Below are 56,228 nucleotides of genomic sequence, written 5' to 3' on the forward strand. Positions count from 1 at the left end.
AACTTCGCCCGAGCACGGTTCACTTCATGTGCGTCCACGCCTCCAGCATGCCCCCGAACAGTGCCGCGAGACAGACCTAACGGAGTCCTACTAGACGGAGCCTTCGTAGTCGCCTTCGAGTATGGCGGACATCCGGGGCCGTACCGTGTCGACGACGGGAGTGGCGAGGCCGATCTCCCGCCCCAGCTCCTGGGCCGCGGCCAGATCCTTCTGTGCGAGGGCGTCGATGTAGGCGGCCTGACGGCGGATGACGCCCTCCGCGTCGAGATGGTCCCGGAGGAGGAACAGCGGGGAGGTGCCGCCCGTGACGGCCTTGTCCAGCACCTCGATCAGCCGCTCGGGATCGACGCCGGCCCGGACGGCCATGCTCGTCGCCTCGCGTACGACCGCCCAGCTCGCGTACGTCACGACATTGCGGGCGATCTTGGTCACCATCCCGGAGCCGACCGGACCGCAGTGCACGACGGCCTTGGAGAAGGCGTCCAGTACGGGCCGCACCCGGTCGACGACCTCGGCGGGACCGCCGATCATCGAGACGAGCTTGCCGTCACCCGCCTGTGTCACACCGGCGTCCAGCAGCGTCGCCCCGTGCTCGGCGCACAGCGCGGCGAACTCCCGCACGGCCGAGAGCGCCACCGTGGACAACAACAGGACGACGAGTCCCCGCCGGCCGGCGCCGAGCAGTCCGTGCTCGCCCGCGAGGACCTCCCGGACCTGCTTCGCGTCGACCACCGAGATCAGTACGACGTCACTGGCACGCGCCACGTCCGCAGGGGACCCAAGGGGCGCGGCCACGCCGGTCAGTCCGTCCGCGGCGTCGTGCCGGATGTCGTAGACCGTCAACGGCAGGCCCGCGGCGGCGATGTTCCGAGCCACACCACCGCCGATCATGCCCAGGCCGATCACACCCGCGGTGACGGTGTCCCCTTGTGCCGCATCCGATGGGGCCCTCAACTTCGCCCTCCTTCGCCTGTGGTGGAGGGCACGGTAGCCAGATCGGGCCGGTGGCAGGATCGGCTGTCCCTGTCAGCGAGACACCTACTGGGGCGCGGCCGCGACCCTCGGCTAGCTTCCGGTGCGTCGGCCCCTGTGGAGCAGACCGGGGCCCGGGAACCGGAGGTGAGGGTCGGATGGCGAGGGACAAGGACGACCGCTGGAACCGTGGCAGGGAAGTCATGGACGACGTGTACGGGGAGGGTTTCTCCGCCACGTACTACCCGGTCGAGCGCCCGCAGCCCTACCACAGGGAGACGGTGGAGCACCTCTTCGGCGATGTCTGGTCGCGCCCCGGACTCCCGGTCCGGGACCGGAGGCTGCTGGTGATCGGCGCGACCGCCGCGCTGGGGCGGGCCGACCTCGTCCGCATCCAGGCCCTCGGCGCACTGCGCAACGGCGAACTGACCCCCGGCGAACTGCGCGAGGGTGTCCTGCAACTCGCGTATTACACGGGCTGGGGCAACGCGACCGCCGTCGACCGGGGCATCGAGGACGCCATCGCCGATCACGAGAAGCAAGAAGCCGAGTAGACGGACACCAACCCCGGAACCGCCCACCCGGGCCACGCCCTTGCTGATTCTCACCGGTGCGGGCCCCGTTCCAGCAGCTCTGTACTGCAGGGGCACCGCCATGGCATGCCCACCTCTTGGGGCAAGCCGTCGACGAACTCTCCGGTGGAGACAGCTACACCAAGGACCTGGGAGCCCGCTCTCTCGTGGCGACGGCCCGGTGACGCGATCGTAGTCGGCAGAGACACCGACTCATCCCGCGCCGTACGAGCCCGAGAGGACGCCCTCATGGCCGCGACCACCCGACCTGGACGCCGTATCGCCCTCTTCGCCACCAAGGACGTGTCCCACTCACCGGGGACGCGGGCCGAGAAGCTGAAAGACGTCTGCACCTCCTGACGCCCACGTCCCAGCTCTGGTGGAACCCGCCACATCACCTCCGCGCGGCGGAGGCCTGTCGCCGCGAAGAAGAGGTACGCGAGCCCGTGAACGAGAACAGGCGTTCAGGGACGTCCCACACCGAGAGGGACACCTGCGCCGAAGTCATTCCGCTCTACGAACGGCTACCCGAGAAGCGATCTTCGGGTAGGCGAGTCACCCCAGCCCCCGGTCGAGCAGGGAGCCGACGGATCGGCCGGATCGACGTGATCGGCCGGATCGGCTGGCTCCTGATCGCGTTCGGCGTCTGTCTGGTGCCCTGGTTGATCCTCATCGCCATCGAGCTGCCGGCCGGCTCGGCCGCAGCGCACTGGCGGGTGACCTGGGCCGGCATCGACGCCCTGGAGGCAGGCGGCCTGATCACCCTGGGCACGCTTCTGGTCCGCGGCCACAGGCCACACGCCGTGCTGGCCTCTGCCACCGCCACACTGCTCATGATGGACGCCTGGCTGGACATCACCACGGCCTCCGGCGGAGGTGAGCTCTCGGCCGCCCTTGTGCTGGCGCTCTGCGCGGAGTTGCCGGTAGCGGCACTCTGCGCCCGGCTGGCGATCCAGGAACAACGACGCTGGTCGTAGGACCCGCCCGGACGCACCCGCCGGCTCAAGCGATCGGACAACTCGACTCGTCGATGCCAAGACGAGCGCCCCCTCCTCGGCCTTGCGTGAGGCCAGGTCCACCGTGCATCTGCCGCGCCATCAGCGCGAGGAGGCGGCTGCCGAGGGGAACAGCACATCGCCGCCGAAGGCGAGCCCGGACCGCTCGGCTCGGGCGTGGACCCCCACGGCGTACCGCATCGTGCAGGAGGCGCCCACCAGGGGACGGCCTCATGGGGATGCGCGAGCAGCCGGCACGTACGACACCACGTCGTCCCATGGTGTAGCTGGCTACACCTCGCTTTCGGGAGTGCGGTCCCTCGTGACGACGTGCGGATCACGGAATCGTTGATGGCAGAGCGAAAGGGGCTCCCTTCGCCACCCATCTGATCCTCACCCTCACCCTCACTCGAAGGAAACCCGCGTGAACTCGGTCCTCGCCAAGGTGAAGTCGTTCTTCGTCAACCTGTTCCTCTGGTCGTTCTTCGTCGTGGGCCTCGGCCTGAGCGGCGCGGCCAAGCAGGTCTTCGACGACACCGCACAGCAGAACCTCGCCACGTACGGCGGTGGAATCGTTGCTCTCATCGCGGGCTCGCAGATCGCGAAGAAGCCGAGGATAAAGGCCTTCCTGGGGCGTCCGGGCACGCTGTGGTTCCTGTTCCTGTTCAACGGCGCCACGGCCGCTGTCATGTACTTCGCCATGAGCGGCGTGGACCGCTACATCGGCTCCGGCATGATGGGGCTGGTCTCCCTGGGCGCGCTCGGCGGCCTCGTCTCCGGCAAGCTGAACAAGAACAAGGCGCCGCATGTGGCCACTCACCGCGCGGACCCCGACGGCCCCTGGACCTGAAGGCCTCAGGCAACCGCGCAGGGTGTGCTGCCGGACCACACCGTCGTGGTGTAGCCGGCTACACCACGACGGTGTGGTCTGCTCCCTCGGACGTCGATGTCCGATCGCTTAGCGTGGCGATATGGGTAAGTCTCTGCGGCAGGCCGTGCGCGCCACGGTCCATCTGTTTCTGGCCGCTGTCATGACCTTCGGCCTGTACATCTTCATCACCGTGCTGATCATCACGGCCGTCGGGACGATCATGGTGGCCGGGGCCTGGCTCCTGCCCGAGACCGTGTTGGTGATCCGTCGGATCGCCGGAGCGAAGCGGCAGATGACGGCCAGGTGGACAGGCCGGGAGATCCCCGAGGCGTACCAGGCCATCGAGGGGCCGTTGCGGGAGCGCCTGCGCATCGCGGTCCGCGACCCCGGCACCCTCCTCGACCTGCGCTGGATGTTCGCCTCGTACGTGTACGGCGCCCTGGTGATCCCGGCGCTGCCCCTGTGGCCCGTGGCTCTGGTCGTGGACGGCGTGTGGAGCGGTCTGCTGCGCCGGTCGCCGGCCGTCCTGCCGTTGATCACGAAGATCGCCGATCTGGAAGCCCGTTGGTCGACCGCTCTGCTCAGGCCGTCTCCCAAGGCGTTGCTGGCCGCCCGGGTCCAAGCCCTGGCGGCCACGCGCGCGGACGCCATCGCCGCGCACGAGGCCGAGCTGCGACGTATCGAGCGTGATCTCCACGACGGCGCCCAGGCCCGGCTCGTGGCACTGTCCATGAGGATCGGGCTGGCGCAGCGTGCGTACGACCGGGATCCGGAAGGTGCCCGCACCTTGATGGCCGAGGCACAGAACCAGGTTCAGGAGGCCCTCACCGAGCTGCGGCAAGTGGTGCGGGGCATCCATCCCCCGATCCTCACGGACCGCGGCCTCGTGGGCGCCGTCAGGGCGTTGGCGGCGAGCAGCGGCCTGGACGTGTCCGTGGAGGTGAAGGGCGGCCTGGAGGAGGGACCTCGGCCGCCGGCCGCCGTCGAGGCCGCCGCGTACTTCGCCGTCGCCGAGGCGCTCACCAACGCCGCCAAGTACGGCGGCGGCCGTCGGGCCGACGTGCGGCTGGAGCGGCTCCGCACCGGCCTGCGTGCCGTCGTCCGGGATGACGGTGACGGCGGTGCCGACGAGAATGAGGGCACGGGCCTGCTGGGCATCCGCCGCAGGGTAGCCGCGCTCGACGGTGACGTGCAGATGTCCAGCCCCGCAGGGGGACCGACCGTGATCGAGGTGCAGCTGCCGTGCGTGTGGTGATCGCCGAGGACAACGCCCTGCTCAGGGAGGGGCTGGTCCTGCTGTTGAGGTCGGCCGGACATGAGGTGGTGGCCGTGGTCGGGAGCGGCCCGGAGGTCCTGCCCGCGCTGCTGCGGCACCGTCCGGACGTGGCGGTGCTGGACGTGCGGATGCCCCCCGGCTTCCGGGACGAGGGACTGCGTGCGGCCCTGGAGGCCCGGCAGAACATCCCCGGCCTGCCGGTGCTCGTGCTCTCGCAGTACGTCGAGGAGTCGTACGCCTCTGAGCTCCTCGGGGGCGGTGTGAGCGGCGTCGGTTACCTGCTCAAGGATCGGGTGGGCCGGGTGGACGAGTTCCTGGAGGCACTGGAACGCGTGGCCCGGGGCGGCACCGCCCTCGACCCGGAGGTGGTCTCCGAACTCCTCACCCGCCGCCGAGACACACCGATCGACACGCTGACGGCGCGCGAGCGCGAAGTGCTGCAGCTCATGGCCGAAGGCCACGACAACGCCACCATCGCCAAGAGCCTCGTCATCACGGAACGCTCGGTCAGCAAGCACATCGGCAACGTGTTCCTCAAGCTGCACCTGCCGCCCAGCGACAGCGGGCACCGCAGGGTGCTCGCCGTGCTGGCCTACCTCAACAGCCCTTGTCGGAAGTCTTCCTGACGGGTCATCGGAGCGTTCGCAGAACGGCGTCGGCCATGCCCCGCTCGCCACGCGCGTTGGGATGGACGGCCGCCGCCGCGCTGCTGGGCAGGAGCGGTTCGATCCACCGGGTGTCCTCACCCGAACAGGCGTCGTGCCCCTTCGAGGGCCCGTATGTGTCCACGTACACCGCTCCCGCTTCTTCGGCTCGCTCGCGCAGTTCGGTGTTGAGCCGCTGCTCCTTCTCGCGCAGATACGCCGTGTCCCCCGGAGCGAGGGACATGTCCCGTCGGCAGGCGGAGCTGTCGGCGGACAGGATGTCCGGGTAGCCGACGACGTAGACACTGGCCTTGGGAGCACGGTGCTCGATCTCACCCAGTGCGTCGGCCAGCCGGGTGCCCGCGGCATCGATCTTCCGCTCGACCTGGTCTTCGCCGCCGTCGCCGGTGCCGGTGTAGAGGCGCTCGCAGGGCGAGTCGTCGGAGATGTACTTGCCGCTGCCGAGGGCGTGGTATATCGCCCCCATGGCGACGCAGCGTTCGATGATCGCCCCGAAGCCGATGTCGTTGCCGCCGATGCCGAGGCTGACCAGGCGGGTCTTCGCCGACAGAGCCGTGAGCTGGGCGGGGTTCGTGCCGTCGTCGGTGTGCTGAGGTGCGGTGAGGTCGGCGACGGTCGCCCCGGTGCAGCTCATGTCACTGAAGTCCCCTGCCTTGATGCCGAGTCGGCCGGCGACCAAGGACGGGTAGTTGTGGTCGGAGCGGGCGCATCCCGCCGGAGTGCCGTGCCGGCCCGGAATGTTCGGGCCGGCGGTGTACGAGTCGCCCAGCGCCACGTACGGGCCCTTCGTCCAGGTCACCGAGGCGGCGGGCCTGTCGTCGTGGCCGACGTCGTGCGTGACGCCGACGGCGGCGGCCAGGGCGCCGACGGCGACAAGGACTCCGGCGGCGACGATACGCAGGTCGGGTGTTGTCACAGTGTGCTGCCTTCCGGTTCGGGCATGACCGCGAGGTGCGGATACGGGGGGCGGCCGACTGCCGGGGGCCGCGGTGCCGGAGCGGTGTGCACCGGACGCCGCTCCGCCGGACGGCGGTCGGCACTGTCCTGATACGGGGAAGCGTTTCCGTCCTGTGCGGCGGTCGTGGGGCACGGATCGGGCAACGGAGCGGGCGGGTTCCGGAGGGTGCTGTGCGCGCAAGGCCCGCGGGCCCGGCGGCGAGCCGGGGGAAGGCTCAGGCCGCCGGGCCCGGGTCCGCGCCGTACCACCGTCCCCACGGGTTCGGCGCGGCGGGGCCGCCACCGCTCAGGGCGGCCCCGGTCAGCGGGCGGACGGATCGGGAGAACGTCCGCCGTAGCAGGTGAGCTGATGCTCAGCCGAGGAGAACCGGCTCGCTGACGGGCGGCTCCTCCCGACTCACCTGCGCGGGGGCCGGCACCTTGGTGCTGAGCTTCTCGCCCTCGACGTCGATGTCCGGCAGGAGCCGGTCGAGCCGGCGCGGCAGGTACCAGGCCTTGTCGCCGAGCAGGGACAGCACGGCCGGCACGATCAGCATCCGGACGACGAAGGCGTCGAAGAGGACGGCGATCGCCAGTCCGAAGCCGATCATCTTGATCATCGACTCGTCGGCTCCGATGAATCCGGAGAACACCGCGATCATGATGAGCGCGGCGGCCACCACCACGCGTGCGCTGTAGCGGAACCCGGAGACCACCGCCGACTTGGCCGTGTCGCCGTGGACGTAGGACTCACGCACCCGCGAGACGAGGAACACCTCGTAGTCCATGGCCAGTCCGAAGACTATGCCGACCAGGAAGATCGGCATCATGCTCATGATCGGGCCGGTGGACTCCACCCCCAGCAGGTCGGCGCCATGCCCCTCCTGGAAGACCAGGACGACCGCGCCCAGGGCCGCCAGCACGGAGAGCAGGAAGCCGAGGGCGGCCTTGAGCGGCACGAGCAGAGAGCGGAAGACCAGGAGCAGCAGGACGATCGCCAGGCCGACCACCACCGCGAGATAGGGGATCAGAGAACTCTGGACCTTCTCGGCGACGTCGATGTTGAGCGCCGTCGTTCCGGTGACCTCGAAGGTCGCGCCGTCGGTCCTGGCCTCGATACCGGTGCGTCCGTCCCGGATGGTGGTGACGAGGTCCTGGGTCTTCTTGTCGGTGGGGCTGGTGGCGGGCGTGGCGGAGAAGACCGCCGTGTCACCGGCCTGGTTGAAGCGGGCGGGCGACACGGAGACGACACCGTCGGTGGCGGCGATGTCCTTCTCGATCGTCCGTACGGCGGCCTTCGCCTCCTTGGCGCCTCCGGTGCCCTTGGCGTCCACGACGATGGTCAGCGGACCGTTGAAGCCGGGGCCGAAGCCGTTGGCGAGGTCGTCGTAGGCGCGCCGCTCGGTGGTGGACGTCGGCTTCGACTCGTCGCCGGGCATGCCCAGTTGGAGGTTCATGGCCGGGACGGCGACCGCGCCGAGGCCCACGACGCCCAGCAGCAGTACGGGGAGCGGGTGCCGCACGACGGTCCGCGCCCAGCGCGAGCCGCCGTTGTCGCTCTTGCGCTGCTTGCGCCGGTAGCGCTTGGAGTTCCTGCGCGCCCCGCGCTCCAGCACGGCGTCGGGCCAGAACCCGAGCAGGGCGGGAACGAGGGTGAGGCAGACGAGGACGGCCAGGAGCACCCCACCCGCGGCGGCCAGTCCCATCTTGGTGAGCATCGGGATGCCGACCACGGAGAGCCCGGCGAGGGCGATGACGACGGTCAGGCCGGCGAAGACGACCGCGGAGCCCGCCGTACCGGCGGCGAGACCGGCCGCCGTCCTCGGGTCGTGTCCCTTGGCCCGCTCCTCGCGGTACCGCGAGACGACGAACAGGGCGTAGTCGATGCCGCAGGCCAGGCCCAGCATGGTCGCCAGCGTGCCGGTGCTTTCCGACAGACCGAAGGTGCTGCTCAGCGCGGTGATCCCGGTCATGCTGATCCCGACACCGAGGATCGCGGTCAGCAACGGCAGCCCGGCCGCTGCCAGCGATCCGAAGGTGATCAGCAGGACGACCGCGGCGACGGCGATACCGACGGCCTCGGATGCGCCGCCGGCCGCGGGCTGCACGGCGAGCGCGTCCCCGCCGGCCTCCACGGTCAGACCCGCGTGCCGGGCCTGGCCGATGGCCTTCTGCAGGTGCGCCTTGCTCGCGTCGGTGAGGTCACTGGCCTTGGCCTTGAAGGAGACGGTCGCGTACGCCGTGGTCGCGTCCTTGCTGACGGCCTTGGCCTGGAAGGGATCGACGGCGGCGGCAACCTGTGACCCGTCGGCGGCCTCGTGGACCAGTCGCTCGACCGCCTTCTTGTTCTGGGTCGCGGTGATCTTCTCACCGCTGGGTGCCACGAACACGATCCGCGCGTTCGCCCCGTCCGCGGCCGTGCCCGGGAAACGGTGCTCAAGCAGATCGAACGCCTTCTGCGACTCGATGCCGGGCATCGTGAAACCCTCGTCGGCAGCCGCGGGCGCCTTGGCCGCGGCGAAACCGACGACGCCGAGGACCGCCACCCAGAACAGGGCGACGAACCAACGCCACCGGAAGGCCACACGGCCCAGGTGATAAAGGACAGTTGCCATGGCGAGGAGAGCCTCCACATCAGCGGTACGGGATCGTCGAGAAATCGTCGAGAAGAGGGACGAGCCGCCTCTGCCGCGTGATGTCGGCACCGGTCAGGGACCGTGGGAGGCGCGTTTCCCTGATCTCCACCATCCCGTGGGCCGGCCTGGTGGCACGATGGACCACACTCCCCAGTCGTGGTGTAGCGGGCTACACCATCGCTGCGCGAACCACTGTCACAGCCTTGCGAGGACCCGAGGACCCGAAGCGCCGGTCGGACGGGCCGGCCCGCTCTGGTAGGCGATGACGACGAGCTGAGTGCGGTCGCGGGCGTTGAGTTTGGTCATGGCGCGGTGGATATGGGTGCGGACGGTCAGGGGGCCGAGGAAGAGTTCGCCGGCGATCTCGGCATTGGACTTGCCCTGTGCCGAGCAGCACCACCCGGAGCAGGGCGACGTACCAGCGTCGTCGACAGGCCGTACGGCCTACGCGGTAGAGGAAAACGGTCACGGAGCAGATCTCCACATCCGGATCGGGAACTCGTCCATGCTCCGAAGCGGAGGCCCTCAGGCGTCGTCGTGCGACTGCCGACAGCCCCTGCTGAGATCGCCGAACGCGCCTACTGCATCCGCAGTGCTGCGGAGCCGTGGTCGTCGTGGGTGGTGTAGCGGGCTACACCTCGCTTCGGGGAGTGAGGTCTGTGGTTGCGGGGGCCGCCGGGCCGGATCGTGGAGTGCAGGGCAGGAAAGCCCGGCACGCAACGATCCGCCCGGAAGGAATCCGCCATGGCCGCCTCGACCACCATCGCCACCACTACTGCCACCGTCACCACTACTGCCACCGTCACCGCCAGGAGGTTCGCCCTGGACGTGATGCTGTGGACGTCGTTCGTGTGCGGTCTGGGCGCGAGCCTGGGGGCCGGAGCCTTTCTCGACGGGACGGGCAAGAACATCGTCACCTACGGCGGTTCCGCCCTCGCTCTGCTGGCCGGCTCGCGGATCTCCCGCAAGCCCCGCATCAAGGCGTTCCTGTCGACCGCCCCCGTGCTGTGGTTCCTGTTCCTGTTCAACGGCGGCGTCGCCGCCTACTGCGCCCTCGCCCTCGACGGCATCGACGGGACCGTCGCGGCCACGGCCATGGGCCTGGTCTCACTCGGCGCCGCCGGCGGCCTGGTCAACCGCCGCCGCCTCGCCCAGCACTGACCCACCCCACCACACCCACCAGGGAGTTTTGTTCCGTGCCCCGCACCATGAAGTCCGTCGAGACCGGTTCCGTCGGGACGATCAAGGCCGTGGACATCGATCGTCCCGTCCCCGGCCCGAAGGACGCGCTGGTCCGTAACCCGTCCCGGCGAAGGCTGCCGGAGCGTCGGCGAGCAGGACGAAAGCGGACAACGCGGCTGCGGCTCTCACTCGGGGTAAACCTGGTGGACGAGAGTGGCAGTCACGCCGGACGCGCTGCGTCGTACAGGCGCAGGCGCAGAACTACGACGTTCGTGGCATGGACACTGCGGCAGACGCAGACTGCACGGACAACATCTGCACGATGCGCTCACCCCCGGTCTGTGGTGCAGCAACGGCCGGTTGACCGAGACGTCGGGAACGCCCGCAGGGCGAAGGACATCGTCGGCGAGGGGACCGCCTCCGCAGGCCCGGCAAGCTGCACGGGGACAAGGGATACGACTACCGGCACCTGCGACGCCGCCCGTCCACCCGCGGCATCCGGCACCGCCTCGCCCGCAAGGGCATCGGGTCATCCGGACGCCCGGGCCGGCCGCCGCTGGGTCGTGGAACGGCCCAACGTCGTGGCTGTCCGGCTGCCGACGCCTCCACCGCCGGCTCACCGACTGAAATGACGTCCAAGTGCCAACCAAAAACCCTGGCCACAAGCGCACGGCCCCGGACCTACAGCCCCACGATCTTGTTCCAGCGCTTCGCGAAGTCCACGCGTTCGTTCGACGTGATGTCCCGGGCGACGGCGAGGCGCCTGCGCATCTCGGTGTTCGGGAAGATCAGCGGGTTGTCGGCGAGGGCCGCGGTGTCCTTGTCCTTGGAGGCGGCGAGGACCTGCTGGGCCGCCGGGACGGGGCAGACGTAGTTGACCCAGGCGGCCAGTTCGGCGGCGACCTCCGGCTCGTAGTAGTAGTCGATGAGCCGTTCCGCGTTGGCCTTGTGGGCGGCGCGGTCCGGGATCATCAGCGAGTCGGACCACAGCTCCGCGCCCTCCTCTGGGACGACGAAGCGGATGTCGGGGTTGTCGGCCTGCAGCTGGATGACGTCGCCTGAGTAGGCCTGGCAGGCCAGGACATCGCCGCTGACCAGGTCCTTCGTGTAGTCGTTGCCGGTGAAGCGGCGGATCTGGCCCCGGTCGACCTGCTGCTGCACCTCGTCGCAGACGGCGTAGAAGTCGTCGGCCGTCCACTTGGTGATGTCCACGCCGTTGCCCTGCATCAGCAGCGCGAACGCCTCGTCGAGGCCGGAGAGCAGGGTCACCCGGCCCTTGAGGTCGCTCGCCCACAGGTCCTTGACGTGCCGGATCTCGCGGCCCAGCTTCCTGCGGTTGTACGCGATGCCGGTGATGCCCGACTGCCACGGCACCGTGTACAGGCGGCCCGGGTCGAAGGCGGGCGAGCGGAGCAGCGGGTCCAGGTACTTCGCGACGTTCGGCTGATGGGCCCGGTCCATCTTCTGGACCCAGCCCAGGCGCACGAACCGGGCGCACATCCAGTCGCTTATGACGATGATGTCCCGGCCGGTGGACTGGTGGTTCATCAGCGCGGGGCTGATCTTGCCGAAGAACTCGTCGTTGTCGTTGATCTCCTCGATGTAGTCGACGGAGATCCCGGTGCGCTTCTCGAAGGCGTCGAGGGTGGGCCGCTTGTTCGGGTTGTTGTCGTCCACGTCGATGTACAGCGGCCAGTTCGCGAAGACCAGCCTGTGGTCCTTGGCGGACAGGTCGGTCACGCCGCGGTCGCCGGCCTTGACGTAGGCCGCGGGCACCCCGCAGCCCGCCAGGGCGCCCAGCGCGGCGGTGCCGCCGAGCGCGCGCAGCAGGGAGCGACGGGAGAGCGCGGGCGTTCGAGGAGGATTCTGGGGCACCCCAGCAGCATGCCGCCGATGCCGGTGATCGGACAATCGACGCTGCGTCGAGCACCCCGACGCGGACCGGACACCTTGTCGATGACCCAAGTCAACACCAGGTTACAACGGCGGTCACCGGCGGTAGGGCCAGCTCGACGGTGAGTCCTCCCGTGGGGTGCGTGTGCGCCCGTACCCGGCCGCCGTGGGCGGCGACGACCGCCGCCGCGATGGACATCCCGAGGCCGAGACCGTCCCGTTTCCGCACTCGGTCCTCCGTGCCGAGCCGCCGGAACGGCTGGAACAGCTCCGCCGCCCGGTCCGCCGGGATCACCGGCCCGCTGTCGGCGATCCGCAGCCCGGACCGCCCGGCCTCGTCCGTCCCCGTCCGGACCCGGCCCCAGCCGCGCTCCGGAAGCTTATGGCGTACGGCGGTTATGGCGTACGGCGTTGTCGGCGAGGTTCACCACCAGCCGCTCCAGCAACTGCGGATCCCCGAGCACCGGCGCCGGATCGAGCCGCGCCGTCACCCGCGGCCCGGACGGCAGCCGCTCCTTCGCCACCTCCGCCAGATCCACCAACTCCCGCCGCTCAGGTCCGCGCTGACTGCGCGCCAGCGTCAACAGCGCTTCGATCAGCCGCTCCTGCTCCTGTCCGGCCGCCCGTAACCGGACCAGTGCGGCGCGCAGTACGTCGGCGGAGGCGTCCGGGTCGGCAAGGGTGACATCGACGACGGCCTGCTGGAGGGTGAGCGGGGTGCGCAGTTCATGGGAGGCGTTGGCCACGAACCGCTTCTGCGCCTCGAACGCCCCCTCCAGCCGCCCCAGCAGATCGTCGAAGGTGTCCGCCATCGCCCACCGTCTCGATCAGCGGCGGCTCCCCCAGCTTGCGTCGCAGTCTGCTGACGGTCACCTTCACGGTCTGGCTGAAGGGGTCCGCGGCCTCGTCCCAGGCCCGTTCGAGGGGTTCCTCGGCGGACACCACGGCGCCCTGCGCGGCGAGCAGCAACTCGAGGACGGCGAACTCTTCGGGGGAGAGGAACAGTTGGGACCCGGCGCGGGTCGCGTCCCGGAGCGCCGGATCGAGCCGCAGCTCCCCGCGCACCAGCACAGGCGGCAACGCGGGCTGCGCGCGGCGCCCCAACGCCCGTATCCGTGCGACGAGTTCGGCGAACGCGAACGGCTTGGGCAGATAGTCGTCGGCGCCGAGTCCGAGCCCCGCGACCCGGTCGGCGACCGTCCCCGACCTGCGGACGTCCACGGGCACGGACGAGGGCCCGAGCCTGACGACTTCGCAGGGCTGACAAAAGGCCGCTGCCCGGGGTGACTTGTCACCCCGGGCAGCGCAGACGCCCCGGCAGGGGCGCGGGGCCGTGTCGATTTGCGGCTCCGCCGCGTGGGCGCGACCAGCCCCCACGCACCCGCAGCCGAAATCAGCCCTCCAGCGACGTCATCACGTGCTTGATCCGCGTGTAGTCCTCGAACCCGTACCCCGACAGGTCCTTGCCGTAGCCCGACTTCTTGAACCCGCCGTGCGGCATCTCCGCGACCAGCGGAATGTGCGTGTTGATCCACACGCACCCGAAGTCCAGCCGCTTGGACATCCGCATCGCGCGCCCGTGGTCCTTCGTCCACACCGAGGACGCCAGCGCGTACTCGACGCCGTTGGCCCACTCCACGGCCTGGTCCTCGTCGGAGAAGGACTGGACGGTGATGACGGGTCCGAAGACCTCGTTCTGGATGATCTCGTCGTCCTGCTTGAGGCCGGAGACGACGGTGGGCGCGTAGAAGTAGCCCTTGTCGCCGACCCGCTGACCGCCGGCCTCGACCTTGGCGTGGGCGGGCAGCCGCTCGATGAAGCCGGAGACCTGCTTGAGCTGGTTGGGGTTGTTCAACGGCCCGTACAGCACGTCCTCGTCGTCCGGCCGGCCCGTCTTCGTCTCGGCCGCGGCCTTCGCGAGCGCGGCCACGAACTCGTCGTGGATGGACTCCTGGACGAGGACCCGGGTGGCGGCCGTACAGTCCTGGCCGGCGTTGAAGAAGCCCGCGACGGAGATGTCCTCGACGGCCTTGGCGATGTCCGTGTCCTCGAAGACGACGACCGGAGCCTTGCCGCCCAGCTCCAGGTGGACGCGCTTGACGTCCTTGGACGCGGACTCGGCGACCTGGATGCCGGCGCGTACCGAGCCGGTGATGGAGGCCATCGCAGGGGTCGGGTGCTCGACCATCAGACGGCCGGTCTCGCGGTCACCCGTGACGACGTTGAAGACACCCTTCGGCAGGATCCCGCCGAGGATCTCCGCGATCAGGACCGTCGAGGCCGGGGTCGTGTCGGACGGCTTCAGCACGACCGTGTTGCCCGCCGCGATCGCCGGGGCGAACTTCCACACGGCCATCATCATCGGGTAGTTCCACGGCGCGACCTGTGCGCAGACGCCGACCGGCTCACGGCGGATGATCGAGGTCATCCCCTCCATGTACTCGCCGGCCGAGCGGCCCTCCAGCATCCGGGCCGCACCGGCGAAGAACCGGATCTGGTCCACCATCGGCGGGATCTCCTCGGAGCGGGTGAGCCCGGTCGGCTTGCCCGTGTTCTCCACCTCCGCCGCGATCAGTTCCTCGGCCCGCTCCTCGAACGCGTCGGCGATCTTCAGCAGGGCCTTCTGCCGCTCGGACGGGGTGGTGTCCCGCCAGCCCGGGAAGGCCGCGGCGGCGGCCGCCATCGCGGCGTCGACGTCCGCCTCGCCGGACAGCGGCGCGGTCGCGTACGCCTCGCCGGTCGCGGGGTTGACCACCTCGGTGGTCCGTCCGTCGGCGGCGTCCCGGAACTCACCGTCGATGTAGTTGCGCAGGCGACGCAGCTCGGTGCTCACTGCCGGCCCTCCAAGTTCGGGTGTCCAATCACTGAGACACCCACAGTAATCCGAGATCCCACGTTTTCAACACCCCCACGCCCGCCGAGTCTGCGAAATCCGCAATCCTCGACACCGTAAACAACGAATTTCATCGCTATGGCCTTGCGGAACCGTCGAGACGTCGTGCACAGTGAGGTCGTGGCCAGTCGAAGCGCAGACCAGAGGGACTCGTCCCGCGAGTCCAGGAACGGCAACAGTCCCCAGCTGGACGCCGTCTCCCTCGCCATCATTCAGCAGCTCCAGGAGGACGGCCGTCGGCCGTACGCCGCGATCGGCAAGGCCGTCGGCCTGTCGGAGGCGGCCGTGCGCCAGCGCGTCCAGAAGCTGCTGGACCAGGGCGTCATGCAGATCGTCGCCGTCACGGACCCGCTCACCGTGGGCTTCCGCCGGCAGGCGATGGTCGGCATCAACGTCGAGGGCGATGTCGAGTCCATCGCGGACGCGCTGAGCGCCATGTCGGAAGTCGAGTACGTGGTGATGACCGCGGGCTCGTTCGACATCCTCGCGGAGATCGTCTGCGAGGACGACGACCACCTGCTGGACGTCATCAACAAACGCATCCGGGCGCTGCCCGGCGTGCGCTCCACCGAAAGCTTCGTTTATCTGAAGCTGAAGAAGCAGACCTACATGTGGGGAACCCGATAACCGTGACCCAGAAGGACCTCAGCCGCACCGCGTACGACCACCTGTGGATGCACTTCACCCGCATGTCCTCGTACGAGAACTCGCCCGTCCCGACCATCGTCCGGGGCGAGGGCACCTACATCTACGACGACAAGGGCAAGCGCTACCTCGACGGTCTCGCCGGTCTGTTCGTGGTCCAGGCCGGTCACGGCCGCACGGAACTCGCCGAGACCGCCTTCAAGCAGGCCCAGGAGCTGGCGTTCTTCCCGGTGTGGTCGTACGCCCACCCGAAGGCCGTCGAGCTCGCGGAGCGGCTGGCCGACTACGCGCCGGGCGACCTGAACAAGGTCTTCTTCACCACCGGCGGCGGCGAGGCCGTCGAGACCGCCTGGAAGCTGGCCAAGCAGTACTTCAAGCTGCAGGGCAAGCCGACCAAGTACAAGGTCATCTCCCGCGCGGTCGCCTACCACGGCACCCCGCAGGGCGCCCTGTCCATCACCGGCCTGCCGGGCCTGAAGGCCCCCTTCGAGCCGCTGGTCCCCGGCGCCCACAAGGTGCCGAACACCAACATCTACCGCGCCCCGCTCTTCGGCGACGACCCGGAGGCCTTCGGCCGCTGGGCCGCCGACCAGATCGAGCAGGAGATCCTCTTCGAGGGCGCGGACACGGTCGCGGCCGTCTTCCTGGAGCCGGTGCAGAACGCGGGCGGCTGCTTCCCGCCCCCGCCCGGCTACTTCCAGCGGGTCCGCGAGATCTGCGACAAGTACGACGTGCTGCTCGTCTCCGACGAGGTCATCTGCGCCTTCGGCCGCCTGGGCACGATGTTCGCCTGTGACAAGTTCGGCTACGTCCCGGACATGATCACCTGCGCCAAGGGCATGACGTCCGGCTACTCGCCCATCGGCGCCTGCATCGTCTCGGACAAGATCGCCGAGCCGTTCTACAAGGGCGACAACACCTTCCTGCACGGCTACACCTTCGGCGGCCACCCGGTGTCGGCGGCGGTGGGTCTCGCCAACCTCGACCTGTTCGAGCGCGAGAACCTGAACCAGCACGTCCTCGACAACGAGGGTGCCTTCCTCTCCACCCTGCAGAAGCTGCACGACCTGCCGATCGTCGGCGACGTCCGCGGCAACGGCTTCTTCTACGGCATCGAGCTGGTCAAGGACAAGAACACCAAGGAGTCCTTCGACGCCGACGAGACCGAGCGCGTCCTGTACGGCTTCCTCTCCAAGGCCCTGTTCGAGAACGGCCTGTACTGCCGTGCCGACGACCGCGGCGACCCGGTCGTCCAGCTCGCCCCGCCGCTGATCTCCAACCAGGAGACCTTCGACGAGATCGAGCAGATCCTGCGCGCCACGCTGACGGAGGCCTGGACGAAGCTCTGAGCCTCGTGTCTCTGAGCCTCGTGTCTCTGAGCCTCGTGTCTCTGAGCCCCTCCGAGTACCTCTGATCAGCTGATCAACACCGGCCCCGGTGCCGTCCGTTCGAGTGAGAACGGCGGCCCGGGGCCGTGTGCTGTCCGGGCTCCGCCCGCCGACCTGCCTAGCGTGCACGTGACCGATCGCCCCACCTTTCGTTCCCCCGGACGAGGGATCGGGATGCGGGAAAACGGATCAGAACCGAGGTGTACGCCCATGGAGGCCCCGCCGGACAACGACGTGCTGTGGGCACGCTCCCTGCACTTCTGTCACCCGGACGGCTCGCCCGGTGTCGCCGGGGTCTCGCTCGGTGTGCGGGAGGGCGAGATCCTCGCCGTCGGCGGCCCGCGCGGCAGCGGCAAGACCACGCTGCTGAGGTGCCTCGCAGGTCTGGTCCCGGCGCAACACGGCGAGGTCTGGTTCAACAGCACGGCCGTGCACCGGATGGGCCCGGTCGACCGGGAAAGGCTGCGCCGCGACCGCTTCGGCTGGATCGACCCGGCCCCCGTGCTCGTCCCCGAGCTGAACGTCTGGGAGAACACCGCCCTCCCCCTCATGCTGCGGGGTGTCGGCCGCCGCCGGGCCAAAGTGGCCGCGCTGGAGTGGCTGGAGCGTCTCGACGTCGGCGACAAGGCCCGCAGACGCCCGGTCGAACTCCGGCAGGCCGAACGCCAGCGCGTCGCCATCGCCCGCGCCATCGCCCCCTCCCCCACGGTCCTCTTCGCCGACGAGCCGACGGCCCCGCTGCACCGCGCCGAGCGCGCGCAGGTGCTCCGCACCCTGACCACGGCGGCCCGCTCGCACGGGATCACGGTCGTTCTCGCCACGCACGACGCGGAGACGGCGGCCCTCGCCGACCGCAGGGTCTCCCTCCTCGACGGCCGCCGGGTGAACACGGTCCACCTGCCGCCGGTTTCCGAAGCGGAAGGCCGGGCCGAGTGCTCGCTCTCCGTCTGACCCGCGTCGCCCACCCGGCCGTCCAGCTGCGCCGCCTCCTGGTGGCCACGGCGGCCGCCGGCACGGGCTTCCTCCTGCTGTCCGCCCTCGGCTACGCGATGGCCCACCCGCAGAACCCGGCGGGCGCACTCCTGCGGCTGTCCTGGTGCGCGATCCCGCTCGCCGCCACCGTGCACCTCGCGGTCGCCGTCGCCCGCACCGACCCCGGCACCAAGCCCCGCCCCGGCCTCTCCGCCCTGGGCCTGGGCCCGGCCCGCCTGATGGCCGTCGCCGCGCTGCACACCGCCCTGGCCTGCACCCTGGGCTCCGTGCTGGCCCTCCTGGTCTTCCTGCACCTGCGGGACGACCTGAACGGCATGGCCTTCGACGGCGCGGCGAAGGACTTCCTGGCGGCGGACCAGCCCCTGCCCCTGCCGGCGGCCCTGACCCTGCTGGGGGTGCTCCCGGTCCTCGCGTCCACGGCGGTGGCGCTGACCCTCCGCCCACGGGACCTGCTCCACCCCGACGGCCACCGCCGCTCCTACGGCCGTTTCGGCGCGTACGGCACGACGGCGAAGCAGGAGACCTTCGGCACGTACGGCCGCTTCGGAGCCCGGCGGTTCCGGCTGCCGGCCGAGCCCCCCACCCTCCCCACGGGCATCCGCCCCGCGGACACCGCGCAGCCGGTGGCAACGGCTGACGGCGACACCCAGGCACCCCCGGACCAGGTACCCGCCCCCTCGTCGCCCTCCGCACCCCCCGCACCTCCCGAACCTCCCGCATCCCCCGCCGGGCTCCCCTGGGGCGTCGCCGTCCTGGCCGCGGGCCTCGCCGTCGAGTCGTACGCGAGCGTCACCGACACCACCCCCCGCACCGCCCTGCCCGGCGGCCTCGCCGTGGGTGCCGTCGGCGTCCTGGCCGGCTGGGCCCTCACCGCCCTCGGTCTGGTCCTCGCCGCCCCCGGCCTCACCCACCTCTGCGGCCGCCTCCTGCAGACGGCCCGCCCCGGCGCCCTCCGCCTTCTCGCCGGCCGTGTCCTGATGGCGGAGGCCACCCGGATCGGCCGCCCCCTCGGCGTCGTCTGCGCGGTCGCGTCCGCGGCCTTCGCGACCACCACGCTCTCCGACTACGACGGCAGCGCACCGGCCTTCGGCCCGCTCACCGCCCTCGGCGGCCTCGTGGTCGCCGGCTGCACCGTCGCCACCCTCCTCACCGCCGCCGTGGAGGCCCGCCAGTCCCGCGCGGACACCACCGAGGCCCTGCTCCGCATGGGCGCCCCGGCCGCGGCGCTGCGCAACGCCGCGGCCCTGCGCACCGGCGCCCTGCTGGCGTTCTTCGTCCCCTTCACCCTGCTGATCGCGGACCTCGCCGCACTGCCGCTCGCCCGCTGAAAAGCCGTACGAAAAAAATCCGGAACCGGCGATGACTTCCGCCGCGCCCCCCGGTCTGTCCCCCCGAACGGCACGACACCCGAGGGAGAGACCCCATGTACCAGCAGATGATCTTCGTGAACCTGGCCACCGACGACGTCGCCGCGTCCCGGAAGTTCTTCACCGAGCTCGGTTACTCGATCAACCCGCAGTTCAGCAACGACGACTGCTCCTGTGTCGTGATCAGCGACACGATCATCGCGATGCTGCTGAGCAAGCAGCGCTACGCCGACTTCACGAAGAAGGAGATCGCCGATTCCAGGAAGACCAGCGAGGTGCTGATCTGCCTGAGCGCGGAGAGCCGCGAGAAGGTCGACGAACTGGTGGAGAAGGCGGTCGCGGCCGGCGGCACCGCGAACGACGACGTCCAGGACCAGGGCTTCATGTACGGCCGTTCCTTCGAGGACCTCGACGGCCACTCCTGGGAGGTCGTGTGGATGGACCCGGCGGCGGTCCAGGGCTGACACCTAGAGTGGGCGGGTGTATCCGACACCCGCCCAGCCGCACCCCGCCCAGCCGCGGTCCGCGCAGCCCAACCGTGCCGCCCGCGACCGTGAGATCGAGTCCCTCGCCGAGTTCGACGAGGTCGTCGCCGCGCAGGGCACGCTCGCCCAGTACCGCGTGCAGGCGGTCGATCTGACGGACCGTACGGACGTCCTGCTCACCACCGACACCACGGGCGCGGTCTTCCTCGGCTGCCCGATGACGGCCGAGGCCGCCGCCCGGGTCGGCGCCTCGGGCGCCCTGGTGTTCCCGCCCGTGCCTGACCTCCCCTTCGACCCGTACCGCGCCTTCGCCTACACACCCGCCGAGTTGTTCGACTCGCTCGGCGAGGGCTACGCGGCGACCCCGGACGCCCGCTCGTACGCCTGGTTCCAGCGGACGAAGGCGGACGGCGACATATTCGCGTCGATGCTCCGCTCGATCCACGACGACGCGGTCTCCGACGCACTCGACGAAATCCTCGCCGGTGCCCGGGTGGTGGGTGTGATGGGCGGCCACGCGATGGCGCGCGGCACGGAGGAGTACGCCGGTGCCGCCCGGCTCGGCCGGGACCTCGCGCGGGCCGGCTTCACGGTGGCGACCGGCGGCGGCCCGGGCGCGATGGAGGCGGCGAACCTCGGCGCGTACGCGGCACCCTTCGACGACGGCATGCTGGAGGAGGCGTGCCGGCTCCTCGCCAAGGCCCCGTCGTTCCGGCCGTCGGTGACCGACTGGGCGCGGGCCGCCTTCGAGGTCCGCGAACGCTGGCCGGACGGCGGTCGCTCGGTCGGCATCCCCACCTGGTTCTACGGCCATGAGCCGCCGAACGCCTTCGCCGCGCACATCGCGAAGTACTTCGCCAACGCCACCCGCGAGGACGGTCTGCTGGCCCGCTCCAACGCCGGTGTGGTGTTCCTGCCGGGCGCGGCCGGGACCGTTCAGGAGATCTTCGACAACGCGACTCCCAACTACTACGAGTCGCGGGGCGAACCGACCCCGATGGTGCTCGTGAACCGGGCGCACTGGACCGAACGGCTACCGGCCTGGCCGCTGTTGACCGCGCTCGCTCGGGAGCGGTCGATGGCGTCCCGTATCGCCCTGGTTGACCGGATCGACCAGGCTTCCGCGGCGGTGAAACGTCTCAGCGCTTAACGAGCGGGTAAAGTCAACGCCCGTGGACCGCATATGCATTGACACTACTTATGGAGCGCTTATAGACCTGTGAGCCTCCTGGGGATTCCGATGCCTCACCTCACCGTTGCATCAACTCCCGCCAAAGCCCCCCGCAGTTATGCACTCAGTAAGGACAAACGTGTCCATATCCCGCCGTAGTGCACGCCGTTCCGTGCGCATCATGGGTGTCGCCGCCGCTTCGGCCGCGCTGTCGCTGGGCCTCTCCAGCACCGCGTTCGCGTGCAACATCAAGGAGTTCTCCGCCGAAGCCACCTGTAACGGCTCCAAGGGTGTCATCACCGTCACCGACCAGGACGCCTCCGGTACTCCGGCCACGATCACCGTCTTCCTGGAGAACAACGGCTCCGACGCCAAGCAGGTCGGCGACGCGACCCCCATCAAGGGGTCCAAGGAAGGCACCTCGGTCACCTTCTCCGAGGACTGGCAGCCGAACGCGGAGTACCGCATCCGCGTCAAGACCGACAACGGTCAGGTGGACACGGACATCTCGCCCAGCCTGACCACCCCGTCGACCGCCTGCAAGGCCGACGAGAGCTCCAGCCCGACGCCGTCGGCCACGCCGTCGCCGTCCGAGTCCACCCCGGCCGAGTCCGGCTCCCCGACCCCGTCGGCCTCAAAGAGCAGCAGCACCGCCCCGGCGGCCACGCCGAGCAACGCCCCGTCCCCGGCGGTCGGTGAGTCCAACCTCGCCGAGACCGGTGCCAACTCCAACACCGGGCTGATCGCCGGTGTCGCGGGCGCGCTGGTCGTGGTCGGTGGCGGTGCCGTGTGGTTCGGCATGCGCCGTCGTGGGGCGCACAGCGGCAGCTGACGCGCCACCCCAGCACTTCCCCAGTACGTCGTCGAGGCCCGTCCCCGTATCCCCGGGGGACGGGCCTCGGTCGTATGTGTGTATGTATGCGGTCAGTCCAGTACGACGGTCTCCGCCGCGTCGAACTCGACGCCCACCGTGTCCCCGGCCTCCGGCGCCTCACGCAGCGCGCAGGCCGCCGCCAGTCGTGGACCGTCCTGGGGCTGGAGGTGGACGGTGACATGGGTGCCCTGGAAGGTGCGGGCGGTCACCGTGCAGGGCAGCCCCGCGTCAGCAGCCACAAGGCGTACCCCGGCGGGCCGGACCAGCAGCGTGCGCTGCCCCTGGGGCGCGTTCCGGGCCACCGGCAGCTTCCCCCACGGCGTCACCGCGACCGATCCCTCGACGGTCGCCGGGACCACGTTGTCGAAGCCGAGGAAGCGGGCCACGAACTCGTCGGCGGGCCGCTGCCAGACATCGAGCGGGGTGCCGGACTGGGCGATCCGCCCGTCCCGCATCACCACCACCCGGTCGGCCAGTGCGAACGCCTCGCCCTGGTCGTGCGTCACGGCGAGCACGGTCGTACCCAACCGTCCGAACAGCTCGCGCAGTTCGACCACCAGCCGCTCCCGCAGCGAGCGGTCGAGCTGTCCCAGCGGTTCGTCGAGCATCAGCAGCCGGGGCCGGGGCGCCAGCGCCCGTGCGAGCGCCACCCGCTGCTGCTCACCACCGGAGAGCCCGGCGACGGCCCGCCGCGCGGCTCCCGGCAACCCGACCAGCTCCAGCAACTCGCCGACCCGCTGGGCCTGTTGTCCCTTGCCCTCGCCCCGCATCCGGAGCCCGAAGGCCACGTTCCCGCCCACGTCCCGCTGCGGGAACAGCTGGTGGTCCTGGAACATCAGCCCGACCCCCCGCTGATGCGCCGGCACCCGCACCTGGTCGCGCCCGTCGAGCGACACCCGTCCGGAGTCGAGCGGTTGCAGCCCCGCCACCACCCTGAGCAGGGTGGACTTGCCGCTCCCGCTGGGCCCGAGCACACACACCACCTCGTGCTCGGCGACTTCGAGATCGACGGCGTCGAGCACCGCCCGGCCGCCGAACCGCACGGTGGCCCGCCCCAGTTCGAGAAGTGGCATCAGAACTCCCCCGTCCGGTCCGTCCGCAGCCGCTCCAGGACCAGCAGCGCCACCGCGCACACCACCATCAGAATCGTGGAAAGGGCCATCGCCTGGCCGTAGTTGAGATCACCGGGACGGCTGAGCAGCCGGGCCACGGCGACCGGCAGCGTCGGATTGTCCGGCCGCGCGATGAAGACCGTCGCCCCGAACTCCCCCAGCGACACGGCGAACGCGAATCCCGCCGCGATCAGCAGCGCCCGCCGCACCATGGGCAGATCGACCTCCCGCCACACCCGCCAGGGCGAGGCACCGAGCACGGCCGCCGCCTCCCGCAGCCGTTCGTCCACGGCCCGCAGCACGGGCAGCATGGTCCGCACCACGAACGGGACCCCGACCAGTGCCTGCGCGAGCGGCACGAGGATCCAGGACTGCCGCAGATCCAGCGGCGGCTTGTCGAGCGCGATCAGGAACCCGAAGCCGACGGTCACCGCGGACACCCCGAGCGGCAGCATCAGCAGCGCGTCGAAGCCCCGTACCAGCCGCCCCGCGTCCCGCCGGGCCAGCGCGGCGGCGGCGAGCCCGCCGATCACCAGCGCGACGGCGGTGGCCACGACCGCGTACTGCAGCGAGTTGACGACCGACTCGATCGGCGCGACCAGGAAGGTCCCGCCGTCGGCGTCGCCCAGCGCCCGGTAGTACCCGAACCCTCCGTCGATCGACCGCCGTACCAGCACGGCCGGCGGCAGCACGAGGAGTACGGCGACGGTGGCCAGGACCCCGCCGAGCAGCGCCCACTGCCCGGCCCCGCGCGGCCGGCGTGCGGTCGACTCCGGGGCGACCAGCCTGAGCGCGCTCTCCCGGCGCCGTACCGTCCACGCGTGCACGACGAGGATCGCGCCGACCGCGACGAACTGCACGATGGTGAGGACGGCGGCCGTGGTGAGGTCGAAGATCTCGGAGGTCTGCCGGTAGATCTCCACTTCGAGGGTGGAGAAGGTGGGGCCGCCGAGGATCTGCACCACACCGAAGGAGGTGAAGGTGAACAGGAAGACCATCAGCGCGGCGGCGGCCACCGCGGGCGCGAGCGCGGGCAGGGTCACCTTCCGCCAGGCGCCCAGCGGGGAGGCGCCGAGCATCCGGGCGGCTTCCTCCTGCCGCGGGTCCAGCTGGGACCAGAGCCCGCCCACGGTCCGTACGACGACCGCGTAGTTGAAGAAGACATGCGCGAGCAGGATGGCCCAGACGGTGGTGTCGAGTCGTACGCCCCACAGCTCGTCCAGCAGTCCGCCCCGCCCGACGAGCGCCAGGAAGGCGGTCCCGACCACGACCGTCGGCAGCACGAACGGCACCGTGACCACCGCCCGCAGCACCTGCTTGCCCGGGAATTCGAGGCGGGCGAAGACATAGGCGGCGGGCAGCGCGACCAGCAGGGTGAGCGCGGTGGAGGCGAGCGCCTGCCAGGTGGTGAACCACAGGACGTGCCGGATGTCGGACTGCCCGACGACGTCGGCGATCCGGCCGAGCCGCCACCGCCCGTCGACCTTCAGTCCGCGCGCGACGATCGCCGCGACGGGCCAGGCGAAGAAGACGGCGAAGAACGCGACGGGCACGGCCATCAGACCGAGCCGCGCCACGTTCCCCGAACGGCCCTTGCGGGGGGCTACTTCAGTACGAGTGACGTCCACGTCTTGACCCACTGGTCACGGTTGGCGGCGATCTTCTCCGGCGCCATGGTCTCGGGGTCCTTGGCGGCGGGACCGTACTTCGTGAACTCGGCGGGCACGCTGGCCCCCTGGACCACCGGGTAGACGAACATGTTCAGCGGCATGTCCTCCTGGAACTCCTTGGAGACCAGGAAGTCGATGAGCGCCTTACCGCCCTTGGTGTTCTTCGCGTTGCTCAGCAACCCCGCGAACTCGATCTGCCGGAAGCAGGTGCCGGTCGCGACGCCGGTGGGCGCGGTGCTGGGCTTCGGGTCGCCGTAGATCACCTCGGCGGGCGGGGACGAGGCGTACGACACGACCAGCGGCCGGTCGCCCTTGGCCTTCTTGCCGCCGGCCGAGCCGGAGAACTCCTCGTTGTAGGCCTGCTCCCAGCCGTCGACGACCTTGACGCCGTTGGCCGTGAGCTTCTTCCAGTAGTCCTGCCAGCCTCCCCCACTCTCGGCTTCGCTCGAGCGGGAGGTGCCCCCATCGCCGTACTGGGCGGCGGAGCCGAGCAGGAAGCCGAGCCCCGGCGACGAGGTGGACGCGTTCTCGGTGACGAGGAGGTTCTTGTACTGCGGCTTGACCAGGTCGGCGTAGGAGGTGGGCGGGGTCAGCTTGTGCTCGCTGAAGTACGCCTTGTCGTAGTTGACGCAGATGTCGCCGTAGTCGATGGGCGTGACCCGGTGCTTGGCCGCGTCGAGCTGGTACGACGTGCCGACCTGGTCGAGGCCCTTGGCCTGGTACGGCTGGAAGAGCCCGTTGTCGAGGGCCCGGGACAGCAGGGTGTTGTCGACGCCGAAGAAGACATCGCCCTGCGGGTTGTCCTTGGTCAGGATGGCCTTGTTGACGGCCTGTCCGGCGTCGCCGTCCTTGAGGACCCGCACCTTGTAGCCGGACTGCTTCTCGAAGTCCTGGAGCACGTTCTTGGAGACGGCCCATGAGTCATGGCTGACCAGGGTGATGGTCTTCGAGTCCGTCTGGGAGCCGTTGGACGACCCGCACGCGGACAGCGTGACGAGACCGAGCCCGACGGCCGCGGCCAAGAAGGTCTTGGTGTGCACTGGTGTTTTTCCTCCTGGAGTTGACCAGGAAGAGACGCGGCCCTGCCCGGTGAGGCTCAGCTCACTGGGCAGGGCGCAACAGCTTGAGTGGTGACCGAACTTCCTACCCAGAATGACCTGGGCGAGGTTCAGAGGGTCTGCGGCCCGATTGCCGCACTCTCAGCGCTGTGGCGCTCCCCTGTCGGAATATGAAGATATGGGTACGGCCCTCAGATTACCTCTCGGTGGCCGCGAGCTGACCACAGGCGCCGTCGATCTCCTGGCCACGGGTGTCCCGGACGGTGACGGGCACCCCATGCGCCGCGATCGCCTCGACGAACGCCTTCTCGTCCTCGGGCCGCGACGCGGTCCACTTCGAACCCGGAGTCGGGTTCAGCGGGATGAGGTTGACGTGCACGGGCTTGCCCCGGAGCAGACGGCCCAGCCGGTCGCCGCGCCACGCCTGGTCGTTGATGTCCCGGATGAGGGCGTACTCGATGGACAGCCGGCGGCCGCTCTTCTCGACGTACTCGAACCCGGCGTCGAGGACCTCGCGCACCTTCCACCGGGTGTTGACCGGCACGAGGGTGTCACGGAGCTCGTCGTCGGGGGCGTGCAGGGAGATCGCGAGCCGGCACTTGAAGCCCTCGTCGGCGAACCGGTGGATGGCCGGGACCAGTCCGACGGTCGAGACGGTGATCCCGCGCTGCGAGAGGCCCAGTCCGTCGGGCGCCGGGTCGGTCAGCGCCCGGATGGCGGTGACGACCCGCTTGTAGTTGGCGAGCGGCTCGCCCATGCCCATGAAGACGATGTTGGAGAGCCGGGCGGGACCGCCGGGCACGTCGCCGTCCCTGAGCGCGCGCATCCCGTCCACGATCTGATGGACGATCTCGGCGGCGGACAGATTCCGGTCCAGCCCCGCCTGCCCGGTCGCGCAGAACGGGCAGTTCATCCCGCACCCCGCCTGCGAGCTGATGCACATGGTCACCCGGTCCGGGTAACGCATCAGCACCGACTCGACGAGCGTGCCGTCGAACAGCCGCCACAGCGTCTTACGGGTGGTGCCCTCGTCCGTCGACAGATGCCGTACGACGGTCATCAGCTCCGGGAACAGCGCCTCGCGCAGCTTGTCCCGGGAGCCGGCCGGGATGTCCGTCCACTGCTCGGGCTCGTGCGCGTACCGCGCGAAGTAGTGCTGCGAGAGCTGCTTGGCACGGAACGGCTTCTCCCCGATCTCGGCCACCGCGTCCTTGCGCTCGGCGGGCGTGAGGTCGGCGAGATGCCGCGGCGGCTTCTTGGCTCCGCGCGGGGCGACGAAAGTGAGTTCTCCTGGCTTAGGCATGGCTGTACCAGTGTCTCAGATCCAGTCGGGACCCCGACCTGGCAGTTATGGGCATATATGACGTATGCGTCACATGTGTCACTATGGAATGTGTGGCATCTGATGCTGAAGACAGGCGAGAGGAGAGCATCATGATCGCCAAGCTGCTCGGCAAACTGTCCTTCACCCGCCACTACGGTGCGTACGGGGAACACGAGTGGGACGGATACGCCGGCGACGACTCGGCCTGACCACACCGTCGGCGGGCACCTCCGGGCGCCCGCCGGCTCCCAGCCACACTGCCGACGACATCGGCCTGGACAGCCACCAGGAACGATCTCATGGGCCCACTGCAACAGCCGCCGCGGCTGCCCGGAGGCAGCTTCGCGGCCTGGAGTCATGACCGGCTGGCGACGGCGCGCCGCGGCGCCGAGGAGTGCGGGGACATCTGGCAGCTGGAACCGGGGGTCTATGTGGCCGCCTCGGCCGGGCCGTGCGAGGACGTCCTGCGCCGCGCGCAGGATTTCCCCAAGGCATCCGCACCTCTGTTCCCGCCGTTGAAGCCGTCGGGCACGGCACCGACGTCCGAGGAGCGTGCGCACGCCCACGCCGCCCGTATGCGCGGACTGCGCTCGCAGGCGGTCGCGGCCCGGATCGGCGAGATCGCGCCCGGGGCCGCTCGATTCGCCGACCAGTGGCCCACGGACCAGGACGTCGAGGTGCTGCCCCTGGTACGGCACGCCCTGGCGGAGATCGGCCTGCGCTACCTCTTCTCCGAGGACGCTCCGGCCCTGCTGCCCTTCGCCGCACGGCTCTTCCTGGCCCGCGAGGTGCTCGCCAGCCCCTCGCGCTGGGTGTGGCCACGCTGGGTCCCCACACCGGCACGGCGGTTCCGCACCCGGCAGCAGGTCGCCTTCACCGACGCGCTACGGCCCGTCATCCGCCGGCGCCGTTCCCCGGGCCCGCTCGGTGACGACGTGCTGGGACAGATGCTCCAGCCCTCTCCTCGCTTCGGCCCGCTGCCGGAGGAGGCCGCCCTCGACACTCTCCCCGGAATCACCGTCGCCACGTTCGAAGCACCCTCCCGGGCAGCCGGATGGATCCTGCTCCACCTGGCCCGGTACCCCCGGGCGGCGGACCGCGTCGCGGCCGAAGCCGCCCTGCTGCCCGCGGACCCGGCCGCGACGACGAGCGAACACCTCGAAGACCTGCGGTACACCCAGGCACTGGTGCGCGAGGTGCTCCGGCTGCACCCGCCGAGCTGGCTGCTGACCCGGCAGGCCAGGCACCCGACCCAGGTCGCCGGCTACACCATCGACGCCGGGTCCACCGTTCTCGTCTGCCCCTACACCGCCCACCGCGACGCGCGGGAACACCCCGAGCCGGACCGGTTCCGGCCCGAGCGCTGGCTCGATGCCTCGGGCTCGCCGACGACACCCGGGGCCTTCCTCTCCTTCGGTACCGGGCCGCACGGCTGCGAGGGGGCCGCTCTGGCCATGGCGATGCTGACGCTTCTGACCGCGCAGACCGCCCGCCGCCACCAGTTGAGCGAGCCGCCCGGACCGGAGCCCAGCCACCAGGTCACCACCTTCGTAGGTCTCGCGACCGCCGGCCTGCGGCTGCGTGCCACCTTGCGTGAGAGCGCCGTTCCGTACCCGCTGGGATGACCGGCTCCTGGTCGGCGCATCCTGCCCCGCCCTCCTCCGTCACCAGGTCACGGGCAGGGTGCGCGGTCCGCGGATCAGGCCCTGGCGCTGGAACTCGACCTCCTCGGGGGGCACGGCCAGGCGGATGCCGGGGAAGCGGGCGAGGACCGAGCCGATCATGATCTCGGCCTCCGTACGGGCCATGATCGCGGCCATGCAGTGGTGGGGGCCGTGCCCGAAGGCCAGATGGGGGCCGTTCGCGCGGTCGAAGTCCAGGGTGTCGGGGTCGGGGAAGACCACGGGGTCACGGTTGGCGGCGACATACGCGTTGTAGACGACCTCACCGGCCCGGATCAGCTGACCGCCGACCTCCACGTCCTCGACGGCGACGCGCGGGATGCCGACGCCGTTGCGGTGCGGGACGTAGCGGAAGAGTTCGTCCACGGCCTTGGGCAGCAGCTCCGGCTCGCGGCGCAGCCGGTCCAGGTGGCCGGGCCGGGTGAGCAGCGCGTACATCATCGAGCCGCTGTTGTTGCGGACCGCGTGCCCGCCGCTGACCTGGATGGAGGTGGCCAGGGAGATCGCCTCGTCGTCGGTGATCTCGCCCTCGGCCGCGGCCAGCGCCAGCACACCGGCGAGGTCGTCACGGGGTTCCTCGCGGCGGCTCCGGAGCAGCTCGGCGAGCCGGGCCCGGGTGGCCCGCGCGGCCTGCCTGGCGCGGTCCTCGGAGTCGGCGCCCGCGGACAGCAGGACCTCGCCGGTCGCCGCCCAGCGGTGCCAGTCCTTCTCGTCGACGCCGAGGAAGTCGCGGATCACCGCGATCGGGAAGGGGCCGTGCAGATGCTCCATGAGATCGGCCGGCGGGCCCGCGTCCGCCATCACGTCGAGGAGTTCGGCGGCCCTGCGTTCGGCCATCGGCCGCAGCCGTTGCATGGCCCTGCCGGTGAAGGCACGGGCGACGACCCGGCGCAGCCGGTTGTGCCCGGGCGGGTCGATGTACTGCAGGCCCGCCGTCTGCGAGGCCACGGGCACCGGCCGCATGCTGGTGATGTCACGGCCGGCGACGGCTTCCCGGGAGAAGCGGGGGTCGGAGGTGACGAAGCGGACGTCCTCGTACCGGGTGACCAGCCAGGCGTGCCCCTCGCCGTGCCCCAGCCTGATCCGTGCGACCGGCACCTCGCGGAGCAGCTCGTCCAGGAACGGGTCGGGGTCGAGCGCGGGCAGGTCGTCGACGGGCCAGAACCGCACCGGCGGAGGAGGCGGGGTCGGGGACGGGGTGGCGGCCTGGGCCGGGTCGAGGGGCATGGGCACACTCCCTGCACGCACGTCGGAGGACGGAGCATCCTCACAGGGAGTCTGCCTCCCGCCGGTGTGCCCGTGCGATTTCTGCTGCGGCATCCGGGGCCGAGATGCCGACGAGCCCCCGCCCTGTGGAGGACGGGGGCTCGCCTACGACAGCTCTTGTACAGCGGTCACGTTCTTGTACGTCAGCTGTTCTTGTACGTCAGCTGCTGCCGACGAACAACACCATCAGCAGCCACACCACCGGAGCCGTCGGGAGCAGGGAGTCCAGCCGGTCCATGATGCCGCCATGGCCCGGCAGGAGCGTGCCCATGTCCTTGATGCCCAGGTCCCGCTTGATCATGGACTCGCCGAGGTCGCCGAGCGTGGCGCTGGCCGCGACCGCGAGACCCAGCAGCAGGCCCTGCCACCAGGTGCCGTCGTCGATCAGGAACTGCATGCACAGCGCGCCCGCGACCATGGCGAACAGCACCGCGCCGACCAGACCCTCGCGGGTCTTGCCGGGGCTGATGCGCGGGGCGAGCTTGTGGGTGCCGAAGCGCCAGCCGACCGCGTAGGCGCCGGTGTCGCTGACCACCGTGAGGAGCAGGAAGGTCATGACCCGGAAGGCGCCGTCGTCGGCGGTGAGCATCATCGCGACGAACGTCGCCAGGAACGGGACGTAGAACGCCGCGAAGAGGCCCGCCGTGACGTCCTTGAGATAGCCCTCCGGCGGTTCGGTCATCCGCCAGACCAGGACCGCCAGCCCGGTGAAGGCCAGCGCGACCCAGGCGCCCTCGGCTCCACGGGCGTAGCCGGAGACCACCATCGCCGCGCCGCCCAGCGCCAGCGGGACGAGCGGCGCCTTGATGCCCTTGCGCTCCTGGAGCCTGCTGGTGAGCTCCCACAGGCCCACCACCACCGCGACCGCCACCACGCCGACGAAGACGGCCTTGACGACGAACAGGGACGCCACGATCACGACGCCCAGTCCGACGCCGACCCCTATGGCCGCACCCAGGTCGCGACCCGCGCTCTTCTTCTGCGGCGTGGGCGCCGGCTGTGGGGCGTCGGGCATGGGCTCCGGATTCTGCGGCGCCGCCGCGTGAGGCAGAGGCTGCGCCGACGAGGTGTCGTTGCGGCACGTCCCGTCGCGGGACGTGCCGTCGCGGAACGTCCCGTCTCGGAACAAGGGGCCGCTCAGCCGAGCGGCCCCCCGGTCGTCGTCCTGGTCTCCGCCGTACTCGGGTATGTCGTCGGACACGATGGGCATGGGGCGAGTCTGCTGCGCGTCATGCGCATCGTACGCGGGACCCGCCGGGGCGGCTCCCTGGACATGCCCCTGACCGTAGCCATGGGCATAGCCGTGGTCGTAGCCCTGACCGGGACCTTGTCCATGGCCCTGGACATGGCCCTGGACATGGCTCTGGCCGTACCCCTGACCGGGCACGTACCCGTGGCCGGGGACCTGGCCCTGGCCCTGGTCGTGCCCGTGGCCCTGGTCGTATCCCTGACCGGTGTCGTACCCCTGACCGGTGCCCTCATCGGTCGGCCCCCAGTACCCGGCCGGTGCACCAACCTGCCCGGCCTGCGGTCCCGCCTGCGGCCCGGCGTGTGGCGGCGCTCCCCAGGATGAGTCGTTCATCAGACTTCGAGAAGCTCCGCTTCCTTGTGCTTGAGGAGCTCGTCCACCTGCGCGACGTACTTCGCGGTGAGGTCGTCGAGCTCCTTCTCGGCGCGACGGCCCTCGTCCTCGCCGACCTCGCCGTCCTTGATCAGCTTGTCGATCGCGTCCTTGGCCTTGCGGCGGACGGAACGGATGGAGACCCGGGAGTCCTCCGCCTTGCCCTTGGCGACCTTGATGTAGTCGCGGCGGCGCTCCTCGGTGAGCTCGGGGAACACCACACGGATGATGTTGCCGTCGTTGCTCGGGTTGACGCCCAGGTCCGAGTCGCGGATGGCCTGCTCGATGTTGCGCAGGGCCGTCTTGTCGAACGGGGTCACGACCGCCATGCGCGGTTCCGGCACGGAGAACGAGGCCAGCTGGTTGATCGGCGTCGGCGCACCGTAGTAGTCGGCCACGATCTTGTTGAACATCGCCGGGTGCGCACGGCCGGTGCGGATCGCGGCGAAGTCCTCCTTGGCGACCACGACGGCCTTCTCCATCTTCTCCTCGGCCTCGAGGAGGGTCTCTTCGATCACCACTTGCTCCTGCGTGTCTTGAGTAAGGCCCGGCTGCGGTTCCGTTGGCGGGGCGGCGGCCGGCTGCGTCGCGTCTTCTTTCCTGAACGGTTCCCGACCGGCAGGACATTGTCCATCCCCCGGTCAGGGTGCGTCAGGCGTTGTCGGTCAGGCCCGGCTGCCCTGGTCACCCACCAGCGTGCCGATCTTCTCACCCTTGACGGCGCGCGCGATATTGCCCTCCGCCAGCAGCTCGAACACGAGGATCGGCAGCTTGTTGTCGCGGCAGAGGGTGATCGCGGTGGCGTCGGCGACCTTGAGCTCGCGGGTGATGACCTCGCCGTAGCCGAGGGAGTCGAACTTGACGGCGTCGGGGTTGGTCTTGGGGTCGGAGTCGTAGACCCCGTCCACACCGTTCTTGCCCATGAGCAGCGCCTCGGCGTCGATCTCCAGGGCGCGCTGGGCGGCGGTGGTGTCGGTGGAGAAGTACGGCATGCCCATACCGGCGCCGAAGATGACCACGCGGCCCTTCTCCAGGTGGCGCACGGCGCGCAGCGGGATGTACGGCTCGGCGACCTGCCCCATGGTGATCGCGGTCTGCACCCGGCTGTCGATGCCCTCCTTCTCCAGGAAGTCCTGGAGGGCGAGGCAGTTCATCACGGTGCCGAGCATGCCCATGTAGTCGGACCGGGCCCGGTCCATGCCGCGCTGCTGGAGCTCGGCGCCGCGGAAGAAGTTGCCGCCACCGATGACGACGGCGACCTGCGCGCCGTCCCGCACGACGGCCGCGATCTCGCGGGCGATCTTGTGTACCACGTCGGGGTCCACGCCCAGGCCGCCGCCACCGGAGAAGGCCTCTCCGGACAGCTTCAGCAGAAACCGGCCGTGTACTTTGCCGTCGTCGCTCTTCTGGGCTTTGGTGGTCATGGAGATCCCGCCTCTTTCACGTGGTGCACATACGAAGAAGGCCATTGCCGGTGGGGTCGCTTTTCGCTGCCCATGCGCGGCAATGGCCTCCTCGTCAGATCTGCCGCCGTCCGTCACGCCCTGGGTGTGGCGGTGCGTACGGACGACTGCTGTCGGCCGACCCTATCGGGATTTCCCCGCGGGTCGCGCGTCGATCGCGGTACGGACTCAGATGCCGACCTTGATGCGCGCGAAGCGCTTCAGGGTGACACCGGCCTCGTCCAGGACCTTCTGGACCGACTTCTTGTTGTCGATGGCGTACGGCTGGCCGAGCAGCGTGGCGTCCTTGAAGAAGCCGTTGAGACGACCCTCGACGATCTTGGCGATCGCGGCCTCGGGCTTGCCCTCGGCGCGGGTGGTCTCCTCGGCGACACGGCGCTCGGACTCGACGACGTCGGTCGGCACGTCCTCCTTGGCGAGGTACTTCGGCGCGAAGGCGGCGATGTGCTGGGCGACGCCCTTGGCGACCTCGGCGTTCGGCTTGTCCAGCTCGACGAGGACACCGATCTGCGGGGGCAGGTCGGGCATCGTGCGGTGCATGTACGCGGTCACGAAGCCGTCGGAGAACTGCGCGAAGCGGTCCAGGACGATCTTCTCGCCGAGGTTGGCGTTGGCCTCGTCCACGAACGCCTGGACGGTCTTGCCGGGCTCGATCTCGGAGGCGAGCAGGGCCTCCAGGTCGGCCGGGGAGGTCTTGGCGACGTGCTCGGCGATGGTGTTGGCGACGGCCTGGAACTTGTCACCCTTGGCGACGAAGTCCGTCTCGCACTTCAGCTCGACGATGACGCCGGAGGAGTTGTCGTCGGCGATGATCGAGACCACGGCGCCGTTCTCGGCGGAGCGGCCCTCGCGCTTGGCGACGCCCTTCTGGCCCTTGATGCGGAGCGCCTCGACAGCCTTGTCGACATCGCCCTCGGCCTCGTCCAGGGCCTTCTTGCAGTCCATCATGCCGGCGCCGGTGAGCTCGCGGAGCTTCTTGACGTCAGCGGCGGTGTAGTTCGCCATGAGTCGTAAGTCTTTCTCGAAGTCGGGAGATCTGCCCGATCCACGATCTACACGTAGATGTAGAGCGTGAATCTATGGGTGAACGGCGGGGGCGTTCGGGATGTCGCCGCCCCCGCCGTCAACGCTGACGGGTCAGGCCTGCTCGGCGTCCGCGGCCGGAGCCTCGGCAGCGGCCTCCGCCGGGGCCTCGACAGCGGCCTCCGCCGGGGCCTCGGCAGCGGCCTCGGCGGCCGGAACCTCGGCCTGCTCGGCGTCGGCGACCTTCTCAGTCTCGGCAGAGGTCTGGACCTCGGCCTCGTCCGCCTTCTTCTCGCCCTCGAGCAGGTCGCGCTCCCACTCGGCCAGCGGCTCGCCCGCGGCCTTCTCGCCCTTGTCGCCGGTGGCGACACGGGAACGGGAGATGAGACCCTCGGCGACCGCGTCGGCGATCACGCGGGTGAGCAGGGTGACGGAGCGGATCGCGTCGTCGTTGCCCGGGATCTTGTAGTCGACCTCGTCGGGGTCGCAGTTGGTGTCGAGGATCGCGACGACCGGAATGTTGAGCTTCCGGGCCTCACCAACGGCGATGTGCTCCTTCTTGGTGTCCACGATCCAGACGGCGCTGGGCACCTTCTGCATCTCGCGGATACCGCCGAGGGTCTTCTCCAGCTTGGCCTTCTCGCGCGAGAGCACGAGAAGCTCCTTCTTGGTCAGACCGGACGCGGCGACGTCCTCGAAGTCGATCTGCTCGAGCTCCTTGAGGCGCTGCAGACGCTTGTAGACGGTCGAGAAGTTGGTGAGCATGCCGCCCAGCCAGCGCTGGTTGACGAAGGGCATGCCGACGCGGGTGGCCTGCTCGGCGATGGCCTCCTGCGCCTGCTTCTTCGTGCCGACGAACATGACCGTGCCGCCGTGGGCGACGGTCTCCTTGACGAACTCGTAGGCGCGGTCGATGTACGACAGCGACTGGAGCAGGTCGATGATGTAGATGCCGTTGCGCTCGGTGAAGATGAAGCGCTTCATCTTCGGGTTCCAGCGACGGGTCTGGTGACCGAAGTGGACGCCGCTCTCCAGCAGCTCCCGCATCGTGACGACGGCCATGGCCATCTCCTTGAATTTCTCGGTTGTGCCGCGGGTACCGGACGGCTCCCGCGCCTGACGCCCGGGTGCGCTGTGCCGCAAAGGACCGAGAAGCGCTGACTCAGACCGTGTTACCGGCCTGATGTCGGGGCGTGCGAAGTCGACCCGGTGACCCGGATCGCCAAGGGAAGTGTACGGGACCCGCGGGGTACCGGGTGACGCCACGGTCCACAACCAGGGAGTAATCCACAGGTACCGGCCATGATCGGCGTGGGTGGGGGACGGTTCCGTCATGCGACGAGCGATGCGGTGGGTGTGGGCGGCGACGGTGTTGCCGCTGGTCCTGGCGGTGACGGCGGCATGGGCGGACGATCCTCCGTCGCCACCGGTACCGTCGATCGGCCGCGCCTGGCCGGTGGGGGTACGGCCGGCGGTGCTGCGCGGCTGGGAACCGCCGGCGACGGTGTACGGCCCCGGGCACCGGGGAGTCGACGTGGCCGCGTCCGCGGGCGAGCCGGTGCGGGCGGTGGCGGCGGGCCGGGTCTCCTACGCGGGCCGGGTGGCGGGGCGGGGCGTGGTGTCCGTGGCACTGGCGGGCACGGATCTCCGTACGACGTACGAGCCGGTGACGGCGACGGTGCGGAAGGGGGACGAGGTGGCGGCGGGGGAGGTGGTGGGGACGGTGGAGCCGGGGGGCGCGCATTGCGGTGGGCGGGCGTGTGTGCACTGGGGGCTGCTGCGAGGGGACGTGTATGTGAACCCGTTGCTGCTGTTGCCGCCATGGTTGCTGCACGGGGGTCCGTCGAGACTGCTGCCGGTGCTGGGGGTGCCGCTGCCGGAGGGGTGATTGCCGACGGTTGCGCGGCTGCGGGCCGGTGGGGGCTGGTCGCGCAGTTCCTCCCCCCGCCTTCGGCCGGGGGTACCCCCGGCGCGCCTTACAGGGCGCTGCAGTCGCGCCGCTTACATAGCTGCGGGCATGCGTGCCGCCTGGGGCGGCACGGGTGGGCGCAGCGGCACCCTGCCGGCGCCGGCAAGTGAAACCCCCCGCTCGCCTCAGCCCTGCACACCCCGCAGGGCCATGGCCACGGCCGCGTCCGTGATCACCGTCGGGTCCTCCGCCGCGCCCAGTTCGATGCGGCGCACGGCCGCGTCCACGACGCCCTGTACCAGCATCGCCGCCAGCCGGGGCTGCGCATGCCCCAGTTCCCCGAGCGCTTCCATGATCATCGCGACCAGCCCGCCGTGCGCGGCCCGGATCTTCTCCCGGGCCCCCGGGTCCAGCTCGCTCGCCGAGATCGCGACCACCGCCCGGTGCCGCCGGTCCCCGACCAGGGACAGCTGCCGGCGCACATACGCCTCGACCTTGCCCTCGGCGGAAGCCGCCCGCTCCATCGCCGCCTCGACCTCCGCCGCCCACACGGGGAAGTCGACCTCGCACAGTTCCTCGACCACCGCGGCCCGGGAGCGGAAGTACTCGTAGACGGACGACCTGGCCAGCCCCGTCCGCTCGGCGAGCGCCGGGAACGTCAGCGCCTCCGTCCCGCCCTCGGACAGCAGGGACCGCGCCGCGTCCAGCAGGGCGGCTCGCTGCATCGACCGGTGCTCGGCCACGGAGGCCGCTCGAATCCTTGGCACTCGTCCACTCTACGGACGTGCCGCGCCCGACGGGAGACAGCGCGACCGGGACGCGGCCCACTGCGGCCGGCCCCGGGTCCTCAGCGGCCGAAACTCGCCAGCTTCGCCCGCAGCTGCAGCACGGACTTGGTATGGATCTGACTGACCCGGCTCTCGGTGACACCGAGTACGTTCCCGATCTCGGCGAGGGTGAGTCCCTCGTAGTAGTAGAGGGTCACCACGGTCTTCTCCCGATCGGGCAGCGTGTTGATGGCCCGCGCGAGGAACCGCCGCAGCTCGCGGTCCTCGGCCACCTCCACGGGGTTGTCCGCGGCGGTGTCCTCCAGCGTGTCCATGACGCTGAGGCCGTCCCCGCCCTCGCCCCCGACATGCAGCAGCTCCTCCAGCGCCACCACGTTGGCCAGCGACAACTGGCTGAACACGGCGTGGAGTTCATCGACCTCAATACCCAGTTCGGTGGCCACCTCGCCCTCGGAGGGCGTCCGTCGCAGCCGCGCCTCCAGCGTGGCGTACGCCCGCTCCACGTTGCGCGCCTTCTGCCGCACGGAGCGCGGGATCCAGTCCAGCGCCCGCAGCTCGTCGATCATCGCGCCCCGGATCCGGGTGATCGCGTACGTCTCGAACTTGATCTCCCGGTCGACGTCGAACTTCTCGATCGCGTCGATGAGCCCGAACACCCCGGAGGAGACGAAGTCGGCCTGCTCCACATTGGGCGGAAGGCCGACGCTGACCCGTCCCGCCACGTACTTGACCAGCGGTGAGTAGTGCAGGATCAGCTGTTCCCGCAGCCGGTCGTCCCCCGTCGCCTTGTACGACCGCCACAGCTCGTCGAGCGTCGAGGGAGCGGGCGGCCGCACGCTGCCACCGTCGCGGGCGGCTTGGGGGATCGCCGCCCGGTCGGACCCGGAGGTGTGCTGGGGCATTCGTCGCCTTGTGCCGTTCTGCCGTGAAGTGCCAGGAAGTGCCGCGATGTGCCGTGGAGCGAGGTGAGCGGGGTGGAGTGGGGTGAGGAGTGGGCGAAGGGAGCCGGATGGGCGAGGTGTCGGTCTGATGTCGGTTGGCGTGGTCTGCGTCGGACCTTTGTGAGCGTAGCGTGACTACGGAGTCGCGGTGCGCGAACAACGAGGCTCCACCCCTGCGCGAACCCCCTGTACGGCGCGTCCGACCGCGCTCGGCGCGTCGCTCTGCGTGACTGGAGGGAGGTGTCAACTCCGGGAATTCCCAAGGGCGTCGGGGGTTCCCCCGGACGGCCGAACACGCTCGGTCAGCACCGACTCCGACCGTCCCGGACCGAGATCATCGCCTGGCGTGTCAACTTCCAGCCGTCGCCGTGTCGTTCGACGTAACCAAGTGCTCGGAGTTCGTACAGTCTGGCGACGACCTCGTCCTCGGACGTCAGCGCGCCGCGCGCCACCTCCTCGGGCGAGGCCGGCCGGTTCCCGGGCAGGGCGGCCAGGACCCGCCGGGCGGCGGGCTCCAGCAGGTCCCGCGGGAGGACGGGGCCGCGTCTGGCCGGGGCCAGCTCGCCCATGTCTCCCACGAGCTCGACGACTTCCGCGGCATCGGTGACCAGGACGGCCTCTCCGCGCAGCAGCTCGTGCACTCCGGTCGAGAGGCCGCTGGTGGCGGGGCCGGGGATGCCCATGGTGTACCGGCCGAGCCGCTGTGCCGCCCGTGCGGTGACCAGGGAGCCGCTGCGGAGGGCGGCCTCCACGACCACGGTGCCCCTGGTGAGCGCCGCGATGACGCGGTTGCGGAGCACGAATCTGCTCGGCGTCGGATGCTCGCCGGGCGGCAACTCCCCCACCACCAGGCCCTGTTCGGCGATCCTGTTGATCAACTCGGTGTGCCCGCGCGGGTAGGGCCGGTCGACCCCGCAGGCCAGCACGGCGACGGTGGCGCCGCCGGCGCCGAGCGCTCCGCGGTGGGCGGCGCCGTCGATGCCGTAGGTTATCTCGCATGTTTTGCCTGTTGGTGACCTTCCGATCTGGGAGAGATCTGCTCAGGTCAGGGCGGCCCTGAGTGAGGAAGAGCGAGCAACAGGCAGTTGGTCTGCTGATTGTCGGTCTCATAAGGACCTTTGTGTCATCTGTTGTGGCGTTCATGCGGCCCGAGGGTGGCCTGTGCCCGGGGCAGGGGGATCACGTGAGCGTCCGGCTCGCGGCCGGTGAGGGCAGCGTTCTCCAGAGCCAGGAGGTTGACCGCAGCGGCATAGACACGCAGTCGCTCTTCTAGGTCAGCAGTGTGTTGGCGGAGTTCGTCGTACTTCTTCTTGAGCGCTTCGTGCTCGCTGAGCTTCTTGCTGAAGGCCTCGGGGGTGCTGTCCTGGGCTTTCGCTCGGGCTTGGAAGAGTTCTTTGAGGTCGAGGTGCTGGTGGGTGAGGTGCCAGCGTTTGACGTCGGCTTCGATCGCGAGCTGGGAGACGCTGAGGCGGCCAGTGGAGCGCAAGGGGGTGCCGGCGAGGAGCCGGTCCATCGCGGCAAGGATCGCGTCGCGGACCGGGTCGGCATCGCCGGGTCGGGTAATGGTCACCGGTCGATCTCCTCCGTCTCGTGTGCGGTGATGATGCGCCGCAGTCGCTCCAGCTCGTGTAGTTCGCGTTCGTGCCGGATGGGTGGGGCCAGCGGGTCGTCTGTGATGTCGACGAGTTCGCGGTAGTCCTGGCGAACCTCCTGCATGTCGCGGTCAGTGCGGGCGATGCAGCGGCACTGGGGTCGGCAGTCGTTGAGGTCCGGGGTGACGAGCGGGTCGTCGATGGTTCCGCGGAGGCGGCAGGCGGCCTGGGCGGGATCGAGGACGCAGGTCATGCCCTTGCCGTGGTGGATCTGAAGGAGTGGATTGCCCAGCAGATCCAGGGCTTGGCGGTCACTGGTGAGGACGTGCCCGGCGAACTGCCGGGTGGCTGCGTGGATGCGGTGGCGGTAGGCGTCGGAGGCGGGGCCGCTGACGTGTTCGCCTTCGTCGAGGGCCTGGGCGTCCTCGGAGAGGATCTCGATGCGGTAGAGCCAGTCTTCGAATGCGTACTCGTCCGGGAATCCGGATTCGTAGGAGCCCGCATAGCCCTGGAGGAGACGGGTGTGGACGTGCCCGTACTGAATCGAGGCGGCCACCAGTCCGCGTGGCCGCCGCCTGATGAACCAGGCCAGTGTCCTTCGGAAGCGTGAGGCTGTGAGGCGCCGCTGGTTGCCCTCGGGGGGAATGTGGTCGGTGCGGCCCTGCCGTCGGCACTCGTCGTTGACCCAGGTGACGAACGCGGCAAGGTCAAGGGCGATGGACGAGTCGGTGCGAGCACTGCCATGACGCTTTGTGGAGCTGGAGCGGCGATGGTGGGGCTCGATCTTGCTGGGGAACAGCAGCGGGTGTGGGTGGAGCTTTTCGAGCACGTTGACGGCCTGGGCCACGATCTTGACGATGACCCAGGGATCACGTCGGAGGGCGCCTGCGGGCAGTTTGTTGCCGTCCGAGTCGACGGCGTTCTTGAAGTAGAGGCCACGCATCAACCACAGGTCGCCTTCCTTGTCGTATTCGACGCAGCCGCGGTGCAGATTCAGCACTTCTCCCGGGCGGGCGCCGCTCAGGTAGGCGACGGCGATGAAGCAGGCCGTGCTCAGCAACCGCGCGAGCTTCGGAGCCTCAAGGTAGGTGATGCGGGTCTGCCGCCAGGGCCGACCGTCGAGACGGCCGGTGATGGGCGGGTCAAGGTAGGCGCCGTCAGCGACGGGTATGCCCGAATCGATCGCCATCCGGCCGCTTGGGCCCTTCCCGATGGAGTCCGCGCAGGAAAGGATCCTGGCGACGTGCCGCCAGTCGATCACCAGGGTGCCGTCGTCCGCGACTCTTCCCGGCAGCATCCCGCCGTGCTCACGGAGCTGGTCCAGGTATGCAGACATCCGGCTGAGAAGCTCGCCCTGCGGCGACCGTTCGACCTTCTCTTTGAGCCGCCGGTGCTCGATGTCCTGACCGTGCAGTTCGAGGTATTCGGCGTGTGCGGCCAGGATGTCCGGAGCGAAATCCTCGATGAACCGAACCGCCCAGATCAGCAGGTGCTGCATGGTCAGTTCACCGATGCGGGGGGTTCGGTTCTCCCGTTCCGCGCGCATCCGCCCGAAGAGCTCGCGGGAGTCCGCTCCGCCCCATGGCGGGGTGGCTGGCATCCGCATGCGCGCGGGAAGAACTCCGCGAGTTGACCACAGACGCCGTACTTCGGCCACCCGCCTGTATTTGCGATCTATGCCGATCGTCGCCTCGTCCACCGCGATCAGGTAGGCATCCAGCAGCTGCGGCGTGATCTGATCGAAGGACGTCACGTCGTGGCGACGCAGCCAGACCAGAAAGGCCTTGAAAGGGCTGAAGGCCGACAGGATGGTGGCGATGGCGGGCCGGCCGCCGTTCGCGCGCCGCATGATCCCGGGGCTGGAGTGGTTCAGCAACTGCCAGAAGTAGTGCTTCGTGTCCTGCCGAAACGCCGCAGGAATTCGAGCGAAGTTCAGGCTTTCGCTGCTGACGTGCTCCTCGAAGACGGCAGGATCGACGTCCCAGCGGTCGTCTGCGAAGCGTGACAGGCGACCCAGATCAGTCTCGGCCCTCAAGTCCCTGTTCAGCAGCACCAGTGCGTCGGGGCCAGGCCACTCGGTGCCCTCGGGGACCACGTCCGCATCGACGGGCAGCGGGGACGTAGCGATCATCGGATATCGAGCTCTCTGCTGAGGAACCGTGCCACCAGGTCACGGTCGGTGTCGGTGACGTCTGCCCGGGCGTCTTCGAGGTCCGCTTCGTCGTGCCGGGACAGCAGGTCGGCAAGCTGGGTGTGCGGCAGCGCGAACCTCTGAGTCCACTCCAGTGGGGTCATCTCGGCCCGCCGGTCGGCCAGCCGGTCGTGGACCAGCACCTGGATGGGCAGGTGGCGGGGCAGCGCGCGGGCGCAAGGGCAGCCCAGGCAGATCATGAACGAGGCCCGGCAGGGCTCGCCGGCCGGAGCGTGAGGGCCGCCGCGGTGATCGACGCAGGCGTTCATCACGGTGTCCAGCTGACCTGCGATCATCTGTTTGAGGGTCGTCGCGTCGATGCCGTACTCGGCCGCGACTGTCTCCGCGTCGGCCTCCGCCCGTTCCAGGTCGGCCCGAGTGAGGACAGCCATCACGCCACGGGCTCTGGCCTTGTCGACCTCCCCGGCCAGCGCTGCGGCGACGACCTTGCGGTATTCGGTGAGATTGCCGCGGTTGCGGGCCAAGTAGTCGGTGGCCAGCGTCTTCTCAGTGTGGGCAACTGGCTTCTGGTGGAGTTCGAGGTAGGTGAGCCGCAGCAGTTCCAGCGTGACGTTCAGCTGAACCGGTTTGCCGTCCTTGTCGACCTTGTCCGTGGCCAGGTCGTGTCTGGCGGCCCAGCGCTGGACCCAGCTGTCCGGGTCCTGCAGCCTCAGTCCCCGGCCTGCCCCGTGGCCGCCGGCACTGCTCCAGCCGATCAGCAGTCGGTCGGTGCCCGCGATTTCCCGTGACCGGGAGGCCAACTCGTGCAGCAAGACGTAGAGGCCGAAGGGCGTGTGCAGTTCGTCGCGCGCGGAGAGCTGCTCAGGATCGGAGGGGATGCTGATCCAGTCCGGCAGGTCGCTCAGCGCGAGATTCATGTGGGCCCGTCTGCCGCGGCGGGGCTTCTTGGTCTCCAGGATCGCGGTCGGTGTCCGGCCGGTGTGGCCGTCGGCCCGGTGGTGGACGGCCGTGGTCTTGAGAATCACGCTCTTGTTCTCGCCCGTCATCGCGGTCAGCAGGATGATCCCGGCGGTGACCTCCATGCCGGACAGATGGACCTGGCAGACGATGTTGTCCACCGAACCGCGTTGGGAGACCCAGGCCCTCGCGATGTCCCGGCCTGCGTGGGCGCCGGTGGTGCAGTGCTTGCGGGGAACGTCTCCGAATCGATCGACCCAGTCCAAAAGCTCCAGGCGGCGGTCCTGGTCGGGCAGTTCGCCTTGCCGGAAGCGGTGCAGGATCTCGCGGTTCTTGCGGATCCTGGAGGCCGCAGCGCGAAGGTCGGTGCGGGCGGCGTCGGCGATGCGTTTGAGATCCTTCTGGCTGTAGCTCTCCTTCGGCTTGTTGCCCCTCTGCCGCCTGGGGTGGCTCTCGTTCAGCTTCGCGATCACGGCCTCGTCGAGGCCCTCGGCGTGCTTGAGCAGCAGCTTGAGCCCGGCAAGTTCTTCTGCGGCTCGTCTGGTCTTGTCCTTGCGAGCGTCGAGGAATCCCTCCAGGTGCTCGGGAACGAGGTGGGCCATCTGCCTCGGCGGCCATGCCAGCCCGGCCAGATAGCGGCTGAAGAGCACTGCCGCCCGGTGGGCCACGTTCGTCGATTCCAGGGACGTCAGGCCGGCCCCGGGGGCTGTGCGCCGGGCGAACGCCTCTGCCAGGCCCTGCCGGAGTTCCGGGGCCACCTGGAGCACGTCGAAGTGATAGTCCCGCGAAGCGCTGCCGTCCTCGGCGAAGCACCGGACGACCAGACCGTCCATCAGCCCGTGGGCGGTCTTCCCTCCTTTCGCGGGCAGGCTCGCCCGCCGGCCGCGGGGGCTCACCGGGTCACCGCCAGCGGATCCGTGCGGACTCGGGGGTGTCGCGCGAAGGCGTCGGCCATGAAGCGGGCCACCGGGAAGCCTTCCGCGTGAGCCAACAGCACCTCGACCTGGAGATTCCTGAAGGGCCCCAGGTAGACCTCCTTCGTCGTCTCAACCCTCAGATGACCGAGCATGGTCTGCACCAGATGCCAGTGGTCGCCGAACTGATCACGGAAGTCCCGGGTCTCGTCCTCCGTCAGGTGGCCCAGTTGCTGCTTCCAGAGAAGCTTGCCGACGGAGTACCACTTCAGGGCGAAGGAATGGCGGTGCATGTGGGCGGTGCAGGAGAAGTTCTCCAGACCAAGATCCTCAATGCGCGTATTGGCCGCCTCGAAGGTGTGGTGCCAGCCATGCTCGTCGCGCGGCAGTCCGTCCTCGTTCAACCACAGCGACAGCGGCTCCAAGCCCTGCCGCGTCTCGATGAACAACCGCTTCCTGACCTGCGGCGAGACGTCATTCCAGGCGTTCCTGACCATGCCGCCCGACTCATCCGGGATCTCCACTCCGCCTCCCCGCCGGGGCAGCTGGGCCACCCGCATCCCGCGGAGCGTCTCGTAGAGACCCGACTCCTGGGCCCGCCGAACCGCGCGGGCGCGAGCGCCTTCGCGGTAGGCGTTCACCCCGGCCGCCACCGTCCTGGGCATCCAGTAGGTGTAGCCGTTTCCGCCTTTGGCGCACTCGTCGGCCAGTGAGCAGGTGAAGTAGCCCCGGCCCGGGGCCATGCGGGGCAGCTCGGGCAGGACCACGCTCCCCCACGAGGTGAGCCGCAGGCCGGTGCCGTAGAGGCCGTCCACGAACGCGCCGTCGCGCTGGTCGTTGCGGCCCCGCCAGCGACGGTCCCGACGGCCGTCCAGGCCGCGGCCCCGTAGCCCCAGGTCACGCCAGCGACGGATGGCTGCGGGGTCGAGCCACTTCACGTTCTCCTGCCGCCGGCCGCGCTCGTACTCCAACTCGTCGAAGGGGTCGGCGACCTGGTAGCGCCTGCCCACCCACTTGTAGAACTTCTTGCAGCCCGCCACGTCCTTGGCGAACGAGGACTTCTGCACCCGCTGATCGTTCCCCGGGTCGGTCAGCCGCCAGAACTGGAACTCCGCCGCGTCGTCTTCAGTCGCCTCCCACCAGCCCCGGCCCAGCACCAGCAGGAAGTTCAGCCACAGGGCCAGGGAGTACGCGTAGTCCCGGTTCGTCAGGTCCGTCAGATTCCGCATCGTGGGGGACGCGAAGAACGCGTTCACCCTGAGATCAGGAAGCCCGTCGGGGCCGAGGAGGAACCGCTGTCCGTGACGTCCGCCGAGCCTCTCGATCCACGTACGCAGATCAGGCGCGTACGTGGATAAGCCCTCAGGAAGGCTCAGTGCAGGACGTTCCAGGTCGTACCGATACACATGCCAGCCAACGGGGTTGGCGGCCACACCGCTCTCTTCAGGTAAAAGCACACGCCTACTACAACAGCTTTCACGCTATAGAACGTAGGCGCCGCCGGACACCACCACCCAGCCGCGTTCGGCGAGCCCGGCGGCGAGGGTGGCCGCCATGTGCGCCCCGTACTCCGTACAGGCCCGGGCCCCGACGACGGCGACGGCCCTGAGCGCCCACATCCGCAGACTGGGCCGCCCCCGCACCCACAGACCGAGGGGGCGGGCATCGCCGAGGTCGTCGAGCTGGGCGGGCCACTCGACGGTGCCGGGAACGACGAACCGGGCCCCGGCCTCCCGCGCGATCGCGAGGTCCCGCTCGGGGTCGGCCTGCCGGGCCCTGGCCCGGAGGCCGGCCCAGCGGGTCTGGCTGACCCCGGGCAGCGTGGCCGTGCCGCCCTCGCTCAGCCGCCGTACCACCTCCGCGGTCCCGTGCTCCCTCAGCCACCGCCCGCCCGTCTCGTCGCCGGGTTCGATGACCCTGGTGAGGAAGATCCGGGCGAGCAGGTCGCCGTCGCTCATGTCCGCACCCCTTCCAGGACGGCGCCGCGCCGGACGCCGGTGCGCAGCTCCAGGGCCAGGTTGACGTCGTTGGCGGTGGGCCGGTCGTGGCCCGCCAGGTCGGCGAGGGTCCAGGCGACCCGGAGCACCCGGTCGAGGCCACGGGCGGTGAGCAGCCCCCTGTCCAGATCCAGCTCGGCCTTGGCGAGCGCGCCGGGCCGGACGTGCCAGCGGGTGCGCAGTTCATGACCGGGCACTTCGCTGTTGGTGCGCCAGGGCAGCCCCTCGTAGCGGCGGGCGGTCCGCTCCCGGGCCGTGCGCACCCGGTCGGCCACGGCGGCGGAGGATTCGGCGCCGGTGTGGAGCCGCAGCAGTTCCTCCCTGGCGACCGGTTCGACGGCCACCCTGAGGTCCACGCGGTCCATCAGGGGGCCGGAGAGCCGGGCTCGGTACCGCTTGATCGAGGAGGGCCGGCACTCGCAGACGTCACCGGGGGTGCCGTGCCGGCCGCAGGGGCAGGGGTTGGCGGCCAGGACCATGAGGAACTTCGCGGGCATCCGCAGTATCCCGGCGGCCCGGGCGACCACGACGTGCCCCGACTCCAGGGGCTGGCGCAGGGCGTCCAGGACGCTGCCGTGGAACTCGGCGGCCTCGTCCAGGAAGAGCACGCCGTGGTGGGACAGCGACACCGCTCCGGGGCGTGGCAGGCCGGTTCCGCCGCCGACCAGGGATGCCATGGTGGCCGAGTGATGCGGGGCGCAGTAGGGCGGCCTGTCGACCAGGGGATGGCCGGGCGGCAGCATCCCGGCGACCGAGTGGACGGCGGTGACCTCCAGGGACTCCTGCCGGCTCAGTTCGGGCAGCAGCCCCGGCAGCCGTTCGGCCAGCATGGTCTTGCCGGCGCCGGGCGGACCCTTGAAGAAGACGTGATGCCGTCCGGCCGCCGCCACCTCCAGAGCGGCTCGGGCCACCTGTTGTCCCGCGACGTCGGCCAGGTCGGGTGCGTGCTCGCCGGTGACCATGCCGGTGCCGAGGCCCATGCCGGGCAGGGCCAGCCCCGCGATGAAGGGGTCCGGGCGGATCTCGCCGGGCACGGGTTCCTCGTCGGGGACCGGTTCGTCGGTGAGGACCGCGATCAGCTGGCGCAGGCTCCGGACGCCCAGCACCGACACCCCCGGCACGAGGGAGGCCTCCGGCACCGCGCTCTCCGGTACGACCACCTGCTCGTATCCGGCGTCGGCGGCTGCCAGCACCGCCGGCAGGATGCCCCGCACCGGCCGCACCCGCCCGTCCAGGCCCAGCTCGCCGATCATCACGATCTCGGCGAGCACCCGGGGGTCGATGCGCTCGGCCGCCCCGAGGACGGCCGCGGCGACAGCGAGGTCGAAGCCGCTGCCGCTCTTCGGCACCGACGCCGGGCTGAGCCCCACCGTGAGCTTCTTCGGCGGCCAGGCCGCCCCTGAGTTCACCACCGCCGCACGGACCCGGTCCTTGCTCTCCGTCAGGCTCTTGTCCGGCAGCCCGACCAGCGTGAACGCCGCCACCCCTGGCTCCAGGTCGGCCTGGACCTCCACCACCACGCCCTCGACGCCGACCAGCGCCACCGAGCACGTACGCGCGAAGCCCATCTCAGGCCACCCCCCGCGCGTGCTCGACCACGGGTGCCCCGCGCTGCGGCAGGAGCACGCCGATCACGTCGATGCGGACGCCGCCCGGCGGTGCTCCCCCGTGTGCGTGGATCCAGTGTTCGGCGAGGCCCCGCAGGCGCTCCGCCTTCTCGGGGGTCACCCCGGCCATGGGGTGTTCGAAGGGCCCCGCCCTCCGGGTCTTGACCTCGCACACGACCAGGACGTCCCCGTCCCGCGCCACGATGTCGATCTCGCCCGACCTGCCGCAGCGCCAGTTGCGCTCCAGGATGGTCAGACCGGCCTCGGCCAGCCGCCGCGCGGCCAGCGTCTCGCCGTACCTGCCGAGTGCACTGCGTGCCCGATTGGTGTTCATGTCGGCACCACCTCCGGCGCCAACCGTCACGCATGCCCGGCCAATGAGTTGATCTTGGTGGGGTTACTCGGCGGTTGTGGACAACTCCGTCACCCGCACGAGCGACCCTCCCGAGAACCTCAGCCGCCCGGAAGCTCCAGGTCGCTCTTGTTCAGCTCCTCGATGTTCACGTCCTTGAACGTGAGAACGCGGACCTGCTTCACGAATCGAGCCGGTCGGTACATGTCCCAGACCCAGGCATCCGCCATGGACACCTCGAAGAACACCTCACCCTGGACCGAGTGGACCTGCATCTCGTAGTCGTTGGTGAGGTAGAAGCGCCGCTCGGTCTCGATCACGTATTTGAACAGACCGACGACATCGCGGTACTCCCGGTAGAGCTTCAGCTCCATCTCGGTCTCGTACTTTTCGAGGTCCTCGGCGCTCATGGCATGTTCCCCTTCAGCCGTGCGATCCCACCATTGTGCGCCAGTCCCGCGCACCCCTAGACGATTTCCGTGTCGAGGGTGACGGGCCTGACGGGGGGACCTTCGTCGAGCAGCCTACGGAACAACTCGGCGAGTCTGGTCGGATACACCGTCTCATGTGCCCGGGTCAGTTCCTGGCACGTCCACCAACGCGCTCCGGCCACACTGCGCCGCTCCAGCTCGGTCAGGCCCCTGGCCTCGGTGGACGTCTGCGTGGTACGCGCGAGGTAGTACCACTCGTCCTGGTCCCAGCGGCGGCCGGCGAACGGGAAGGAGCACATCCGCCGCCACAGCACCGGGCCGAGCTCGACGTCCGTGATGCCGGTTTCCTCCGCGAGTTCCCGCAGAGCGGCCTGCTCACGGGTCTCGTCGCCCTCCAGTCCGCCGCCGGGGGTGAACCACCAGTCGTCGGCCGGATCGTCCGGTTCATGGCCGTACAGGAGCAGGATGCGGTCGTCGGGGTCGAGCAGGACCACACGGGCCACCTTGCGCGGCCCGCCCTCCGAGGGCGCCTCAGCGGGCACCGACGGGCTCCGCACGGCCGCCGGCGCGGGAGCGGCCCAGCAGCTTGGCGATCGGGCCGTACGCGCCGCCGAGGAGGACCAGCACACCGCCGGCCACGATCATGGCGGTGATGATGCGCAGCGGCCCCGGCTGGGAGAGGGAGCCGAGGGTCTCGAAGCCGGTCGGACGCTTGAGCATGCCGTTCATGGGCCAGATGACGGAGTCCACCCGGGCGATCACGGCGCTGCGCGCGACCGTACCCTTCGCCGCGTCCGTGAGGTGGGCGGTGGAGTCCAGGGAGCCCTGGCGCTCGTCGCCGAGGAGGAAGAGCCGGCCCTTGGGGACGGTGACGGTCGGGAAGCCCTGGAGCTCGGCCTGGGTGCCGGCCGGCAGATACGGTTCGTCGATGTGCTTGCCGTTGACGGTCAGCTTGCCGTTCGTGCAGCAGGCGACCGTGTCCCCGCCGACCGCGACCACGCGCTTGACGACGTCCGCGTTGGTGACCCAGCTCTTGTCGGCGAAGACCACGACGTCACCACGGCGCACCTCGCTGCCGTCGATGCGCTGCCCGAGGACCCGGTCCCCGGCGGCGATCGTCGGTGACATCGAGCTGGTGGGCACGGTGTACGGCCGGTAGACCACCGCCGCCCAGGCGAACCCTCCGAGGAACAGCAGCAGGCCCAGCCCGACGGCCAGCCCCGACAGTATGCCTCCGAGGTCGGTGCCCGACTTCCCGTTGCCACGCTCAGCAGTTCCCACGTCCACTCCCGATCCCGAAGTCCGCGCAGGGCACCATACCGTGGCAGGAAAACGACTGGGGAGGTCTCCCCGGGATCTTCAATCCCGGGGAGACCTCCCCACGGTCACCGGTGTTCGTGCGTCCGGTCAGGCCGCGCCGCAGCTCCAGGAGCTCCAGGTGCCGGCTTCCTTGCTGGAGTACTCGCCCGAGCCCGCCCGCAGGCAGACGCCCGTGCCCTCGGCGTAGCTCTTGTCGACGGTCACCGGGGAGCCGTCGGCCCCGTTGTGGTTCCAGATGACGAAGTCGTAGCCGCCACCGGACTGGTACGGAGCGACGTCCACCTCGACGACCGCGGACCAGCCGTCCGCGCACTCGTCGTACACGGTGAACGTCTCGCCGTAGGACGCGAAGTGCCCGGCGGAGGCGTGCGAACAGCCCGACTTCAGGCTCGGTCCGTACGCGGTGATGTCCGTCCCCGCCAAGGCCGGCGAGTTGGCGAGCCCGACCAGCGCGACCGCGCCGACCATTGCCCCCGCGAGCCGAAACTTCTTCATGTTGCCCCCAAAATTCAACAAAACCTTTGCCGTTCGGACAAGATCGGAGAGTAACAGTGACGATCTTGATTGGCGAACGAATATACGAATGCGATCGAGTCGTGACCGGAGACGCAAAGGGGCCCCATGAGCGGACCTTGCGGTCCGCTCATGGGGCCCCGGGGGCTGGTGTCCGGTTTTGTTCAGCCGCGGTGGGAGTCGGCGGCCGCCGCGGTCCGGGCGAGCCTGCGGCGCCGCAGGACGGCGAGCGGTACGACGCTCGCGAAGGCCACCGTCTGCGGCGCGTAGGGCAGTGCCGCGGCGGCGGACGTCTGCTTGTCGAGCCCGCTCTGGTCGAAGGTGTCGGGAATCGGCAGCGTGCCCCAGCGGTTGATCGGCCAGGCCTTGACGATGGCGCGGCCGACGACATCGCTGACCGGGACCATGCCGTGGTGCTCGTCGGACTGGTTGTAGCGCGAGTCACGGGAGTCCTGGCGGTGATCGCCCATGACCCAGATGTACCCCTTGGGCACCTTCACCGTGAACTGGCCGCCCTGGTCGTCGACGCTGCACGGGGTGTTGCCCTCGTACACATAAGGTTCGGTCAGCGCATGCCCGTTGACCATGAGCGGGCCGCTGCCCTTGCAGGAGATGGTGTCGCCGCCGACGCCGATGACCCGCTTGATGAGGTCCTTCTCCTCGGCGGACGGCATCAGGCCGATCCAGCTGAGGACCTCCTGCACGGCGTTGGGCTGGGGCGTCGGCTCGCCCTTCAGCCAGTCGCTCGGGTCGTGGAAGACGACGACCTCGCCGCGTTGCGGCTTGGACCCGAACCACGGGGTGAGCTTGTCGACCAGGACCCGGTCACCCACCTGGAGGGTGTTCTGCATCGATTCCGACGGAATCGAGAAAGCCTGCACCAGAAACGTCTTGATCAGCAGCGCCAGCACCAGCGCGATACCGATCAGGATCGGCAGCTCCTTCCAGAAGGAGCGGGGCTTCTTCGGTGCGGACGCCACCGAGTCGCCCCCGTCCCCGTCCGTGCCACCGCCGTGGGAGCCCGGACCGTCCACCGGGGTGCCGTCCCCGGCGGGCCCGGCGTCATTCGCGGGGGTGGAACCGCCGCCAGCGGTGGGGACATTCTCCACGGGGCGCCCGCTGTGCTCCTCGCCGTCGTGTCCCGACCGTGCGCCAACCGCTACATCCCCCACGCCAACTCCTCACTCTGCGCCGCCGCCCGCGCCATCCTCGGCGTAGGCCCACCACTCCCATAACGAGCGGGAGTTCCGCAGGGGTCGGGAGTTGGACGTATCCGTTCGGATCGTCGGAGGCAACCCTATGCGACAGCCGGGGAGCCGCGGTCGACCCCGACACAGAGTCAGCAACGCTTGCGAAGGTTTTAGGTTCATCGAGCTTGGTCCAGTGCCCGATGGGCCAGCCGATCATCATGGCCCGGCCCACCACCGAACTCACGGCCACCGTGCCGCCGTACGCGGTGTCCTGGTGGTAGCGCGAGTCGGCGGAGTTTCCCCGGTGGTCGCCCATCACCCACAGCCGGCCCTGCGGGACGGTGATGTCGAACTCCTGGGTGGAGGGAGCGTTCCCGGGATACAGGTAGTCGCCCTCGGTCAGTGCCACACCGTTGACGGTCACCCGGCCCTGCGAGTCACAGCACTTGACGTGGTCGCCGCCGACGCCGATGACCCGCTTGATGAGGTCCTTCTCGTTGGCGGAGGGCAGCAGACCGATGAAGGTGAGGCCTTCCTTGACCTGCTTGACGACGACGGGGTCGTTCGCCTTGGTGGTCTGCTCCCCGTTGAGCCAGCCGCCCGGGTCGTGGAAGACCACGACGTCCCCGCGGTGCGGCTTCCACCCGAACCACGGGGTGAACTTGTCGACCAGGACGCGGTCGCCGATCCGGATCGTCTGCTCCATGGAGCCCGACGGGATCACGAAGGCCTGGACGAGGAACGTCTTCAGCACCAGAGCTATCAGGACGGCCACACCGACCAGCAGCGGTATCTCCCGCATCGCTCCGCGCCGGCGCTTGCGCTTGACCTTGCGCTGCAGCTTGCGCCGCTCCGCGCGGCTACGGCCACTGCCCGGGCTGGAGGTGCGCCGGCCCCCGGTGGGCAGCAGGGTGGCGGCCGCGTCGGTGGCCACACCGCGCGGCTTGCCGCGGTTACCCATGCGCCGCTCCCGCCGCCGGCACGCGCGCATAGACGGCGGGACGAGTGAGGCGGGTCCAGTGTGCGTACGGCCAGACGATCCAGTCGGCCCGTCCGATCACGTCCTTGACGGGGATCATGCCGCCGCCGGGTGAGCCCAGGTGGTCCCGGGAGTCACTGGAGTCGCTGCGATGGTCCCCCAGGACGAAGAGCCTGCCGTCGGGCACGACGACATCGAAGGGCACAACAGAAGGGGTGTCCCCGGGATAGAGGAACGCGGTCTCGTCGACCGACCGGCCGTTCACTTCGATCCTCCCCTTCTTGTCGCAGCAGACCACATGGTCTCCTCCCACACCGACAACGCGTTTGATGTAGTCGGCGTCCCCGAAGTACCCGGTGCCGTCGAACACAACGACATCTCCCCGGCGCGGCTGGGCACCGAACCGGTACACCAACTTATTTACGAGAACCCGGTCTCCGATCCTCAATCCCTGTTCCATGGATCCGCTGGGAATCTGGAATGGCTGGGCCACGAAAGTGTTGAGGACGAGCAAAAACGCCAGGCAGGTGAAGAGGGTCAGGGTGATCCAGCCGCCCGGGAGCCGGTCGGTGATCCGCGACAGCAACGCGAAACGCGACCGGTCCTCCACGGCCTCTGGTTCGGGGCGGGAGGAGCGGTCGCGCTCCGTCGGCTGTGCTTCGGTGTCCATCGGGGCCAGATGTTATCCGGCCTCGATAAGAATCCCGTCGCGCGAGATCAGCGCTCGCGCTTCTCCTTGATCTTCGCAGCCTTACCGCGCAGGTCGCGCAGGTAGTAGAGCTTGGCGCGACGCACGTCACCACGGGTGACGAGCTCGATCTTCTCGACGATCGGGGTGTGCACCGGGAAGGTGCGCTCGACGCCGACGGAGAAGGAGACCTTGCGGACCGTGAAGGTCTCGCGGACACCGCTGCCCTGGCGGCGGATCACAACGCCCTTGAACTGCTGCACACGGGAGCGGTTGCCCTCGATGACGCGGACGTGGACGTTGACGGTGTCACCCGGGCGGAAGGCCGGGACGTCGCTGCGCAGCGACGCGGAGTCGACGATGTCGAGCAGGTGAGACATTTCGTCTGCTTTCTTCGCTGATGCCACAGGTCATCAACGGAAACTAGGTGTTCCATGAGGACTGCCGTGCGGGTCGGGGCGGGCGTCGTGTCCCCCTGCGGCAGGGGCGCACACCGGACGGACGCACAGCAGCGGCCTATTCTTCCATGCCCTCTGGCCTGCGCCAAAATCGGCCGTGGGGCGCGCCCGCCGGGTCCGGGGCCCAGCCCAGGATGGAGAGCATCTCGCGGTCCTTCTTGTCGAACGCCTTGGGGTCGCAGCGCTCGATCAGGTCGGGCCGGTGGGCGGCGGTCCGCTTCAGGGCCTCGTCGCGGCGCCAGCGGGCGATCTTGCCGTGATGGCCGCTGAGCAGCACGTCGGGGATGTCCCGGCCGCGCCAGACGGGCGGCTTGGTGTAGACGGGGCCTTCCAGGAGGTTCGCCATCGCGCCGGGCGCGAAGGAGTCGTCCCGGTGCGACTCGGCGTTGCCGAGGACGCCGGGCAGCAGCCTGGCCACGGCCTCCGTGATGACCAGTACGGCCGCCTCGCCGCCGGCCAGCACATAGTCGCCGATGGACACCTCGTACACCGGCATCCGGGTGGCGTACTCGTCCATGACGCGCCGGTCGATGCCCTCGTAACGGGCCGGGGTGAAGATCAGCCAGGGCCGCTCGGAGAGTTCGACGGCGAGTTCCTGGGTGAAGGGGCGGCCGCTGGGGGTGGGGACGATCAGCGCGGGAGTGTGCGAGCCGGTCTCGTAGCCGTCGGCGAGCGCCGAGTCGAGGGCGTCGCCCCAGGGCTCGGTCTTCATGACCATGCCGGGCCCGCCGCCGTACGGGGTGTCGTCGACGGTGTTGTGACGGTCGTACGTCCACGCCCGCAGGTCGTGCACATGGACGTTCAGCTGTCCACGCGCGCGTGCCTTGCCGACGAGCGAGACGTTCAGCGGTTCCAGGTACTCGGGAAAGATCGTGACGACGTCGAGGCGCATTACGACTCGTCCCGGGAGGACGCGATCTCCGCCTGGTCGTCGATCAGGCCCGGCGGGGGCGCGATGACCGCCTTCTGCTCCTCCAGGTCGATCTCGACGACGATCTCCTCGACGAAGGGGATCATCACCTCGCTGCCGTCGGGGCGCTCGACGATGAACAGGTCCTGGGACGGCAGGTGCGAGATCTCGGTGATCCGGCCGACCTCGGTGCCGTCGACGGTGACCACGTCCAGGTCCATGAGCTGGTGGTCGTAGTACTCGTCCTCGCCCTCGGGCAGTTCCTCCGGGTCGATCTCGGCGATCAGGAGGGTGTTGCGGAGGGCCTCGGCGCCGGTGCGGTCCTTGACGCCCTCGAAGCGCAGGAGCAGGCGGCCGCTGTGCACGCGGCCCGTCTCGATGGTGAGCGGTCCCAGGCCGGCGGGATCGGTGGCGAGTACGGCGCCGGGCCCGAGCCTGAGCTCCGGTTCGTCGGTACGTACCTCCACGGTGACCTCGCCCTTGATGCCGTGGGCGCGGCCGATCCGTGCGACTACGAGCTGCACTGTGCTTGTTCTCCTGTCGTCTCCTGCTCATACGACTGCGGGCCGGGGACGGCCAGTGGCCCTCCCCGGCCCGAGCCGGTTGCGATAAGCGTCAGCGGACGTGATCGACGTCGACGAGGTCGACGCGGACTCCCCTGCCGCCGATGGCACCCACGACGGTGCGCAGGGCACGCGCGGTGCGGCCGTTGCGGCCGATCACCTTGCCGAGGTCGTCGGGGTGCACCCGGACCTCCAGCACGCGCCCGCGACGCAGGTTGCGCGAGGCGACCTGCACATCGTCGGGGTTGTCGACGATGCCCTTCACGAGGTGCTCAAGCGCCTCTTCGAGCATGCTGCTCAGGCCTCGGTCGACTCGGACTCAGCCGCGGCCTCGTCCTTCTTCTCAGCCTTCTTCTTCTGGGTGATCGCCTCACCCTTGCCCTCGTCGTCACCGCCGAGCGCCTCGAACGACGGACGCGTGGCCTTCGGAGCGGCCACGAGCAGCGGCGCCGGGGCGGGCTCGCCCTTGAACTTCTGCCAGTCGCCGGTCTTCTTCAGGATGGCGAGCACGGGCTCGGTCGGCTGGGCGCCGACGCCGAGCCAGTAAGCGGCGCGCTCGGCGTCCACCTCGATGACCGACGGGTTGTAGGTCGGGTGGTACTTGCCGATCTCCTCGATCGCACGGCCGTCACGGCGGGTGCGGGAGTCGGCGACGACGATGCGGTAGTGAGGCGAACGGATCTTGCCCAGACGCTTCAGCTTGATCTTGACTGCCACGGGAGTGGATTCTCCTGGTTTTGACGTGGTTGGGCACGGCGAGACTGCCGCGTGGGGTTGCGGTACCCGAGTGCCCGATGGACGCGTCAGCCGGAGGAGAGAGGGGTCCTGTGCGGCTGTCGAGTACAGCTAGCCATTGTGCCACACCCTGCGGGTCGCTCTGTCCGGCGGTCGTGCGAGGGCACGCCTGAAGCGCACCCGGCGTGGAGGTGGTGTACGTCGGGTGCGCCGGCCGGCATCACGGCGAGGCGATGGCCACGGCTGCCACGAGCAGCCGTGGGTCTACGCCGCGCCCACGATCTCCGGGATGCGGAACGGCTTGCCGCAGCCGCCGCACACGATGGGGGCCTGGGCCAGCACCGACGGGACGACCCGGACGTTGCGCCCGCAGTCGCACACCGCCTTGACGCGGACACCGCCCCCGGACGAGCCATGGCGGGCGGCCGGGCCGCGGAAGGTGCGGGAGGTGTCGGCGGAGGTGGCCACCGTGTGTGCCTTGAGAGCGCGTTGCAGTCTCTCGATGGTCGGGCGGTAGCGGCGCTTGGCCTCGGGGTTGAGCGTGACCAGCGAGAAGCCGCTGCTGGGGTGCGGCTCGTCGGGGTGGTCCAGGCCCAGCTCCTCGGCGATCGCGAGGAATCTGCGGTTGTGGTAGCGCCCGGCCCGGGAGGTGTCGCGGACCCCTCGGGCGGCGGCGATGCCGTGGACTGCCTCATGGAGCAGCCGTTCGAAGGAGAGTTCGTGACCGCACGCGGACGACGACTCCCCGATCAGGGACTCTGGCGCGGCAAGGTCCGGCAGCTCGGGGTGGTACCGCTGAATGTCGGCCCACGCCTCTGCCAGCTCTGCGGCGAGAACAGGTGGTGTCTGTGTCGTGCTCACGTAATGACAACGAGCGGGAGTGCCGCTGTGTTCCTATTCCGGGCCATCCCAAATAATTTGCACGTACCCGTCAGTTGCCACTGATGCGTGGAGACGAGTACGGGTGCGCTGATCTGCGGAGAAGCCTCACAGCTCATACCAAGCCGGTGCGTAGTCTGACGTACGACCCGACACGTAGCCCCGTCGCGGGGAGCGGGACGGCTGTGGTCGGCGGATGCGCAAGATGCGTTTCGGTCGCTCTCGTGGCGCAGGACGCTACCCCGGTCAGCGTGCGCGGCGCCGCCGACGTTACTCCGGAGCCCGTCGTCATCCGGCACCCGCCCGTCTGCGGCGGCCAG

General features: G+C 69.8%; 53 protein-coding genes, 5 pseudogenes and 1 riboswitch. Of the genes and pseudogenes, 16 read left to right on the top strand and 42 right to left on the bottom strand.

Features of this window, described 5'->3' with window-relative positions:
- Positions 1-90: 90 nt before the first annotated feature.
- Positions 91-954 (bottom strand): NAD(P)-dependent oxidoreductase, encoded by an 864-nt coding sequence (locus ACIRR9_RS22270; RefSeq protein ID WP_403754455.1) that lies wholly within the window; start codon positions 952-954, stop codon positions 91-93.
- Positions 955-1,130: 176 nt separating this feature from the next.
- On the opposite strand from ACIRR9_RS22270, the gene ACIRR9_RS22275 reads away from it, so the two are divergent.
- From ACIRR9_RS22275 to ACIRR9_RS22295, 5 genes are all read left to right on the top strand, one after another.
- Positions 1,131-1,526: a carboxymuconolactone decarboxylase family protein gene (locus ACIRR9_RS22275; RefSeq protein WP_403754458.1), complete on the top strand. Its 396-nt coding sequence runs from the start codon at positions 1,131-1,133 to the stop codon at positions 1,524-1,526.
- A gap of 623 nt (positions 1,527-2,149) precedes the next feature.
- Positions 2,150-2,521, top strand: coding sequence for a hypothetical protein (locus ACIRR9_RS22280; RefSeq protein ID WP_403754461.1), 372 nt, complete (start codon positions 2,150-2,152; stop codon positions 2,519-2,521).
- A gap of 442 nt (positions 2,522-2,963) precedes the next feature.
- Positions 2,964-3,389: a hypothetical protein gene (locus ACIRR9_RS22285; protein WP_403754464.1), complete on the top strand. Its 426-nt coding sequence runs from the start codon at positions 2,964-2,966 to the stop codon at positions 3,387-3,389.
- A gap of 121 nt (positions 3,390-3,510) precedes the next feature.
- Complete coding sequence (locus ACIRR9_RS22290; protein WP_403754467.1) at positions 3,511-4,665, top strand: histidine kinase; 1,155 nt, start codon at positions 3,511-3,513, stop codon at positions 4,663-4,665.
- Entirely contained in the window at positions 4,653-5,312 is a 660-nt protein-coding gene (locus ACIRR9_RS22295) for a response regulator (protein WP_403754470.1), read from the top strand. Before ACIRR9_RS22290 ends, ACIRR9_RS22295 begins: the two co-directional genes overlap by 13 nt.
- 4 nt (positions 5,313-5,316) lie before the next feature.
- Here the strand turns inward: ACIRR9_RS22295 and ACIRR9_RS22300 are convergent, their stop codons facing one another.
- From ACIRR9_RS22300 to ACIRR9_RS22310, 3 genes and pseudogenes are all read right to left on the bottom strand, one after another.
- Positions 5,317-6,267, bottom strand: a complete 951-nt coding sequence (locus ACIRR9_RS22300; RefSeq protein ID WP_403754473.1) for an SGNH/GDSL hydrolase family protein — start codon at positions 6,265-6,267, stop codon at positions 5,317-5,319.
- Positions 6,268-6,661: 394 nt separating this feature from the next.
- Positions 6,662-8,902 (bottom strand): MMPL family transporter, encoded by a 2,241-nt coding sequence (locus tag ACIRR9_RS22305; protein ID WP_403754476.1) that lies wholly within the window; start codon positions 8,900-8,902, stop codon positions 6,662-6,664.
- A gap of 216 nt (positions 8,903-9,118) precedes the next feature.
- Positions 9,119-9,313, bottom strand: a pseudogene (locus ACIRR9_RS22310) (response regulator transcription factor); the annotation flags it as partial.
- A gap of 354 nt (positions 9,314-9,667) precedes the next feature.
- Between ACIRR9_RS22310 and ACIRR9_RS22315 the strand changes: the two are divergent.
- Complete coding sequence (locus ACIRR9_RS22315) at positions 9,668-10,084, top strand: hypothetical protein (protein WP_403754479.1); 417 nt, start codon at positions 9,668-9,670, stop codon at positions 10,082-10,084.
- Positions 10,085-10,508: 424 nt separating this feature from the next.
- A pseudogene (locus ACIRR9_RS22320) lies at positions 10,509-10,720 on the top strand (IS5/IS1182 family transposase); the annotation flags it as partial.
- A gap of 66 nt (positions 10,721-10,786) precedes the next feature.
- On the opposite strand, the gene ACIRR9_RS22325 reads toward ACIRR9_RS22320, so the two are convergent.
- From ACIRR9_RS22325 to ACIRR9_RS22345, 5 genes and pseudogenes are all read right to left on the bottom strand, one after another.
- Positions 10,787-11,980: an extracellular solute-binding protein gene (locus tag ACIRR9_RS22325; RefSeq protein ID WP_403754482.1), complete on the bottom strand. Its 1,194-nt coding sequence runs from the start codon at positions 11,978-11,980 to the stop codon at positions 10,787-10,789.
- Between the two features lie 91 nt (positions 11,981-12,071).
- On the bottom strand, positions 12,072-12,398 hold the full coding sequence (locus ACIRR9_RS22330; RefSeq protein WP_403755032.1) for a sensor histidine kinase: 327 nt from the start codon (positions 12,396-12,398) through the stop codon (positions 12,072-12,074).
- A complete protein-coding gene (locus ACIRR9_RS22335; protein ID WP_403754485.1) occupies positions 12,379-12,810 on the bottom strand; it encodes a histidine kinase dimerization/phospho-acceptor domain-containing protein in 432 nt (143 codons plus the stop codon). Before ACIRR9_RS22335 ends, ACIRR9_RS22330 begins: the two co-directional genes overlap by 20 nt.
- Positions 12,800-13,204 (bottom strand): annotated as a pseudogene (locus ACIRR9_RS22340) (response regulator transcription factor); the annotation flags it as partial. The pseudogene ACIRR9_RS22340 and the gene ACIRR9_RS22335, both read right to left, overlap by 11 nt.
- A gap of 187 nt (positions 13,205-13,391) precedes the next feature.
- Positions 13,392-14,831 (bottom strand): gamma-aminobutyraldehyde dehydrogenase, encoded by a 1,440-nt coding sequence (locus ACIRR9_RS22345; protein ID WP_403754488.1) that lies wholly within the window; start codon positions 14,829-14,831, stop codon positions 13,392-13,394.
- A gap of 165 nt (positions 14,832-14,996) precedes the next feature.
- On the opposite strand from ACIRR9_RS22345, the gene ACIRR9_RS22350 reads away from it, so the two are divergent.
- The 7 genes from ACIRR9_RS22350 to ACIRR9_RS22380 all read left to right on the top strand — a co-directional run bounded on the left by ACIRR9_RS22350 (position 14,997) and on the right by ACIRR9_RS22380 (position 21,772).
- Complete coding sequence (locus ACIRR9_RS22350) at positions 14,997-15,518, top strand: Lrp/AsnC family transcriptional regulator (protein WP_365338300.1); 522 nt, start codon at positions 14,997-14,999, stop codon at positions 15,516-15,518.
- A 2-nt stretch (positions 15,519-15,520) separates the two neighbouring features.
- Positions 15,521-16,885 (top strand): aspartate aminotransferase family protein, encoded by a 1,365-nt coding sequence (locus tag ACIRR9_RS22355; RefSeq protein ID WP_365338302.1) that lies wholly within the window; start codon positions 15,521-15,523, stop codon positions 16,883-16,885.
- Positions 16,886-17,134: 249 nt separating this feature from the next.
- Positions 17,135-17,875 carry an ABC transporter ATP-binding protein gene (locus ACIRR9_RS22360; protein WP_403754491.1) on the top strand — a complete coding sequence of 247 codons (741 nt, stop codon included), beginning with the start codon at positions 17,135-17,137 and terminating at the stop codon, positions 17,873-17,875.
- On the top strand, positions 17,857-19,245 hold the full coding sequence (locus ACIRR9_RS22365; protein WP_403754494.1) for a hypothetical protein: 1,389 nt from the start codon (positions 17,857-17,859) through the stop codon (positions 19,243-19,245). Before ACIRR9_RS22360 ends, ACIRR9_RS22365 begins: the two co-directional genes overlap by 19 nt.
- A gap of 95 nt (positions 19,246-19,340) precedes the next feature.
- The gene (locus ACIRR9_RS22370) at positions 19,341-19,748 is read left to right on the top strand and encodes a VOC family protein (RefSeq protein ID WP_365338308.1); all 408 of its coding nucleotides are present in this window, start codon (positions 19,341-19,343) and stop codon (positions 19,746-19,748) included.
- Between the two features lie 16 nt (positions 19,749-19,764).
- Positions 19,765-20,919, top strand: a complete 1,155-nt coding sequence (locus tag ACIRR9_RS22375; protein WP_403754501.1) for an LOG family protein — start codon at positions 19,765-19,767, stop codon at positions 20,917-20,919.
- Positions 20,920-21,121: 202 nt separating this feature from the next.
- The gene (locus ACIRR9_RS22380) at positions 21,122-21,772 is read left to right on the top strand and encodes an LAETG motif-containing sortase-dependent surface protein (RefSeq protein ID WP_403754504.1); all 651 of its coding nucleotides are present in this window, start codon (positions 21,122-21,124) and stop codon (positions 21,770-21,772) included.
- A 92-nt stretch (positions 21,773-21,864) separates the two neighbouring features.
- Here the strand turns inward: ACIRR9_RS22380 and ACIRR9_RS22385 are convergent, their stop codons facing one another.
- The 4 genes from ACIRR9_RS22385 to rlmN all read right to left on the bottom strand — a co-directional run bounded on the left by ACIRR9_RS22385 (position 21,865) and on the right by rlmN (position 26,957).
- Positions 21,865-22,887: an ABC transporter ATP-binding protein gene (locus ACIRR9_RS22385; protein ID WP_403754507.1), complete on the bottom strand. Its 1,023-nt coding sequence runs from the start codon at positions 22,885-22,887 to the stop codon at positions 21,865-21,867.
- On the bottom strand, positions 22,887-24,485 hold the full coding sequence (locus ACIRR9_RS22390; protein WP_403754510.1) for an ABC transporter permease: 1,599 nt from the start codon (positions 24,483-24,485) through the stop codon (positions 22,887-22,889). The genes ACIRR9_RS22385 and ACIRR9_RS22390 overlap by 1 nt, the downstream gene beginning before the upstream one ends.
- Before the next feature lie 44 nt (positions 24,486-24,529).
- Positions 24,530-25,636: a thiamine ABC transporter substrate binding subunit gene (locus ACIRR9_RS22395; RefSeq protein ID WP_403754513.1), complete on the bottom strand. Its 1,107-nt coding sequence runs from the start codon at positions 25,634-25,636 to the stop codon at positions 24,530-24,532.
- Positions 25,637-25,718: 82 nt separating this feature from the next.
- A riboswitch (TPP riboswitch) is annotated at positions 25,719-25,826 on the bottom strand.
- Between the two features lie 24 nt (positions 25,827-25,850).
- Positions 25,851-26,957 (bottom strand): 23S rRNA (adenine(2503)-C(2))-methyltransferase RlmN, encoded by a 1,107-nt coding sequence (gene rlmN / locus ACIRR9_RS22400; protein WP_365338317.1) that lies wholly within the window; start codon positions 26,955-26,957, stop codon positions 25,851-25,853.
- Between the two features lie 320 nt (positions 26,958-27,277).
- Here rlmN and ACIRR9_RS22405 point away from each other — a divergent pair, with 320 nt between their 5' ends.
- On the top strand, positions 27,278-28,603 hold the full coding sequence (locus ACIRR9_RS22405; RefSeq protein ID WP_403754518.1) for a cytochrome P450: 1,326 nt from the start codon (positions 27,278-27,280) through the stop codon (positions 28,601-28,603).
- A 39-nt stretch (positions 28,604-28,642) separates the two neighbouring features.
- Here the strand turns inward: ACIRR9_RS22405 and ACIRR9_RS22410 are convergent, their stop codons facing one another.
- From ACIRR9_RS22410 to rpsB, 6 genes are all read right to left on the bottom strand, one after another.
- A complete protein-coding gene (locus ACIRR9_RS22410) occupies positions 28,643-29,887 on the bottom strand; it encodes a cytochrome P450 (protein WP_403754521.1) in 1,245 nt (414 codons plus the stop codon).
- Between the two features lie 199 nt (positions 29,888-30,086).
- A complete protein-coding gene (locus ACIRR9_RS22415) occupies positions 30,087-31,313 on the bottom strand; it encodes a phosphatidate cytidylyltransferase (RefSeq protein WP_403755035.1) in 1,227 nt (408 codons plus the stop codon).
- Positions 31,314-31,507: 194 nt separating this feature from the next.
- Positions 31,508-32,065 carry a ribosome recycling factor gene (gene frr / locus ACIRR9_RS22420; RefSeq protein ID WP_123973833.1) on the bottom strand — a complete coding sequence of 186 codons (558 nt, stop codon included), beginning with the start codon at positions 32,063-32,065 and terminating at the stop codon, positions 31,508-31,510.
- A 147-nt stretch (positions 32,066-32,212) separates the two neighbouring features.
- Positions 32,213-32,971, bottom strand: a complete 759-nt coding sequence (gene pyrH, locus ACIRR9_RS22425; RefSeq protein ID WP_123973834.1) for a UMP kinase — start codon at positions 32,969-32,971, stop codon at positions 32,213-32,215.
- Positions 32,972-33,178: 207 nt separating this feature from the next.
- Entirely contained in the window at positions 33,179-34,015 is an 837-nt protein-coding gene (tsf, locus tag ACIRR9_RS22430) for a translation elongation factor Ts (RefSeq protein WP_403754526.1), read from the bottom strand.
- Positions 34,016-34,147: 132 nt separating this feature from the next.
- Positions 34,148-35,095, bottom strand: a complete 948-nt coding sequence (gene rpsB, locus ACIRR9_RS22435) for a 30S ribosomal protein S2 (protein ID WP_403754529.1) — start codon at positions 35,093-35,095, stop codon at positions 34,148-34,150.
- A 271-nt stretch (positions 35,096-35,366) separates the two neighbouring features.
- On the opposite strand from rpsB, the gene ACIRR9_RS22440 reads away from it, so the two are divergent.
- Positions 35,367-35,921, top strand: coding sequence for a murein hydrolase activator EnvC family protein (locus tag ACIRR9_RS22440; protein WP_403754532.1), 555 nt, complete (start codon positions 35,367-35,369; stop codon positions 35,919-35,921).
- A gap of 206 nt (positions 35,922-36,127) precedes the next feature.
- Here the strand turns inward: ACIRR9_RS22440 and ACIRR9_RS22445 are convergent, their stop codons facing one another.
- The 23 genes and pseudogenes from ACIRR9_RS22445 to ACIRR9_RS22555 all read right to left on the bottom strand — a co-directional run bounded on the left by ACIRR9_RS22445 (position 36,128) and on the right by ACIRR9_RS22555 (position 55,890).
- A complete protein-coding gene (locus tag ACIRR9_RS22445; RefSeq protein ID WP_403755038.1) occupies positions 36,128-36,685 on the bottom strand; it encodes a TetR/AcrR family transcriptional regulator in 558 nt (185 codons plus the stop codon).
- A 104-nt stretch (positions 36,686-36,789) separates the two neighbouring features.
- Positions 36,790-37,632, bottom strand: coding sequence for an RNA polymerase sigma factor WhiG (gene whiG / locus ACIRR9_RS22450; RefSeq protein ID WP_123973838.1), 843 nt, complete (start codon positions 37,630-37,632; stop codon positions 36,790-36,792).
- 341 nt (positions 37,633-37,973) lie between these two features.
- A pseudogene (locus ACIRR9_RS22455) lies at positions 37,974-38,657 on the bottom strand (DNA-processing protein DprA); the annotation flags it as partial.
- A 137-nt stretch (positions 38,658-38,794) separates the two neighbouring features.
- Positions 38,795-39,241 (bottom strand): hypothetical protein, encoded by a 447-nt coding sequence (locus ACIRR9_RS22460; protein ID WP_403754535.1) that lies wholly within the window; start codon positions 39,239-39,241, stop codon positions 38,795-38,797.
- Complete coding sequence (locus ACIRR9_RS22465) at positions 39,238-41,394, bottom strand: hypothetical protein (protein WP_403754538.1); 2,157 nt, start codon at positions 41,392-41,394, stop codon at positions 39,238-39,240. The genes ACIRR9_RS22460 and ACIRR9_RS22465 overlap by 4 nt, the downstream gene beginning before the upstream one ends.
- Positions 41,391-43,268, bottom strand: coding sequence for a hypothetical protein (locus tag ACIRR9_RS22470; RefSeq protein WP_403754541.1), 1,878 nt, complete (start codon positions 43,266-43,268; stop codon positions 41,391-41,393). The genes ACIRR9_RS22465 and ACIRR9_RS22470 overlap by 4 nt, the downstream gene beginning before the upstream one ends.
- Positions 43,265-44,542, bottom strand: a complete 1,278-nt coding sequence (locus tag ACIRR9_RS22475) for an integrase (RefSeq protein ID WP_403754544.1) — start codon at positions 44,540-44,542, stop codon at positions 43,265-43,267. The genes ACIRR9_RS22470 and ACIRR9_RS22475 overlap by 4 nt, the downstream gene beginning before the upstream one ends.
- A gap of 234 nt (positions 44,543-44,776) precedes the next feature.
- Positions 44,777-45,244: pseudogene (locus ACIRR9_RS22480) on the bottom strand (DNA-processing protein DprA); the annotation flags it as partial.
- The gene (locus ACIRR9_RS22485) at positions 45,241-46,851 is read right to left on the bottom strand and encodes a YifB family Mg chelatase-like AAA ATPase (RefSeq protein ID WP_403754547.1); all 1,611 of its coding nucleotides are present in this window, start codon (positions 46,849-46,851) and stop codon (positions 45,241-45,243) included. The gene ACIRR9_RS22485 and the pseudogene ACIRR9_RS22480, both read right to left, overlap by 4 nt.
- Position 46,852: 1 nt before the next feature.
- On the bottom strand, positions 46,853-47,224 hold the full coding sequence (locus ACIRR9_RS22490) for a YraN family protein (RefSeq protein WP_316775078.1): 372 nt from the start codon (positions 47,222-47,224) through the stop codon (positions 46,853-46,855).
- 119 nt (positions 47,225-47,343) lie between these two features.
- On the bottom strand, positions 47,344-47,652 hold the full coding sequence (locus tag ACIRR9_RS22495) for a DUF2469 domain-containing protein (protein ID WP_003965949.1): 309 nt from the start codon (positions 47,650-47,652) through the stop codon (positions 47,344-47,346).
- A 56-nt stretch (positions 47,653-47,708) separates the two neighbouring features.
- On the bottom strand, positions 47,709-48,215 hold the full coding sequence (locus tag ACIRR9_RS22500) for an NUDIX hydrolase (RefSeq protein WP_123973842.1): 507 nt from the start codon (positions 48,213-48,215) through the stop codon (positions 47,709-47,711).
- Positions 48,205-48,954, bottom strand: a complete 750-nt coding sequence (gene lepB / locus ACIRR9_RS22505) for a signal peptidase I (protein WP_403754552.1) — start codon at positions 48,952-48,954, stop codon at positions 48,205-48,207. The genes ACIRR9_RS22500 and lepB (ACIRR9_RS22505) overlap by 11 nt, the downstream gene beginning before the upstream one ends.
- 126 nt (positions 48,955-49,080) lie before the next feature.
- The gene (locus tag ACIRR9_RS22510; RefSeq protein ID WP_123973844.1) at positions 49,081-49,488 is read right to left on the bottom strand and encodes a hypothetical protein; all 408 of its coding nucleotides are present in this window, start codon (positions 49,486-49,488) and stop codon (positions 49,081-49,083) included.
- A 182-nt stretch (positions 49,489-49,670) separates the two neighbouring features.
- A complete protein-coding gene (gene lepB, locus ACIRR9_RS22515; protein ID WP_403754555.1) occupies positions 49,671-50,678 on the bottom strand; it encodes a signal peptidase I in 1,008 nt (335 codons plus the stop codon).
- Positions 50,569-51,657: a signal peptidase I gene (gene lepB / locus ACIRR9_RS22520; RefSeq protein WP_403754558.1), complete on the bottom strand. Its 1,089-nt coding sequence runs from the start codon at positions 51,655-51,657 to the stop codon at positions 50,569-50,571. Before lepB (ACIRR9_RS22520) ends, lepB (ACIRR9_RS22515) begins: the two co-directional genes overlap by 110 nt.
- Entirely contained in the window at positions 51,650-52,345 is a 696-nt protein-coding gene (gene lepB, locus ACIRR9_RS22525; protein WP_403754561.1) for a signal peptidase I, read from the bottom strand. The genes lepB (ACIRR9_RS22520) and lepB (ACIRR9_RS22525) overlap by 8 nt, the downstream gene beginning before the upstream one ends.
- A 47-nt stretch (positions 52,346-52,392) precedes the next feature.
- Entirely contained in the window at positions 52,393-52,743 is a 351-nt protein-coding gene (gene rplS / locus ACIRR9_RS22530) for a 50S ribosomal protein L19 (RefSeq protein ID WP_365338348.1), read from the bottom strand.
- A gap of 136 nt (positions 52,744-52,879) precedes the next feature.
- Positions 52,880-53,713 carry a tRNA (guanosine(37)-N1)-methyltransferase TrmD gene (trmD, locus tag ACIRR9_RS22535; RefSeq protein WP_403754565.1) on the bottom strand — a complete coding sequence of 278 codons (834 nt, stop codon included), beginning with the start codon at positions 53,711-53,713 and terminating at the stop codon, positions 52,880-52,882.
- On the bottom strand, positions 53,713-54,255 hold the full coding sequence (rimM, locus tag ACIRR9_RS22540; protein WP_365338352.1) for a ribosome maturation factor RimM: 543 nt from the start codon (positions 54,253-54,255) through the stop codon (positions 53,713-53,715). Before rimM ends, trmD begins: the two co-directional genes overlap by 1 nt.
- A 91-nt stretch (positions 54,256-54,346) precedes the next feature.
- Positions 54,347-54,586, bottom strand: a complete 240-nt coding sequence (locus ACIRR9_RS22545; protein WP_003973401.1) for an RNA-binding protein — start codon at positions 54,584-54,586, stop codon at positions 54,347-54,349.
- Positions 54,587-54,591: 5 nt separating this feature from the next.
- A complete protein-coding gene (gene rpsP, locus ACIRR9_RS22550) occupies positions 54,592-55,011 on the bottom strand; it encodes a 30S ribosomal protein S16 (protein ID WP_123973851.1) in 420 nt (139 codons plus the stop codon).
- A 282-nt stretch (positions 55,012-55,293) separates the two neighbouring features.
- A complete protein-coding gene (locus tag ACIRR9_RS22555; protein WP_123973852.1) occupies positions 55,294-55,890 on the bottom strand; it encodes a hypothetical protein in 597 nt (198 codons plus the stop codon).
- Positions 55,891-56,228: the final 338 nt, after the last annotated feature.

Origin of the sequence: Streptomyces sp. NPDC101234 (assembly GCF_044767525.1) — a bacterium.
GTDB classification, from domain to species: domain Bacteria; phylum Actinomycetota; class Actinomycetes; order Streptomycetales; family Streptomycetaceae; genus Streptomyces; species Streptomyces sasae.

Excerpts from the sequence above, each read along its gene's own strand:
- ACIRR9_RS22275 (WP_403754458.1), top strand. The coding sequence starts at position 1,131 with ATGGCGAGGGACAAGGACGACCGCTGGAACCGTGGCAGGGAAGTCATG.
- ACIRR9_RS22290 (WP_403754467.1), top strand. The coding sequence starts at position 3,511 with ATGGGTAAGTCTCTGCGGCAGGCCGTGCGCGCCACGGTCCATCTGTTT.
- ACIRR9_RS22305 (WP_403754476.1), bottom strand. The coding sequence starts at position 8,902 with ATGGCAACTGTCCTTTATCACCTGGGCCGTGTGGCCTTCCGGTGGCGT.
- ACIRR9_RS22315 (WP_403754479.1), top strand. The coding sequence starts at position 9,668 with ATGGCCGCCTCGACCACCATCGCCACCACTACTGCCACCGTCACCACT.
- ACIRR9_RS22335 (WP_403754485.1), bottom strand. The coding sequence starts at position 12,810 with ATGGCGGACACCTTCGACGATCTGCTGGGGCGGCTGGAGGGGGCGTTC.
- ACIRR9_RS22360 (WP_403754491.1), top strand. The coding sequence starts at position 17,135 with ATGGAGGCCCCGCCGGACAACGACGTGCTGTGGGCACGCTCCCTGCAC.
- ACIRR9_RS22370 (WP_365338308.1), top strand. The coding sequence starts at position 19,341 with ATGTACCAGCAGATGATCTTCGTGAACCTGGCCACCGACGACGTCGCC.
- ACIRR9_RS22380 (WP_403754504.1), top strand. The coding sequence starts at position 21,122 with ATGGGTGTCGCCGCCGCTTCGGCCGCGCTGTCGCTGGGCCTCTCCAGC.
- ACIRR9_RS22385 (WP_403754507.1), bottom strand. The coding sequence starts at position 22,887 with ATGCCACTTCTCGAACTGGGGCGGGCCACCGTGCGGTTCGGCGGCCGG.
- ACIRR9_RS22390 (WP_403754510.1), bottom strand. The coding sequence starts at position 24,485 with ATGGCCGTGCCCGTCGCGTTCTTCGCCGTCTTCTTCGCCTGGCCCGTC.
- rlmN (WP_365338317.1), bottom strand. The coding sequence starts at position 26,957 with ATGCCTAAGCCAGGAGAACTCACTTTCGTCGCCCCGCGCGGAGCCAAG.
- ACIRR9_RS22405 (WP_403754518.1), top strand. The coding sequence starts at position 27,278 with ATGGGCCCACTGCAACAGCCGCCGCGGCTGCCCGGAGGCAGCTTCGCG.
- ACIRR9_RS22410 (WP_403754521.1), bottom strand. The coding sequence starts at position 29,887 with ATGCCCCTCGACCCGGCCCAGGCCGCCACCCCGTCCCCGACCCCGCCT.
- pyrH (WP_123973834.1), bottom strand. The coding sequence starts at position 32,971 with ATGACCACCAAAGCCCAGAAGAGCGACGACGGCAAAGTACACGGCCGG.
- tsf (WP_403754526.1), bottom strand. The coding sequence starts at position 34,015 with ATGGCGAACTACACCGCCGCTGACGTCAAGAAGCTCCGCGAGCTCACC.
- rpsB (WP_403754529.1), bottom strand. The coding sequence starts at position 35,095 with ATGGCCGTCGTCACGATGCGGGAGCTGCTGGAGAGCGGCGTCCACTTC.
- ACIRR9_RS22440 (WP_403754532.1), top strand. The coding sequence starts at position 35,367 with ATGCGACGAGCGATGCGGTGGGTGTGGGCGGCGACGGTGTTGCCGCTG.
- whiG (WP_123973838.1), bottom strand. The coding sequence starts at position 37,632 with ATGCCCCAGCACACCTCCGGGTCCGACCGGGCGGCGATCCCCCAAGCC.
- ACIRR9_RS22465 (WP_403754538.1), bottom strand. The coding sequence starts at position 41,394 with ATGATCGCTACGTCCCCGCTGCCCGTCGATGCGGACGTGGTCCCCGAG.
- ACIRR9_RS22485 (WP_403754547.1), bottom strand. The coding sequence starts at position 46,851 with ATGGGCTTCGCGCGTACGTGCTCGGTGGCGCTGGTCGGCGTCGAGGGC.
- ACIRR9_RS22490 (WP_316775078.1), bottom strand. The coding sequence starts at position 47,224 with ATGAACACCAATCGGGCACGCAGTGCACTCGGCAGGTACGGCGAGACG.
- ACIRR9_RS22495 (WP_003965949.1), bottom strand. The coding sequence starts at position 47,652 with ATGAGCGCCGAGGACCTCGAAAAGTACGAGACCGAGATGGAGCTGAAG.
- ACIRR9_RS22510 (WP_123973844.1), bottom strand. The coding sequence starts at position 49,488 with ATGAAGAAGTTTCGGCTCGCGGGGGCAATGGTCGGCGCGGTCGCGCTG.
- lepB (WP_403754558.1), bottom strand. The coding sequence starts at position 51,657 with ATGGGTAACCGCGGCAAGCCGCGCGGTGTGGCCACCGACGCGGCCGCC.
- lepB (WP_403754561.1), bottom strand. The coding sequence starts at position 52,345 with ATGGACACCGAAGCACAGCCGACGGAGCGCGACCGCTCCTCCCGCCCC.
- rplS (WP_365338348.1), bottom strand. The coding sequence starts at position 52,743 with ATGTCTCACCTGCTCGACATCGTCGACTCCGCGTCGCTGCGCAGCGAC.
- trmD (WP_403754565.1), bottom strand. The coding sequence starts at position 53,713 with ATGCGCCTCGACGTCGTCACGATCTTTCCCGAGTACCTGGAACCGCTG.
- ACIRR9_RS22545 (WP_003973401.1), bottom strand. The coding sequence starts at position 54,586 with ATGCTCGAAGAGGCGCTTGAGCACCTCGTGAAGGGCATCGTCGACAAC.